The sequence below is a fragment of the Phenylobacterium sp. NIBR 498073 genome, assembly GCF_027286305.1.
GTDB lineage: Bacteria > Pseudomonadota > Alphaproteobacteria > Caulobacterales > Caulobacteraceae > Phenylobacterium.
On the sequence record NZ_CP114599.1, the window covers coordinates 1 to 54597 of the forward strand.

Sequence of the window (54597 nt, forward strand, 5' to 3'; positions counted from 1 at the left end):
ATGACGATGAAAGAGGTTGGAATGATGGCCACTGGGGGCGTTGCGAGTTCTGTTGTCGAGACGCAAGCGGCGGCCGTGTGGTCGACGACCTGCGCCGCGCTGAAGCGAGAACTCGGTGAGGCCACCTTCGGCTCCTGGCTGGGACAGGCCGCCCTGCGCGAGCGCGGGGACGAGCTGTGCCTGGTCGCCGCGACCGGCGTCGCCCGCGACTGGATCCGTCGCCACGCCTGGCGCCGCATCGGCGAGCTCTGGGCTCAGAACGACCCGATGGGCCGCAATCTCGAACTGAAGTCGCGCATGGAGTTCGAGGCCGAGGCCCCGAGCGCCCCGGCCGCGCCGGTGGTGCTCAAGGCCGAGCCGATGAGCGCTCCCCTGGCCGAAGGCAATGTCATCGAGATCGAGGTGCCGCTGCAAGCCGCCGCCCCGGTCGCCGCCCGCGCCGGCCGCCAGCAGGGCCTGCAGGACCGCTTCTCGTTCGAGACCTTCGTCTCGGGCCCCGCCAACGAATTCGCCTTCGCCGTGGCCCGCCGCGTGGCGGCCTGGTCGGACGGCCACTTCAACCCGGTGATCTTCCACGGCCCCTACGGCTTCGGAAAGACCCACCTGCTGAACGCGCTCGCCTGGGAGGCCATGCAATCGGCTCCGGAAAAGCGGGTCGTCTACATCACCGCCGAGCGCTTCACCTCGACCTTCGTCAAGGCCGTGCAGGACCGCTCGACCGCCGCCTTCAAGGACGAACTGCGCAACGCCGACCTGCTGCTGATCGACGACGTGCAGTTCGTCGCCGGCAAGTCCTCCACCCAGGAGGAGCTGTTCCACACCCTGCTGGCCCTGGTCGAGGACGGCCGCCGCGTGGTGATGACCGCCGACCGCTCGCCGGCTGAACTCCAGGAGATGGAGCCGCGCCTGCGCAGCCACCTGCAGGCCGGTCTGGTCTGCGGCATCGAGCCGGCCGACCGCACCCTTCGCCTCGGCATCCTTGAGCGCAAGCTCGCCACCCTGGCGGCGCAAGGGCGGTTCATGCCCTCGGCCCGCGCCGAGGTGCTGCAGTTCCTCGCCGACCGCTTCACCGACAGCGTTCGTGAGCTGGAAGGCGCGCTCAACACCCTGGTCGCCCGCGTCGGCGGCGAGATCTCGCGCATGACCCTCGACGAGGCGCAGGCGATCCTGCGTCCCAACCTGGCCTGCAACGAGCGCCGGGTGACCGTCGACCAGATCCAGAAGACCGTGGCCGAGCACTACCAGCTCAAGCAGGCCGACCTGATCTCCGAGCGCCGCGCCCGCGTGGTCGCCCGCCCGCGCCAGGTCGCCATGTGGCTGGCCAAGCAGATCACCACCCGCTCGCTGCCGGACATCGGCCGCCGTTTCGGGGGCCGCGACCACACCACCGTCCTGCACGCCGTGCGCCGCATCGAGGCCCTGAAGGGCGAAGACCCGATGATCGCCCGCGACCTCGACGTCCTGCTGCGCAAGCTGCGCGGCTAGCGCTCTCCCTCCCCATCGTGGGGAGGGTGGATCGCCGCCCCAAACTCACATGTCATCCCGGAAGCCGCGCAGCGGCTGTCCGGGACCCATTGACGCCGCATCCGTCATCCCGGCGCCCGGGCATCCATGTCCATGAACCATCTGGTGTTCATGGGTCCCGGTCTTGCTGCGCAAACCGGGATCACGCTCAGGTCGCCCCCGCGCTCACCACCACCGCCTGGCCCCAGCCGACGATCTCGCCGCCGCCGAACGCTTCGGTGAGCGCCGCGCTCGCCGCCTCGGTCGCCGCGTCCAGCCCCTCGGGGTCGCGCGCCTCGATCTCGCCGCGCAGCGGCGTGCCGGTGCAGAGCCCGACGGCCGCGTCGGCCGCCGACGGCGAGCGCATCTGCAGCCGCACCACGTCGAACTGCGGCGCGGCGAACCCCGCCGCCGCCAGCGCCGCGGCGATCGTCGCGCGGTCGTGATAGCCGAACGGCGTCCGCTCCAGGAACCGCGGCGGGTCCTTGGGGAACAGTCCGGCCACCGCCTCGCCGACGATCTGCGAGATCTCATTGGCGGCGATGTCGTCCCAGACGTTGAATACGAACCGCCCGCCCGGCCGCAGCACCCGCCGCGCCTGCGAAAACCCGGCCGCCTTGTCCGGAAAGAACATCACCCCGAACTGGCAGACCACCGCATCGAAGCTGGCGCCTTCGAACGGCAGGGCCTGGGCGTCGGCCTGCCGCCATTCGACATTGGCCGCCGCCGTCAGCCCCGCGGCGGTGTCGAGCATCGGCTGGTTGAGGTCGGTGGCCAGGATCCTCGCCCGCGGCGCGGCCTTGGCCAGGGCCCGGGTCACGCGGCCGGTGCCGGCGGCGGTCTCCAGCAGGTCCCCTTCGAACCCTTCGAACCGGCGCGCGAGATCGCGGGCGTAGGGCTCGAACAGCATCGGCCCCAGATAGCGCTCATAGAGGTCGGGGATCGAACCGACGAAGGCGGCGTCCGACATGGCGTCCTCCCAGCAGAACCGCCGGGAAGATAACACGGGTTCGCGAAATGGGCGCGGCCCGCCAGCCGCGGGGCATCGACGCCCCGGTCCTCGCCACGATAGAACGCCCGCCCCATGTCCACACGGAGCCAACCATGACGGACGGATACCAGCTCGTCGTCGCGACGCCTTCGGCCGACGACTATCGCCGGCTGCGGGTGGCGGCGGGCCTCAGCGCGAAAAGCACCGAAGCCGCGGCGGCCGGGCTGCCCAACACCCTGTTCGCCGTGCAGATCCGCAAGGGCGACGAGGTCGTCGGGATGGGTCGCGTGGTCGGCGACGGGGGCCTGTTCTACCAGGTGGTCGACATCGCCGTGGAACCCGGCCACCAGGGCCGGGGCTTGGGCAAGGCGATCGTCGAGCGCATCGTCGACCACCTGCGCCAGACCGCGCCGGTCGGGGCCTATGTCAGCCTGATCGCCGACGGCGAGGCCTGGCGGCTCTACGCCCAGTACGGCTTCAAGCCGACCGCCCCGGCCTCGATCGGCATGGCCTTCTCGATCCGCTAGGGCCGCCGCTACCGCTTCTTCATGCTGCCCAGGATGCCGCGCATCAGTTCGCGGGCGATGGTGCTGCCGGCCTGGCGCAGCAGCGATTTGGTGAAGGCCTCGCCCATCGACTGGCGGTTCGAGGCCCGCGGCCGCGGCGCGGCCGGGGCGCGACCGCGCGGGGCCGGCGCCGGAGCCGGCTCCTGGCCGCCGCCCCAGGGCGAGGCCGGCGCCTGCGCTGCGGCCGCCGCCGAGGCCGCGCGGGCCTTCAGCATCTCGAAGGCGCTCTCGCGGTCCTTGACGGTGTCGTAGAGCCCGCGCACCGGGCTCTGGCCCATGATCGCCGCCCGCTCGGCCGGGGTGATCGGGCCCAGGCGCGAGACCGGCGGCCGGATCAGGGTCTTCTGCACCACGGTCGGGGCGCCCTTCTCGTCGAGCACGCTGACCAGGGCCTCGCCGACCCCCAGCCCCTGGATCGCCTCGGCGGTGTCGAAGGCCGGGTTGGTCCGGAACGAGTTGGACGCCGCCTTCAGCCCCTTCTGCTCGGTCGGGGTGTAGGCGCGCAGCGCGTGCTGGATGCGGTTGCCCAGCTGGCCCAGCACCGTCTCGGGGATGTCGGCCGGGTTCTGGGTGACGAAATAGACCCCGACCCCCTTGGAGCGGATCAGCCGCACCACCTGCTCGACCTTCTCCAGCAGCGGTTTGGGCGCGTCGCGGAACAAGAGGTGCGCCTCGTCGAAGAAGAACGCCAGCCGCGGCTTCTCCGGATCGCCGACCTCGGGCAGCTCCTCGAACAGCTCGCTCATCAGCCACAAGAGGAAGGTCGCATAGAGCCTGGGGCTGGCGATCAGCTTGTCGGCCGCCAGGATGTTGACGTAGCCGCGCCCCGAGCTGTCGGTGCGCATGATGTCGGAAAGCTGCAGCGCCGGCTCGCCGAAGAACCCGGCCCCGCCCTGGTCCTCCAGCACCAGCAGCTTGCGCTGGATGGTCGCCACCGTCGCCGGCGAGACGTTGCCGTACTTGGCGCCCAGCTCCTTGGCGTTCTCCGAGGCGAAGCTCAGCGCCGCCTGCAGGTCCTTCAGGTCCAGCAGCAGCAGCCCCTCGTCGTCGGCGGCGCGGAACACCACCGTCAGCACCCCCTCCTGCACGTCGTTGAGGTCGAGCATGCGCGAGATCAGCAGCGGGCCCATCTCCGACACCGTCGCGCGGATCGGGTGACCCTGCTCGCCGAACAGGTCCCAGAACACCGTCGGGGCGGCCTGCGGATTGAGCGTCAGCCCCATCAGCTTGGCGCGCTCCTCGAACTTGGCGTTCGGCGTTCCCGGCTCAGCCACCCCGCAGAGGTCGCCCTTCACGTCGGCGGCGAACACCGGCACCCCGGCGTCGGACAGTCCCTGGGCCAGCACCTGCAGCGTCACGGTCTTGCCGGTCCCCGTCGCCCCGGCGACCAGGCCGTGACGGTTGGCCCGGTTGAGCAGCAGGTTTTCGAGGTGATCCGAGAAACCGATCAGGACGCCGTCGGACATGGGGAACTCCGCAAAGGTTCGTGTCCGGCGAAGCTAGCGGGCCGCAGCGGCGCACGCGATAGGCTTTCCGCATCACTTAGTGTCAACGCTCAGCCAGATCGCCTCGGTCGGCTCGGCGGAGCCTCATCCACGATCTCGCAGCGCCCCGGACAGCGGGGAGCGCGGGAATTCGCCCCGGCGCGGATGTATCGCGTCGCATTCCTGATCAGTGTTCACGCAAACTCATTGCCGAATTTTCTGCGGAAGCGATGAGGATAAACCGCAGGAGCGCGTCTTATCGGCATAGACCCTCCCCACGTCGGTCGAACCGGGGTAGGGATGGTCCAAATTGACGCGGCAGGCTCCGACACTGACAGTCTCGGAGAACCACCACCGCAAAAAGATCTCATGTCCGTCCGAGCCTCAGAGTCCCATACGGTCCGCGTCTCCCTCGTCATCCTGGCGGTGATCGCGACCGGTCTTGCCCTGTACCTGCTGCGGGGCATCCTGACCCCTCTGGCGCTGGCCGTCTTCCTGGCGGTGATGATCGACGGCTTCGCGCGGGTGATCCGGGCGCGCCTGCCTTGGGTGTCCGAGAAGGCGGCGCTGCCGGCCGCGATCGTGTTCTCGGTGCTGCTGTTCGGCGTCTCCGGGCTGATCGTCGCCGAGAACGCCAGCACCTTCATCGGCCAGTTGGTCACCTACAGCCCGCGGCTCAACAACCTGATCGCCCAGATCGCCGGCCTGTTCGGCATGGACGTGCCGCCGACCCTCAGCGACCTGTTCAGCCAGCTGAATCCCAGCGCCTATCTGGCCGATTTCGCCAAGGGGCTGCAGGGCTTCGCTTCCGACGCCTTCTTCATCCTGATCTATCTGGGCTTCATCATCGCCTCGCGGCGCGGCTTCCAGCGCAAGGTGGTCGGGCTGTTCCCGCACCACGCCGAACGCAACGAGGCGATGAGCGCCTTCCGCCGCATCCGCGACGGGGTCGAGCTATATCTCTGGGTGCAGACCGTCACCGGCCTGATCATCGCCGTCGCGTCGTGGATCGCGATGATGGCGATCGGGCTCGACAACGCGGTGTTCTGGGCCTTCCTGATCTTCATCGCCTCCTACATCCCGGTGATCGGCGGCGCGGTCGGCATCCTGGCCCCGCCGGTGTTCGCCCTGATCCAGTTCGAGAGCTTCTGGCCGGCGATCATCCTGCTGGCGGTGCTGCAGGCCATCCAGTTCGTGGTCGGCAACATCATCCTGCCGCGGATGCAGGGCGACAGCCTCAACATGGACCCGATCGTCGTGCTGCTCAGCCTGGCCTTCTGGGGCCTGATCTGGGGCATGACCGGGATGTTCCTCTCCACCCCGCTCACCGTGATGGTGATGGTGATCCTCGCCCAGTTCGACGGCACCCGCTGGCTGGCGGTGCTGCTGTCGGCCGACGGCCAGCCCGAAAAGCTCCGCGACCGCCATCTCGTCGCTGCGCCGACCGAGCAGCCGGTCGCCAAACGCACCCGCCCCCCCTCACGCAAGCGTGAACCCAAAGACTGAAAACCAAGGCCTTCAACTTGTTCGCTTCCTTCCTATCTAAGGTCCATTCGGGCGCCCCCCGAATTCAAGGCGGTTTCGGCCGCTGCGAGCCCCGAGCGCTCCGCCTTCCCCCCCAGGGCGGGGCCACGCGCCGCCGGACTCTCTCCTCCGGCGGCGCCCTCGCATCGGGGGCCTTCCGATGAGCAAGCGACCCAAGCTGACGAGCGCCCAGCGCGCCCTGGTCACGGCCTTCACCGCCCTGGCCGGCGACGCGCCTGACGCGGCCGCCTTCATCGCCCAGGCCGCCGAAGACGCCGCCCCGGACGAACTGCCCGAACTGCCGGGCAAGGCCCTGGCCGCCCTGCTGGCCGACTTCTGGGCCTTCGCCGCCACCCGCAAGGGCGAGGCCCCGATCATCCGCCTGGCCCCGGTCGAGGGCGCTCCGGCGCTCGAGCGGCTGGAGATCATCCAGGACGACGCCCCGTTCCTGGTCGACAGCGTGATGGGCGAGATCGCCGATCAGGGGCTGTCGGTCCGCGCCATGTTCCACCCGGTGGTCGAGGTCGCCCGCGACAAGAAGGGCGCGCGCCAGGCCGACGGGCCGGGCCGCCGGGAATCCATGATCCAGGTGATCCTCGAACGGGTCGGCGCCGACCGCGAGGCGGCCCTGGTCGAAGGCCTGCGCGCGGCGCTGGCCGATGTCGGCGCGGCGGTCGACGACTTCCCCGCCATGCTCGAGCTGATGGCCCGCACCATCGCCGAGCTGCAGGAGGCCCCCGCCGGCCCGACCCGCGACGAGGACCTCGAATTCCTGCGCTGGCTGCGCGACGAGCACTTCGTCTATCTCGGCGCCCGGGTCTACGAGTACCCGCGCCTCAAGGACGGCGGCTACGCCAAGGAAGAGCCGCTGTTCCAGCCGCAGGACGGCCTGGGCGTGCTGCGCGATCCGGCCCGCACCGTGCTGCGCCGCTCCTCCGAGCCGGCCCTGCTGACCGCCCAGGTCCAGGCCAGCCTCGCCTCCGACCCGGTCATCGTCGCCAAGTCGAACCTGCGCTCGCGGGTCCACCGCCGCGGCTACATGGACTATGTCGGCGTCAAGCGTTACGGCGCCGACGGCAAGCCCTCGGGCGAGATCCGCTTCGTCGGCCTGTTCACCGCCGAGGCCTATGACGAGCCGGCCCACGCCGTGCCGCTGGTCCGCGCCAAGGTCGCCAACGTCCTGGCCCGCGCCGGCAAGGCCCCGGGCAGCCACAACGAAAAGCGCCTGCGCAACATCCTGGAGACCTATCCGCGCGACGAGCTGTTCCAGGCCTCGGAAGACGATCTGCTGGCCGCCGCGCTCGGCATCCTGCACCTCTACGACCGTCCGCGGGTGCGGCTGTTCGAGCGGCGCGACCCGTTCGACCGCTTCGCCTCGGTGCTGCTGTTCGTGCCGCGCGACCGCTACGATTCCGACCTGCGTCAGCGCGCCGGCGAGATCCTCGCCGACGCCTATGGCGGCCGCGTCTCGGCCTATTATCCGGCCTTCTCCGACAGCCCGCTGGCTCGCGTCCACTTCATCATCGGCGTCCAGCCCGGCCACCACGCCGAGCCGAACCTGAAGTCGCTGGAGGCCCAGATCGCCGCGGCCGCCCGGACCTGGGTGGACCGCTTCGCCGCCGCCGTCCGCGCATCGGGCCGGGCCACGGCCCAGGTCGCCGACATGGTCGGCCGCTACGGCGAGGCGTTCACCGCCGGCTACCGCGAGCGCTACGACGCCGAGGAGGCCCTGGCCGACATCGCCGTCATCGAGAGCCTGCAGCCCGGCGAGAGCGTGCGCATCCGCGCCTTCCGCAGGGCCGCCGACTCCAAGACCCAGCTGCGCTTCAAGCTCTACCATCCGGGCGCGCCGGCGCCGCTGGCCGACGTGCTGCCGATCCTTGAGAACATGGGCCTCAAGGCCATGGTCGAGAGCGGCTATCCGGTCATGCCGGCCGGCGGCCGGCGAGTCTACGTCCACGAGTTCGAGCTCGACGACCAGCACGGCGAGCACCTGGTGTTCGAGGAGGTGAAGACCGCCTTCGAGGACGCCTTCACCGCCGTCTGGACCGGGGCCACCGAAAGCGACGGCTTCAACCGCATGGTGCTGGAGCTGTCGATCTCCTGGCGCGAGGCGGCGCTGATCCGCGCCCTGGCCCGCTATCGTCAGCAGTCCGGCCTCGACCCCAGCCAGCGGGTGCAGGAAACCGCGCTGTCCAACCACCCCGGCGTGGCGCGGCTGATCCTCGACCTGTTCCGCACCAAGTTCGATCCGGCCACGGGCGCTGACCTGGCCGCGCGCACGGCCCAGGCCGTCGCGGTGATGGACGAGATCGTCCAGGCCCTGCAGCAGGTCGACAGCCTCGACGACGACCGCGTGCTGCGCCGCCTGGCGCTGCTGGTCGGGGCCATCAAGCGCACCAACTACTACCAGTTGGGCGCGGACGGTCAGCCCAAGCCCTACATCAGCTTCAAGGTCGCCTCGGGCGAGCTTTCCGACCTGCCGCTGCCCAAGCCCTATCGCGAGATCTTCGTCTGGGCGACGCACATCGAGGGCGTCCACCTGCGCTTCGGGCCCGTCGCCCGCGGCGGCCTGCGCTGGTCCGACCGCCGCGACGACTTCCGCACCGAGGTGCTCGGCCTGGTGAAGGCCCAGCAGACCAAGAACGCGGTGATCGTGCCGGTCGGATCCAAGGGCGGCTTCTATCCCAAGCAGCTGCCCAAGGGCGGCGCGCCCGACGTGGTCCGCGCCGAGGCGATCCGCGCCTACACCACCTTCCTGTCGGGCCTGCTCGACATCACCGACAACCTCGATCCCGAGGGCCAGGTGATCCGTCCGGCCGGCGTCATCGCCCATGACGGCGACGACCCCTATCTCGTGGTGGCCGCCGACAAGGGCACGGCGACCTTCTCCGACATCGCCAACGGCATCGCCGAATCCTACGGCTTCTGGCTGGGCGACGCCTTCGCGTCGGGCGGCTCGGCCGGCTACGACCACAAGGAAATGGGCATCACCGCGCGCGGCGCCTGGGAAGCGGTCAAGCGCCACTTCCGCGAGCTGGGCAAGGACATCCAGTCCGAGCCGTTCACCGTCGTGGGCGTCGGCGACATGTCCGGCGACGTGTTCGGCAACGGCATGCTGCTGAGCCAGCAGACCCGCCTGCAGGCCGCCTTCGACCACCGTCACATCTTCCTCGACCCCGATCCCAATCCGGCGACCTCCTATGCCGAGCGCCAGCGGATGTTCGAGCTGCCGCGCTCGTCCTGGGACGACTACGACCGCAAGAAGATCTCCAAGGGCGGCGGCGTCTTCGCCCGCAGCCTGAAGTCGATCCCGCTCAGCAAGGAAGTGAAGGCCATGCTCGGCGTCGAGGCCGACAGCCTCGCCCCCACCGAGCTGATGACCGCGATCCTCAAGGCCCCGGCCGAGCTGCTCTATCTCGGCGGCATCGGCACCTATGTGAAGGGCGGGCGCGAGACCCAGGCCGACGCCGGCGACAAGGCCAACGACGCCATCCGCATCAACGGCGCCGACCTGCGGGTCAAGGTGGTCGGCGAGGGCGCCAACCTCGGCTTGACGCAAGCCGGGCGCATCGAGTTCGCCCTGCGCGGCGGCCGGGTCAACACCGACGCCATCGACAACTCGGCCGGGGTCGACAGCTCCGACCACGAGGTCAACATCAAGATCCTCACCGGCATGCTGGAGCGCACCGGAGTCCTGGCCCGCAAGGCGCGCGACAAGCTGCTGAAGTCGATGACCGACGACGTCGCCGACCACGTGCTCGACCACAATTACGACCAGACCCTGGCGCTCTCGCTGATGGACCTGGACGCGCCCGGCGAGCTCGAACCCCACGCCCGCTACATGGCCCACCTGGAGGCCCGCGGTCAGCTCGACCGCGCGGTCGAGGGCCTGCCCGACGCCGGCGTGATCGCCGAACGCCGCCAGGCCGGAAAGGGCCTGACCCGTCCGGAAGAAGCCGTGCTGCTGGCCTACGGCAAGCTGGAGCTGAAGGGCGACATGGCGCACAGCCCGGTCGCCGACGACCCCTATTTCGAGGACCTGCTGGAAGGCTACTTCCCGAAGGGGGTGCGCAAGTACGACGAGGCCCTGCGCCGTCACCGCCTGCGCCGCGAGATCATCGCCACCGTGGTCGCCAACGACGCCATCAACCGTTGCGGCCCGTCGTTCCCGACCCGGCTGATGGCGGCGGCGTCGTGCGACGTCACCGCCTTCGTCACCGCCTATGAGGCGGCCAAGGCCGTGCTCGGCGTGCCGGCCGCCTGGGACCAGGTGTCGGCGCTCGACGGCAAGATCCCGGCCGCCGGCCAGATGGCCCTCTACCGGCGCCTGGCCTACACCCTGCGCGGCGAGACCTTCTGGCTCGCCCGCCGGGCGGCCCGCGGCGGCCAGGGCGTCGAGGCCCTGGTCAAGCGCTACGGTCCGGGCGCGGCGGCGCTGAAGAAGCTGGTTCCGGCGATCCTGTCTCCGGTCGAGCGCGAACGCCTGGAAGCCCAGGTCACGCGCCTGACCGACGCCGGCGCCCCCGAGGCCCTGGCCCGCCAGGTCGCGGCCCTCCAGCCGCTGACCGTCGCCGTCGACCTCGTCGACCTGGCCGAGGCGTCGAACTGGAAGCTGGAGGCGGCCGCCCGCCTCTATCACCAGGTCGGCGCGGCCTTCGCCTTCGACCGCCTGCGCGCGGCGGCCGGCGGCTTCACGGCCGGCGACGCCTTCGAGCGCACCGCCGTCCGCCGTCTGGTCGAGGACCTGCTGGCCGAGCAGGCGGCCGTCACCCGCGCGGTGATGAGCTATGCCGAGGGCGCCAAGGCCGGTGACAGCGACGAGGCCGCCCAGGCCGCCATCGCCGCCTGGACCGCCCAGCGCGCCGACGTCGCCCTGGCCGCCCGCAAGGCGGTCGAGGAGATCGAAGCCGCCGGCGGCGCCTGGTCCTTCGCCAAACTCACCATCGCCAACGCGGCGCTACGTGAACTGGCGAGCGTCGAAGGCAAGTAGAAACTAGGTCGTCGTGGCCGGGCCTGTCCCGGCCACCCATAAACGCCGCGGATCCAGCCTGATCCGCGGCGTTCTTCGTTTTTGCTGACCCAAAATTCCTCCCCCAGAGGGGGAGCAACACAAGGTGTCATCCCGGTTTGCGCAGCAAGACCGGGATCCATGAACACCAGATCCAAGGGGGCGACGGCTCAGCCCCGCCTCATCCCGCCTGCGAGGCGCAAATGGGTCCCGGACAAGCGCTGCGCGCTTTCCGGGATGACACTCTGGGTGGAGCTCGCCGGCCCGCCCGCGCCTAGTGCCGGAACACCCGCACGCCGGTGAACACCATGGCGATGCCGCGCTCGTCGGCCGCCTCGATCACCTTGTCGTCGCCGATCGAGCCGCCCGGCTGGATCACCGCGGTGCAGCCGGCGTCGGCCGCCTGCAGCAGCCCGTCCGGGAACGGGAAGAAGGCTTCCGAGGCGCAGGCCGACCCCTTCAGGTCCAGGCCGAAGTCGGCGGCCCGCAGCGCCGCGATCCGGGCCGAGTCCTTGCGGTTCATCTGGCCGGCGCCGACGCCCAGGGTCTGGCCGTTCTTCGCATAGACGATGGCGTTCGACTTCACGTGCTTGGCGATGGTGAAGGCGAACAGCATGTCGCGCACTTCCTCGTCGGTGGGGCTGCGCTTGGTCACCACCTTCAGGTCGGCCGCCGTCAGGTTGGCGGTGTCGCGGCTCTGCACCAGGAAGCCGCCGGCCACCGAGCGGAACACCTCGCCGGCCGCGTGCGGGTCGGGCAGGCCGCCGGTGGTCAGCAGGCGGACGTTCTTCTTTTTGCGGAACAGGGCGACGGCGTCCTCGTCGGCGTCGGGGGCGATCACCACCTCGGTGAACACCTCCAGCACCTTGGCCGCGGTGGCCGCGTCGAGCTTGGTGTTCAGCGCCACGATGCCGCCGAACGCGCTGGTCGGGTCGCAGGCCAGGGCCCGCTCATAGGCTTCGGCCAGCGTGCTCCCGGTGGCCACGCCGCACGGGTTGGCGTGCTTGATGATCGCGCAGGCCGGGGCCGCCTTCGGGTCGAACTCGGCGATCAGCTCATAGGCCGCGTCGGTGTCGTTGATGTTGTTGTAGCTGAGTTCCTTGCCCTGCAGCTGCTTGGCCGTCGCCACGCCGGTCCGCGGGTTGGCGAAGCGGTAGAACGCGGCCTTCTGGTGCGGGTTCTCGCCATAGCGCATGGTCTGCACCAGCTCGCCGGCATAGGCCTTGCGGCGCGGGGCGTCCTCGCCCAGCGCCTGGGCGAACCAGGCCGAGATCGCCGCGTCGTACGACGCGGTGCGGGCATAGGCGCGGGCGGCCAGGGTCTTGCGCAGGGCCAGCGAGGTCGCGCCGGCGTCCTTCAGCTCGGCCAGCACCGCTTCCAGGTCGGCGATCTCCGTGCAGATCGCCACATAGCCGTGGTTCTTGGCGGCCGAACGGACCATGGCCGGCCCGCCGATGTCGATGTTCTCGACGCAGTCCTCGAAGCTGCCGCCCTTCGCGACCGTGGCCTCGAACGGGTAGAGGTTCACATAGACGATATCGATCGGGCCGATGCCGTGCTCGGCCATCGCCTTGGCGTGCTCCGCCGCGTCGCGCACGCCCAGCAGCCCGCCGTGCACCACCGGGTGCAGGGTCTTCACCCGCCCGTCCATCATCTCCGGAAAGCCGGTCAGTTCCGAGACGTCCTTCACCGCCAGCCCGGCCGCTTCGATCGCCGCGCGGGTGCCGCCGGTCGAGACCAGCTCCACGCCGGCCGCGGCCAGCGCCTTGGCGGCCTCGATCAGGCCGGTCTTGTCGGAGACCGAGATCAGCGCGCGCTTGGGAACGACGCGGTCGGGAGCGGGCGGGAAATTCGGGGCGGCGGGCACGGCGCAGTCTCCTTCGAAGGGTTCAAAAAGGAAAATGCCCAGGCGAGCGGCGTGATGAGGTCCCGCGCTCCCCGGTGGTCGCCCACCTTAAGATTTCGCCAGTCACACGGAACGCCGCCGACTTAGGCCCCCCGCGCCCCAGGGTCAATGCGGCGCACACGCACCACTCCGTGTCATCCCGGTTTCGGCGCAGCCGAAGACCGGGACCCATGAACACCGGATCAATCAGGAAAGGCGCAGTCATCGCCCAACACGGCCGCGGGGACTCCCTCGCCCCCTTGGGGGAGAGGGTTGGGGTGAGGGGGTCTGCTGACTCCGCAGAGCGCCGCTCCGCGCCGCAAAACCCCTCACCTAACCTCTCCCCTCGAGCGGGGAGAGGAACCGGCCGTGCCGGCGTCACCGGACTTTCCCCAGCGGGGAAGCATCTAGAGAGGAGGCCCCGCCGCCGGCGCGGCGCTCGCCAGTTTCCAGCGCAGCTTGGCGCCGCTGTCGGCCCGGGCCTGGCCGCGCAGCACGATGTGCTGGGTGCGGCGCGGCTTGCCGTCCTGGAAGTAGACGCCGGTCTCGATGTCCGCCGAATGGGCGTCGTTGCGCAACCACCAGCCGTGGTCGTCCTCGCCGCTGCGCAACAGGACGCTTTTCCCGTCCCGCGCCAGGCTGGCGCTGACGTCCGGATGCACGTGGAAGCGGACCTTGAACGGGATGAACCGTCGGCCGGCCTGGCCCATCTCGCCCGGCTTGACCGGCGCCAGCATGTCCTCGCCGCGCAGCTCGTCGGCGACCAGGTCGAGATAGAGCCGCCGCTCGTGGCGCAGGCCGAAGCGCCGCGCCCAGCCGTCGTGGGCCAGCTCCAGCCACAGGGCCTGCTCGGTCTCATAACGGCGGGCCTCGACATGCTCGTAGGCCCCGACCAGCCGCGGCCCCAGGGCGGCGGCGCGGAAGCCGCGCAGCGGCTCGCCGCACGGCTCGTCGGCGATCGACAGGGTCGAGGAGGCGTCGACCAGCCGCAACGCCTGCGGACCGGCGGCTTCCGGCGACCAGGCGCTGGCCGCGATCAGCCGGCGGCCGTCGGCCAGCACCTCCATGGCCAGCGGCTGGGCGCAGGCGGTGACGCTCCACGCGCCCTGGGCCGGGGCGGCGGCGTCGGCCAGGATCTGCAGGCTGCGGCCCTGCAGCCGGTGATAGCCGTTGCGCGCCGCCGGCGGCTTGGCGGCGCCGCCGCCCTCGCCGGCCCGCACCGCGGCCACATAGCTCCGGGTGCCGGCCTCGCCGCCCTGCAGCTCGGGCAGCGCCCCGTCGGCCAGGGTGAAGAACCGCACCGCCCCGGCCAGCCGGTCGATGGCCCGCATCATCTCCTCGGGCGCCGGGCGGCCGCGCTGCTCCAGCGCGTCGTCCAGGATCCGCAGGTCGTAGAGCAGCTCCAGCGCCGCGCGCGGGCAGCGGCTGGCGTGGCCGCCGTCCGGGGCGACGCTGACCGGCAGCGCTTTGACCAGCCGCATCAGGCCGTGCTTCAGCAGCCGCTCGCCGGCCTCGCCGCCCAGCGCCGCCCCGGCCAGGGCCGCGACGCTGGCCCGCTCGGCCGCGCGGGCCGGGCCGTCGGCCAGCGACAAGAGGTGGCGCGCCTGCCGCGCCAGGTCCTGGGCGATCAGCCCGGCCTCCATGTCCGAGGCCCCGTCGCAGATCGCCTTGGCTCCGCAGGCCAGGTGCGACACCCGCCGCTCCAGCACCTCGGGGCTCCAGGAGAACGCGTTCCACTTGCCGAACAGCTTGCGCCAGTCGAGCGTCAGCCGCAGCGCCTCGGTCGCGCCCGCCGGGCCCGCGGCCAGCAGGTCGCGCATCCAGTCGAAGCCGTGCAGGCCGACCGCGAAGCCATGGCTGGGGCTGGGGCGGTCCCAGGGATCGCCGCCGACCCCGACTTCCAGGACCACGCCGGCGAACAGGAAGCGGCCGGCCAGAATCCTGCGCCCGGCCTCGGCGTCGGCCGGACGCCAGTCGCGCGGCGCCAGCACCAGCCCCTCGGGGCGCGGCCGCGCCAGCAGCGCGCGGTGCAGCGGCGAGCCGGCCCAGTCGCGCCGGGCCTGACGCGCCACGCCGGCCGCCATGGCCTGGGCCCAGAGCCCGGCCGGATGTCGGAAGATGCTCGGGGGCGCAGCCGCCACCCGGTCAGCCGCCCTTCAGCGCGCGGATGTTGTCGGCGTACTTGGCCGGGCCGCCCTTGAAGACGGCGGTGCCGGCGACCAGCGCCGTGGCCCCGGCCGCCACGCAGAGCGGCGCGGTCTCCGGGGTCACCCCGCCGTCGACTTCCAGCTCGATGTGCTTGCCGCTGGCGTCGATCATCTTGCGCAGCGCCTCGATCTTGCGCAGCTGCGAGTGCATGAACTTCTGGCCGCCGAAGCCCGGGTTGATCGACATCACCAGGATCAGGTCGATCTCGTCCATCATCCACTGGATGACGCTGGGGTCGGTCGAGGGGTTGAACACCACGCCCGCCTTGGCCCCCAGTTCGCGGATGCGCTTCAGGGTGCGGTTCAGGTGCGGGCCGCTCTCCGGGTGGACGCTGATGTAGTCGGCGCCGGCCTCGCGAAACGCCTCCAGGTACGGGTCGGCCGGCGCGATCATCAGGTGCACGTCGAACGGGATCTTCGCGTGCGGGCGCAGCGCCTTCACGATGTCCGGGCCCAGCGTGATGTTCGGCACGAAGTGGCCGTCCATGACGTCGACATGCACCCAGTCGGCGCCGGCGGCTTCGATCGCGGCGACTTCTTCGCCGAGCTTGGCGAAGTCCGAGGCCAGGATGGACGGGGCGATGATCGGTGCGGTCATGGTGTTCGACTTAGCCAAGGGCGGGGTTGGGGACAAGTTGTCGCGAGATCAAACTTCGCGTCGCAGGCGAGCGGCGTAGAAGCCGTCCTGCCCGCCGGGGCGATGATGCGGCAGCAGGCGCAGGGTTCCGTCGGCCAGCAGGCTGGCCTCCGGCGCCCCGCCCTCGCCCGGCGCGGCCGGGACCAGCTTGAAGTCGCCATGCCGGCTGAGGAAGGCGGCGATCTGCGCCTCGCCCTCCTCCGGCTCCAGCGAGCAGACGCAGTAGACCAGCCGCCCGCCCGGCTTCACCCGCCGCGCGGCGGAGTCCAGCAGCCGGCTCTGCACCCCGGCCAGGGCGGCGACGTCGCTGGGGCGCGCGGCCCACAGCACGTCCGGATGGCGGCGATAGGTGCCGGTGGCGCTGCACGGGGCGTCGAGCAGCACCGCATCGAAGGTCCGCGCATCGTCCCAGTCGCCGGCCTCGGCGGCGACGATCTCGGCGCTCAGCCCCATGCGCTGCATGTTCTCGGCGACCCGGGTCAGCCGCGCGGCCGAACGGTCGACCGCCACGACCTGCGCGCCGGCCGCCGCCAGCTGCAGCGTCTTGCCGCCGGGCGCGGCGCAGAGGTCGAGGACGCTTTCGCCGGCCTGCACGTCCAGCAGCCGGGCCGGGATCGCCGCGCTGGCGTCCTGCACCCACCAGGCGCCTTCGTCATAGGCGGGCCAGGCGGCGACATCGCCCTTGCGCGCGGTGCGCAGGGTCGGGCCGGGCAGGACCTCGGCTTCGAACTCGCCGGCCAGCCGCTCGGCCTGCGCCGCCGATTTCAGCGACAGGTCGGTGGCCGGCTCGTCGGCGATCAGCGCCGCCATGGCCAGCGCCGCCTCAGGCCCGAACGCCGCGCTCCAGCGGGCCAGCAGCCACGGCGGGCACAACGCGTCGGGCGCGTTGAGGTCCGGCGGCTCGCGCAGCAGCGCGCGCAGCACGCCGTTGACCAGGCCCTTGAAGGCGCGGGTCGACGAATGGCTGGCGGCCAGGTCGACGCTGGTGGTCACCGCCGCGAAGGCCGGGGTCTCCAGCACGAAGGCCTGGGCCAGGCCGATCCGCAGGATGTTGACCACCCCGTCCGGCGGCGGCTTGGCCAACCGGCCCTGCAGGGCGCGGTCGATCGGCCCCAGCCGGCGCAGCGTGGCCATGGCCAGCGCCATGGCGAAGCCGCGGTCGCGGGGCTCGAGATTGCGGAAGGCGGGGCGGGTCAGCGCCTCGTCCAGCCCGGCGCGGCGGGCCAGGGCGGAGGCGAGAATGTCGATGGCGGCCCGGCGGGCGGGCAGGCCGATGTCACGGTCTTCGGTCACCGGCGGTCCGTGCCCTCATTGGGGCCGCGATGCAAGACGCAGTATGGCGCAGGCCCGGCGGAGCTCACCGCTCCGCCGGGCCGCCAGTCGGCTTAGAAGCGCTTCGTCACCTGGATCCCGAAGGTCCGGGGCTCGTTGACGAAGGCGGTCAGGTTGTTGAAGTCGATGGCGCCGATGACATTGGCTTCGTCGGTGATGTTGCGGACGTAGAGGGCCGCTTCCAGGCCCAGCTCCGGCGCACGCCAGCCCGCGCGGGCCCCGCCTTCGAAGGCGGTGTCCTGTTGGAACTCGACCGATTCATAGAGGAACAGGTTGAAGTTCTTCTGCAGCACCCAGTCCGTCGAGGCGAACAGCTCGGCGCCGCCCGCCAGGGTGTGGACCCAGTCCAGGGCGATGTTGGCGGTGTATTCCGGCGCCTGCGGGAACGGGTTGCCGTTGATGTTCGCGCGGCGGGTCGTACCGACGTTCACGATCGGGTCGGTGACCGTGCAGCCGGCGCCGCAGAACGCCACCAGCAGGTTGCTGTCCTTGATCTCGGTGTGGTTCCAGGCGAACCCGCCGGTCAGGTTGAAGCCGGCGCCGAGATAGACCTCGCCGTCGATTTCGATGCCGTAGCCCTCGCCCTTGTCGGCGTTGATCAGCTGGTTGAAGTTGCCCTCGCCGCCGATCGCGGTGAACTGCGGGTCGGTGACTTCGTAGTAGTAGGCGGTGGCGTTCAGGCTGGCGCGGCGCTCCCACAGCCGGGCCTTGAAGCCGGCTTCGTAGGACATCACCGTCTCGGAGTCGGCGGTAGTCACGATGTTCGAGGTGGCGATCCGGCCCTGGATCGACGGACCGCGATAGCCCTTGGCCACGCGGGCGAAGAGGTTCAGGTCGTCGTTCAGCTCATAGAGGGCGCTGACGTCCCAGCTGACCTGCTCGTCGCCGACGGCCTTGGTCACGTCCAGCGGCGCGCCCAGGATACGTTGGCCGCGGAAGTCGCGGGCGTCGTCGGTGTAGCGCAGACCGGCCGTCAGCTTCAGGGCGTCGTTGACCTGATAATAGCCCTGGCCGAACACCGACCAGGAGTCCGACTCCTGCACGATGTCGGTGACGATGGTCGGTTGCAGGCCGCCGGTGCCGTTGAAGGTCGCCGAGATCAGGTTGAAGCGTTCTTCCCAGTAGAAGGCGCCGACCTGCCAGCCGAACGCGCCGTCGCCGTTCGAGGCCAAGCGCAGCTCGTAGGTGTCCTGCACCAGGTCGCTGTCCAGGGTGCCGGTCTCGGAGTTGAACGGCGTCTTCCAGGGCGCGCCGGCCGGGGCCGAGGCCACGCCGCCGTCGATGTCGCCGTCGCCGGCCGAGGCGCCCCAGTAGCGGGCGGCCACGCCGGTCAGGGTCGCCGGACCGAAGTCGTAGGCCACCTGCAGCGAGCCCGAGCGGGTCTTCTGCTTCTGGAAGTTGTTGCGGCCGCCGTCATAATAGACGCGCTCGCGGTCGAAGTTGGCGTTCAGCTCGTTGGAGCCCTTGGTCAGCACGTTGGCGCGGTTCATCGTGCCGGTGCCTTCGTAGTCGCGGGCCTGCAGGGTCAGCAGGGTCGACAGCCGCTCGGTCGGGGCCCAGGCGACGTGCACGCGGCCGGCGCGGTCGTCGAAATTGCCCAGGTCCTTGCCGTTCGGATCGGCGAAGGCCGGGCTGTACATGTTGTCGATCCAGTCCTCACGATGGTTCCACAGGCCGGCGACGCGGACCTGCAGGGTGTCGTTGACCGGGATGGTCACGCCGGTCTCGGCGCGCACCGCGCCCAGGTTGCCCATCGCCAGCGAGCCGAAGCCGGTGAACGCGTTGGTCGGCTTGACGGTGTCGATCTTGACCACGCCGGCCGGGGTGTTGCGGCCGAACAGCGTGCCCTGCGGCCCGCGCAGCACTTCCAGTTGCTGGACGTCGAACAGCGGGAAGCCCTTCAGGAAGACGTTTTCCAGCACCACGTCGTCGAGCACGACCGAGACCGGCTGCGAGGCGTTGAAGTCGAAGTCGACGTTGCCGAGACCGCGGATGTAGAAGCGCGGGGCGTAGCGGCCGTTCGAGCTCTCGACCTGCAGGCTGGGCACGCGGGCCGTCATCTGCAGGATGTCGCCGCCGCCCGCCGCCACTTCGGCCAGCTTCTGCTCGGTCACCGCGGTGACCGCGAACGGCACCTCGCGGATGTTCTCGCTGCGGCGCTGGGCGGTGACCACGATGTCTTCGACGGTGTAGGCCGCGTCGGCGGTGTCCGCCGTCTGCGACAGGGCGGGCGTGGAGACGAGAAGAGCCAGGCCGCTGACCGTGCAGGCCAACGCGCCGAGACGACGTGACATGAGTATATCCCCGAGGTTTTGGATTATTGGCGCCGCCCTACGTTGCAGGGCGCCAAAGCGCCAATACAAAACGCCGTTCGGTTCGTGAAAATTTTGAGACGTGACCGCAATCACGCATTGCGACGTCCCGCCGCGCATTGCCTGACCACTGAAATGGTGGAAATCAGGCTCCGTGCCCGACGCCCGTTTCCCTGACCGCCGCCGCCTGCTCGCCGGCCTCGCCGCCGCCCCGCTGCTGAGCGGCCTTTCCCCGCCGGCCCCGATCGTCGGGCGGGTGCTGGCCATGTGCGACCTGCATTCGGCCTATGAGCGCACCGGCCAGCTGCTCGCCGCCCTCGCCGCCGAGGTCGCCGCCCACGCGGTCCCGCACGTGATCGCCATCGACGGCGACATCTTCGAGCACGGCAACGTCGCGGCGGTCCGCTCAGGCGGCGAGATCGACTGGGCGTTCCTCGCCGCCCTGCCGAAGCTCGCCCCGACGGTGGTCAATCTCGGCAATCACGACAACGACATCACCACCGACCTCGCCGAGGTGGTCGCCCGCCTGCGCGGCCTCGGCGTCAGCGTGGTGTCCAACATCGTCGATGCGCGCACCGGCGCGCCCTATGCCCCGGCCCAGGTCGACCTGCCGCTGGGCCGGCGCACCCTGCGCGTGGTCGGCGTCGCCACCAACTCAATCAACACCTATCCGGCCGTCAGCCGGCCGACGCTGCAGATCCCGGTCCCGGGCGACTGGGCCCGCGCCCACCTCGCCGCCGCGCTCGCCGGCGCCGACCTCGCCATGGTGCTCAGCCACGCCGGAGTCGCGGCCGACCGCGAGATCCTGCCCCTGCTGCCGGACGGCGCGCTGATGATCGGCGGCCACAACCACCTGCTGTTCCAGCACCGCCAGGGGCGCAACCTCTACGTGCACACCGGCTCGTGGAGCAACGCCTACACCGCCGTGACCCTGCGCGCCGCCGGCCCGGGCGAGGCCGCCTCCGTTCCCGTCGCCCTCGACGGCCCGGTCGCGCCGCAGCTGGCCCTGCTGATCCCCGCCGTCCTCGCCCGGACGCTGACCGACGAAGAACGCGCGATCCTCGGGACCTCGCCCGCCGCCCTGTCGCTCGGCGACACCGGCCGCGCGACAGCCGCCGCCATCGCCCGCGCCGCCGGCGCCGACGCCGGTTTCATCGGCCACACCACGCTCGGGACCGGCCTGCCCGCCGGCCCGGTCTCGCGCCACGCCTTCGACGCCGTGGTCCGCTTCGAGGGCAAGCTGATGGTCGCCGAGGTCTCGCGTGAGCGGCTCGCCGGCTTCATGGCCCGCGCCAACCAGGACCGGCCGATGCCGCTGGCCGACCGCAACGGCGACTTCCTCTACGCCGCCGTCCTGGGCGAACCGGCCGCCGAGACCGTCCGCATCGCCACCACCGACTGGAACGCCACGAACCAGGCCGAGTACTTCGGGGCCAAGGACCTCGCCTTCCGCGAGATCGAGGGCCTGCGGCTCAAGACCGTGGCGGCGAAGGCGCTGCTGGGCTCGGACTGACGCCGGCGAACTGCGGCAGCCGCCGCCACACCCGGTCGTCATGGGCCGGCACCACGATCAGCCCGGGCACGGCCTGCCGCGCGGCGTGCAGACGCTGCAGCATGGCCCAGGTCGCCGGCCCCTCGTCGTCGACCATCAGTCGGCTCAGCATCGGCTTCTGCGCCGGAAGCTCGACGCCCTCGGCCTGCCAGGCGGTGTCGCCGACCAGCACATAACGCTTGCCGTCCGGGGTGCTGACGAAGGCGGCGATCGAGCCCGGCGTGTGGCCCGGCGCCGGGACCAGCACCACGCTGCCGTCCTCGAACACGTCCCAGCTCCGCGCGAAGCCGAGATAGGGGCCGTCGGGAAAGTCGTAGGTCTTGTAGTCGGCGAGCCCCAGCTTGCGGGCGAGCTTGGCCGCGCCGTCGCCGCTGGTCACGAAGCCAAGCTCGGCCTTGGGAACCCAGACCGGAACGCCGGCCAGATGCTGCAGGCCGCTGACGTGGTCCCAATGGGCGTGGGTCAGCACCACCGCCTTCAGCCGCGAGGGCGGCACGCCGCCGGCCGCCAGCTGCTCGGCCACGGGCGTCGTCAGCTGCGGCTTGATCAGCGCCTGCATGATCGACGGGGCGGTCTTGAAGTGCTCGGCCAGGTCGCGCCCGTACCCGGCGTCGAACAGCAGCGCGCCCTTGGGGTGATCGACCAGGATCGCCCCGGTCACGAAGGTGCGCGCCTCATTGCGCCGGCCGCCCTCGAAGGCCATGCCGGCCGTCGACTGCGTGGAGCCCGAGGGCAGCGCGCTCAGCGTCATGCCGGCCGGCGGATGGGCGGCCGGCGGCGGGCGCGGCGCGGCGGGAGCATTCGGCGCGGGCGCCGCGCAGGCCGCCAGCGAGGCGGCGGCGAGCGCGGTCAGGACAAGGCGGCGGGACAGGGCGTGGGACGGCATCGGGATCTCCTGATCTCCTTTCAGCCTTGCGCGCGCCCATCCATACGTAAAATATAGATATCTGAACTTTGCCATAGGTGATGACTATGGAACTGCGGGAACTGCGCTATTTCCTGGCGGTCTACGAGACCGGCAGCGTCACCGCCGCCGCCCGGCGTTGCTTCATTTCCCAGCCGTCGATCTCGGCCGCCCTGGCGGCGCTGGAGCGCGAGCTGGGCGCCGTCCTCTTCGTCCGCCATCGCAAGGGCGTGGCGGCGACCGCGGCGGCCGACGCCCTCTATCCCCGCGCCCGGCGGGTGGTGGACGACGCCCTGTCGCTCAAGTCGCTGTTCGAGCCGGCCCCGGCCGGCGAGGTGACCCTGGGGCTGATGCGCAGTCTCGACATCCCGCGGGTGCTCGCCCTGCTGCAGCCGCTGACCGCCGCCGCAGACCTGCGGCTGCTGCTGGCCGAGGTCGACGCCCCCTGCGACGCGCGGATCGTCTCGCGGACCATGCTGGGCGAGGACGAGGCGTTCTCGCCCCTGTGGTCCGAGGGCTACGTGCTGGCCCTGCCGCCGCGCCACCCGCTGCGCCTGAAGCCGCAGCTGGCCCTGGCCGATCTCGAGGGCCTGCCGCTGGTCGCCCGCTGCCACTGCGAGAACGCCGACCAGACCGCCGACCTCGGTTTCAAGCCGCAGGTCGTCGCCGTCGCCGCCAGCGAGGAGTGGGCCCTCGCCCTGGTCGAGGCCGGCCTCGGCGTGACGGTGATCCCCGAAGGCGTCGCCCCGGCCGACGGCGCCATCGTCACCCGCCCGCTCGCCGACCTGACGCTGCGCCGCGAGGTGGGCCTGGCCTATCGCCAGGCCGACGCCGGCTCGCCGCGGGTGGCGCGGATCTTAGGCGCCCTGACCCACGGCGCCCCCGCCCGCACCCTGGTCGGGCCGCGCGCGGCCTAGCGTCCCGGCCTCGAAGTCTCTATCTCAGCCCCATGAGCGAACCGCCCAACGCCGCCCCGGGGAAGGTGCTGACCCCCGCCGCCCGCCGCGCCCTGGAAGAGGCCGCCGCCCGCCACGCCGCCGAGCAGGAGCGCCAGGCCCGCGAAGCTGAGCTCGGCGGCCCCGCCGGCCCCGAGCCGACCCGCTTCGGCGACTGGGAACGCAAGGGCATCGCCGTCGACTTCTAAGCGCCGCCGCGAGGCCGCGGCCCGCCGCCCCTAGACGCCCGCCATCTCGCCGGCCACCCGCAGCGCGGCCTCGCGCGGGTCGTTGGCCGCAGTGATCGGGCGGCCGCAGACGATGTGGCTGGCGCCGGCGCGCAGGGCGTCGGCCGGGGTGGCGGCGCGGGCCTGGTCGTTCTTGGCCGACCAGTCGGGCCGCACGCCGGGCGTGACCACCAGAAAGTCCTTGCCGCCCAGCTTGCGGGCGAGCTCGGCCTCATGCGGGCTGGCGATCACCCCGTCGGCCCCGGCGGCGATGGCGTGGTGGATGCGCCGCTCGACCAGTTGCCGGGCGCTCTCCTGGAAGCCCATCTCGACCAGATCAGCGTCGGTCAGGCTGGTCAGCACCGTGACCCCGAGGATCTTCAGGTTCGAGCGGCCGCGGCCCTGGACCGCGGCCTTCAGCACCTGCGGCTCGGCGTGGACGGTCAGGAAGTCGCAGCCGGTGTCGGCCAGCACCGCCGCCGAGCGCTGCACCGTCGTCCCGATGTCGTGCAGCTTCCAATCGAGGAACACCTGCTTGCCCTTCGCCTTCAGCTCCTGGGCCAGCGTCATGCCGCCGCCGGTGGCGAACAGCTCCAACCCGACCTTGTAGAAGCTGACCGTCTCGCCCAGCGCCTCGACCAGAGCGCGGGCCTCGGCCAGCGTCGGCACGTCCAACGGCACGATCAGGCGCGGGTCGGCGCGGACAGGGGCTTCGATGACGGCCATGGCGGCGTCCTTTCAGGCAGGCGCGCGCTTCCGCTGCGGGCGGTCGGCGGGCGTGGCGAATTGGGCTAAGACGTCTGCATGAGCCAGTGGGACTTCGCCGTCAACTTCTTCGTCGCCCTGTTCGCGCTGATCGATCCGATCGGCAACGTCCCGCTGTTCGCGGCGGCGACCAACGGGGTGAAGTCCAAGGATGCGCGGCTGATCTCGGTCTACATCGCTCTGTTCGTGCTCGGCTTCCTGACCTTCTTCTACTTCTCGGGCCTGTCGCTGCTCGAGTTTTTCGGCATCTCGCTCCCGGCCTTCCGCATCGCCGGCGGGGTGATCCTGTTCCTGCTCGGCCTGGAAATGGCGCGCGACGACTTCACCGCCGCCTTCGCCGGCGCCGCCGACGAGGATGCGCCGGTCGGCGAGGGCCGCGCCCACGCCCGCCGCCGCTTCGAGCGGATGATCGTCCCGTTCGCCATGCCGCTGCTGATCGGGCCGGGCGCGATCTCGACCGTGGTCATCTACGCCAGCGAGGCCAAGCAGTTCGGACTGGGCGGCGCGGCGGTCGGGGTGGCGGTGATCGCCGCCCTGTCGCTGGTCACCATGCTGATCTTCTGGGCGACGCCGCTGATCAGCCGGCTGCTCGGGCGGATCGGCCTGACCATCGTCGTGCGGGTGCTGGGCCTGATCCTCTGCGCGCTGGCCGTGCAGTTCATCCTGGCCGGCATCGCCGAGTCCACCGCCGGGGTCATCCTGCGCGAAGCCGCCGCGCCCTACGCGAAGTGATCCAAGGGTGTCATCCCGGTTTGCGAAGCAAGACCGGGACCCATGAACACCTGATCGATCAGGATGGCCCGCAGCCTCGCCTCATTCTGCCTTCACGTCGCGAATGGGTCCCGGTCTTCGGCTGCGCCGAAACCGGGATGACACTTGGCTATCGTCAGCTTCCTGCGGCCTCGCGGCCCCAAACCTGCCGAAAGACCGCCCATCGGCAGGCTTCTGGCGGCTCTATCGTCAGAAACACCCTCAACCGGCAGGTTCGCGCCCTGCCCCTGCCGATAGGCCTCAGAGCTTCCCGCGGAAGCGCGGCCCCTGCGAAGCCATAAGCGCCAGCGCCCACTCGTCGGGCAGCAGCTTCACCCCCGCGGCGATGGCCTTGTTCGGCGCGCCCGGCACGCAGATCGGCCGGTTCGCCTCGGCCGCCTCGTAGCCGGCGGCGGCGACCTCGTCGGCCCCCAGCCACATCCACGGCGGGGCGCTGCGGCTGATCTGCTCGCGGGTGTCGTTGACGTCGTGGAATTCCGAATAGGTGAAGCCCGGGCACAGGGCGGTGACGTGCACGCCCTTGTCCAGGGTCTCCAGGTGCAGGCTCTGCGAGGCCTTGATCAGGTAGCTCTTCACCGCCCCGTAGAGCGTCGCGCCCGGCGAGCCGGGGATCAGCCCGGCCAGCGAGGCGACGTTGACGATCCGCCCGAAGCGGCGCTCGGTCATGCCCGACAGCACGCGATAGGCCAGCTCGGTCGGCGCCGTCAGCATCACCCGCAGGAAGGCGTCATGCGTTTCCCAGGACGACTCGAGGAACGCCCCGGGCACGCCGTAGCCGGCGTTGTTGACCAGCACGTCGACCGACCGGCCGTGGGCGGCCAGGTGCTCGAGGATCATCCGCGGCGCGTCCGGATCGGCCAGGTCGGCGGCGAAGGTCAGGGTCTCGACCCCGTGGCCCAGGCGGATCTCCTCGGACAGCCGCTCCAGGCGGTCGGCGCGGCGGGCGGTCAGGGCCACGTCGTAGCCGTGGCTGGCGTAGATCTTGGCGAACGCCGCCCCGATCCCGGCCGAGCCGCCGGTCACCAACGCCAATCTGCGGTCCATCTGCGCCCCTTGCGTCGCGAACAGCGCCGAAGGTGGCGAAAGCGCGTACAAGGTCAAGCCGCCGCTGGCGGTCACGCCAGCGTGACGCCGGCACGCGGCGATTGTACGCTGGCGAGATTGGGTGTAATCGCGCCCGCCTTTGCGGCATCGGGCCGCGCTTGGGAGCCTCTGTCGTGTTCCCGGAGACCTTGAATGGCTGACTCAGCCGCCGTCGCTCAAGAGGCGACCGAGGAATCTCATTCCCACAAGCGGGACAGCTTCGCCGCCCTGGCGTTGGGTGCGATCGGTGTCGTGTTCGGCGACATCGGCACCAGCCCGCTTTACGCGATGAAGGAAGCCCTGCACCACTCGCGCTCCGGCGGGGCCGCCGAGCTGGCCGTGCTGGGCGTGGTGTCGCTGGTGATCTGGGCGCTCGTGCTCATCGTCACCATCAAGTACGTCGTCTTCCTGATGCGCGCCGACAACAAGGGCGAGGGCGGAACCCTGGCCCTGATGGCGCTGGCCCAGCGCCATCTGCCCAAACGCTCGACCTGGGTGTTCTTCCTGGGGGTGATCGGGGCGGCGCTGTTCTACGGCGACGGCATCATCACGCCGGCGATCTCGGTGCTTTCGGCGGTCGAGGGCCTCAAGGAGGCGCCCGGCGTCGGGGCCGGCATCGAGCCCTATCTGGTGCCGATCGCCGCCGGCGTGCTCGTCGCGCTGTTCATGGTCCAGGCCCGCGGCACCCATCGGGTCGCGGCCTTCTTCGGGCCGATCATGGCCGCCTGGTTCCTGGTGCTCGGCGGGCTCGGCATGTTCCACATCGCCGACGACTGGTCGATCCTGCGCGCCTTCAGCCCGCACTACGGGGTGATGTTCCTGTTCGACAACGGCTGGGTCGGGTTCGTGATCCTCGGCAGCGTCTTCCTGGCGGTGACCGGGGCCGAGGCGCTCTACGCCGACATGGGGCACTTCGGGCTGAAGCCGATCCGCATCTCCTGGCTGTTCTTCGCCCTGCCCTGCCTGGCGCTGAACTATCTCGGGCAGGGCGCCAACGTGCTCGCCCATACCGATGCGCGGTTCAACCCGTTCTGGGAAATGGTCCCCGAGCTGGCCTACTGGCCGGTGCTGGTGCTGGCCACCGCCGCGACCGTCATCGCCAGCCAGGCGGTGATCACCGGCGCGTTCTCGATGACCCAACAGGCGGTGCAGCTCGGCCTGCTGCCGCGCATCGACATCCGCCGCACCTCCGAGACCCAGGCCGGCCAGATCTACGTGCCGCAGGTGAACACCTATCTGATGATCGGCGTGCTGATCCTGCTGTTCACCTTCCAGACGTCGTCGTCGCTGGCCGCCGCCTACGGCATCGCGGTTACCGGGGCGATGTTCGTCGACACCCTTCTGTTCTTCGTGATCATCCGGCACATGTGGAAGCGACCGGTCTGGCAGGCCGCGCTCGGCGCCGGCGCCTTCGGCGCCATCGACCTGGTGTTCATCGGCTCCAACCTGCTGAAGATCCCGGACGGGGCCTGGATGCCGCTGGTGATGGGCGCTTTCCTGGTGCTGATCATGTGGACCTGGACCCGCGGCGCCCAGATCCTCTCGGACAAGACGCGGCGCGATTCCGTGCCGCTGGTCGAGCTGTCCGAGATCCTCAAGGCCCGGGCTCCGCACCGCGCGCCCGGGACAGCGATCTTCCTGACCTCGGACCCCGACATCGCGCCCGTCGCCCTGATGCACAACCTCAAGCACAACAAGGTTCTGCACGAGAAAAACATCATCCTGACCGTGGTCACCACCGAGACCCCGCGGGTGCGCGAGGCCGACCGCATCCGCATCGAGCCGGTCAACGACGACTTCAAGAAGGTCTTCATCTCCTACGGCTTCATGGAAAGCCCCAACCTGCCCAAGGCGCTGGGGCTGTGCCGCAAGCTCGGCCTGAAGTTCGACATCATGGCCACCAGCTTCTTCCTCGGCCGCCGCTCGATCGTGCCCTCAGCTCAATCGGGCATGCCGCTCTGGCAGGACAAGATCTTCATTTTCCTCATGAAGAACGCGGCCAACCCGACCGACTTCTACAAGATTCCGCCCGGCCGCGTGGTCGAGCTCGGGACCCAGGTGAGCGTCTGATGAATGTGCTGAGTATCGCCGCCGACACGCTTTGGATCATCGCCCTGTCGATCATGGCCGGCGCCGCGCGGGTGGCCTGGCGGCGCATGGACGCAAGCGTGATGGTGCCGATGGTCGGGACCTGGCGGCTGCCGCGCAACACGGCGCTGATCGCCCCGGTCGCCCTGGCCTTCGTGGTCGGCGTGGCGCTGCTCTGGGGTCACCGCAACGCGGCCGACCTGTCCGCCAACGTCATCTTTTTCGGCCTGCGCGCCACGCTGGCCGCGATCGTCGCCATGGTGCACCTGCAGTGGCTGAAGGGCGCGCTGTCGACCCTGGACGGCGAAGGCGCGCTGAAGTCTTAAGCCTCAGGTCAGCGGGATCTCGTAGCTGCGCTTGACGGTCTCCATCGGCACGTCGGTCTTCACGCTCTGCACGCTGGGGATCCGCGTCAGGTGGTCGGCCTGGAAGCGCCAGTAGCTGTTCAGGTCGGCGGTGACGATGCGCAGCAGGGCGTCGCACTCGCCGGTCGTCAGGTAGCACTCGACCACCTCGGGGAAGCGCCGCACCGCCTCGGCGAACTGGTGCGTCATCGCCGCGTCCTGGGTCTTGAACCAGACCCGCGCGAACACCGTCAGCCCCACCCCGACCTTGGCTCCGTCGACCACCGCCACATAGCGCTCGATGACGCTGGCCTCCTCCAGCAGCCGAACCCGGCGCAGACAGGGCGACGGAGAGAGTCCCACCTCCTTGGCGAGTTCGATATTCTGCATCCGGCCGTCGCGCTGCAGGGCGCGCAGGATGCGGCGGTCGATGGCGTCGAGTTTCATGGCGCCAGGCGCCCTTCTGAGAGACTGTTGTAAAATCTGGCGCCAATATCGCGACGATTGTTGGCGTATTTGCAATCCAATTGTTTTGATCTTGGCCTAGGGTGCCGTCCATGAGCACGAAGTCCTCCATTAAGAAAGTCGTCCTCGCCTACTCGGGCGGGCTCGACACCTCGATCATCCTGAAGTGGCTGCAGACCGAGTACGGGGCGGAGGTCGTGACCTTCACCGCCGACCTCGGCCAGGGCGAGGAGATCGAACCCGCCCGCGCCAAGGCGATCGCCGCCGGCGTGAAGCCCGAGAACGTCTTCATCGAGGACCTGCGCGAGGAATTCGTGCGCGACTTCGTGTTCCCGATGTTCCGCGCCAACACCGTCTATGAGGGCCAGTACCTGCTCGGCACCTCGATCGCCCGGCCGCTGATCGCCAAGCGCCAGATCGAGATCGCCCGCCAGACCGGCGCCGACGCGGTCAGTCACGGCGCCACCGGCAAGGGCAACGACCAGGTCCGCTTCGAGCTCGGCTACTACGCGCTGGAGCCCGACATCCACGTGATCGCCCCCTGGCGCGAATGGGACTTCAAGTCCCGCGAGGCGCTGCTGGACTTCGCCGAGAAGCACCAGATCCAGATCACCAAGGACAAGCGCGGCGAGGCCCCGTTCAGCGTCGACGCCAACCTGCTGCACTCCTCGTCCGAGGGTAAGGTGCTCGAAGACCCGGCGGTCGAGGCCCCCGAGTTCGTGCACATGCGCACCATCTCGCCTGAGGACGCGCCGAACGAGCCGACCGTCTTCACGATGGACTTCGAGAACGGCGACCCCGTCGCCATCGACGGCGTGAAGATGAGCCCGGCCACCCTGCTGACCAAGCTGAACCAGCTGGGTCACGACAACGGCGTCGGCCGCCTCGACCTGGTCGAAAACCGCTTCGTCGGCATGAAGTCGCGCGGCGTCTACGAGACCCCGGGCGGGACCATCCTGCTGGCCGCCCACCGCGGCATCGAAAGCATCACCCTCGACCGCGGCTCGATGCACCTGAAGGACGAGCTGATGCCGAAGTACGCATCGCTCATCTACAACGGCTTCTGGTTCGCGCCCGAGCGCGAGATGCTGCAGACGGCGATCGACTACAGCCAGAAGAACGTCACCGGCCAGGTCCGCGTGAAGCTCTACAAGGGCAACGTCACGGTCATCGGCCGCACCAGCCCGTACTCGCTGTACGACCAGGACCTGGTCACCTTCGAGGAAGGCAAGGTGGCGTACGACCATCGCGACGCCGCCGGCTTCATCAAGCTCAACGCCCTGCGCCTGCGCGTGGCCGCCAAGCGCGATCGTCGGGGCTAACCCTACTTTCCTCCCCTGCGAAGCCGGGGAGGAACAGCGGCTCAACAGGTAGGGCCCTCAGGCCTCGACCTTGTTGTAGGGGTACTGGTCGCGGATCTCATAGGCGAAGAACCGGCCTTTGGAGTCCGCGTCCAGGAAACTTCGGTGCACCTCTCCGGGGACGCCGACATAGACGTAGCGGTCGCCGTCGTGGAACGTCACGAACAGTTTGGCGCGATGCTCGTCATAGGAAATCTCGCGGATCGCTTCGGAGTCGACCAGCATGGCGGGGCCTCCAATTTTCCGTGGATACCCGTAAACGCGCGGAACGCCTGAAAGTGTTCCCCGCCCAGCTGAGCCGTGCGAAGCTCCGCCCCCTAACGGCCGCATTCACCGGCCGATTCAGGGGGAAACATGCAACCGCACAGCTATGTGGCGCTGGTCACCGTCGCCGCGCTTCTGACCTATTTCTGGATGGGCCTGCGGGTCGGCCAGGCCCGCGCCAAGTGCGGCGTCGCCGCGCCGGCCATGACCGGCGACCCGATCCTCGAGCGGCACATCCGCGTTCACTACAACACCCTGGAGTGGCTGCCGATCTTCCTGGCCGCCATGTGGCTGTTCGCGATCTACTGGAACGACCTGATCGCCGCCGGACTGGGCGTGGTCTGGATCGTCGGGCGGATCCTCTATGCGCTGGGCTATGTCGCCGACCCGAAGAAGCGCGAGGCCGGCTTTCTCATTCAGCTGGCCGCCACCGCCATCCTGCTGTTCGGCGCCGCCGGGCGGATCATCTGGACCCTGGCGACCGTCGGAGCCTAGCCGAACAGCACCACCGCCTGCCAGATCGCCAGGCCGGTGACCACATATCCCACGACCCAGGTCAGCGCCCAGATCGGCATGACCTTGGTCATCCAGCCGGCGATCGGGGCGGCCACGACGCCGCCCCCGATCAGGCCCAGCACCGACCAGAGGTGGTCGCGCAGGCCCTCGGTCTCCCAGTGCCCCGTCACCAGGGCGGCGAGGAACGCAGCCGACACCGCGGCGGCCACGAAGGCCTCTGCGGCGTTGGTGGTGCCGATCGCCTTGCGCGGGTCGGCGCCCGTACCCAGCAGGGTCGAGGTGACCACCGGGCCCCAGCCCCCGCCGCCGACGGCGTCGAAGAATCCGCCCACCAGCCCCAGCGGCGCCGGCGACTTCCAGGAGAACGGCTTGGGCCGCGCGCCCTTCCAGGCGCGGTAGAGGATCACCAGCCCCATCAGGCCGAGCCAGGCGACCACGAACGGCTTGATCTGCTCGCCGTCGACCGAGGTCAGCAGATAGGTGCCGGCCACCCCGCCCACGACCCCGCCCAGCGACAGCAGCGCCAGCAGCCGCCAGTCGACGTTGCGGTGGGCGATGTGCGAGGCGGCCGACGCCGCGCCGGTGAACACCTTGGCCGCGTGGACGCTGGCCGAGGCGCTGGCCGGGGGCACGCCGTTGGCCAGCAGCACGGTCGTCGAGACCACGCCGTAGGCCATGCCCAGCGCGCCGTCGACCAACTGGGCGGCGAAGCCGACCGCGGCGTAAAGCCAGAATTCAGGACCCATCGCCCCTCCGTTTCAGGCGCCGCAACTCGCAGAGCTTTCCGACAGGCGCAATGGGGATTACCTCGGGGCGGACTCAGCATTTCTGCGTTTCACCACGGCCGATAGACCCATGCAGCTGCCCGTCGATCCTGCCCGCTACGGCGCCTTCCTGGGCGTGATGGCCGTCATGGCCGTGACCCCCGGCCCGGCCAACCTGTTCGCCATCGCCACCGGGGCCCAGAAGGGCAAGGCCGCCGCCCTGGTCGGGGTGGCCGGCATGAACACCGCCACCCTGGTCTGGTTCTGCGCCGCGGCCCTCGGGCTCGGCGCGCTGATCCTGGGCTTCCCGCAGGTCTTCCACCTGCTGGCCTTCGCCGGGGCGGCCTATATCGCCTGGCTGGGCGTCAAGTCGCTGCTGGGCGCCCTCCGTCACGACGCCGAACCGGGCCACCAGGCGTTCAGGCAGGGCAAGTCGGCCTATCTCGACGGCTTCACGGTGCAGATCGCCAATCCCAAGGCGGTGCTGTTCTTCACCGCCGTGCTGCCGCCGTTCCTGGACCCTGCGCGGCCGCTGCCGGCCCAGCTGGCGGCGTTCGCCTGCGCGACCCTGACCCTCGATATCCTGGCGATGAGCGCCTACGGCCTCGGCGGCGCGGCCCTGGCCGCCAGGATGACCGAGCCGCGCTTCGCCCGCGGCTTCGCGGTGGTCGTCGGTCTGCTGCTGCTCACCGCGGCGGTATTGATGGCGCGCAAAGCTGGCGGAGCTTAACAAGCGCAACCATAATTAGGCCCAGGTGTTTTTCCCTAGTGCGCCACATTCCGCGAGAGACGTGGAAATTCGGGTCCGAAAGTCATGTCACGTAAATCCGCCGCCATCGTCGCCAGCCTGGCCCTCACGGCCCTACTCGGCGCCTGCACGACCGCCACGCCCTACCAACCGAACGTCACCGGCCAGAAGGTCCAGGGCGGCTATTCAGAGCAGCAGGTCGAGACCGACCGCTTCCGGGTCACGTTCTCCGGCAACAGCCTGACCTCGCGCGAGACGGTCGAGGGCTATCTGCTCTATCGGGCCGCCGAGCTGACCGTGCAGCAGGGCTACGACTGGTTCGAGATCGTCGACCGCAACACCGACGCCGACCGCCGCACCTATATCGACCGCGATCCGTTCTACAGCCCCTGGTACGGGCCGAGCTACGGCTACTGGCGTCCGGCCTGGCGCTACTACGGCGGCCCGTACGGCTGGCGGACCTGGGACCCCTACTGGGGCGACCCCTTCTGGTCGAGCAGCGTCGACGTCCGCACCGTGACCAAGTTCGAGGCCAGCGCCGAGATCGTCATGCGCCGCGGCGCCAAGCCGGCCGACAACCCCGGGGCCTTCGACGCCCGCGCGGTGATGAGCAATCTCGGCCCGCGGGTGCTGCGCCCCGTGCCGTAGGCTTCAGCCGACCTTCTGGGCCGGCGCCTCGGACCAGTCGTCCAGCGCCGTCAGCGGCGCCGGACGACCGATCGCATAGCCCTGGACCTCGGCGCAGGCCTCGCCGCGCAGGAACTCCAGTTGCTCGAGCGTCTCGACGCCCTCGGCGGTGACCGGGATGTCCAGGCTGCGGCCCAGGCCCAGCACCGCCTTGACGATGGCCGTCGCCCGGTCGTGGCGGTGAATGTTCTCGACGAAGCTCTTGTCGATCTTGATCTTGTCGAACGGGAACGACTGCAGGGTCGAGAGCGACGAGAAACCAGTGCCGAAGTCGTCCATGGCGATGCGCACGCCCAGCGCCTTCAGCCGGCGCAGGTTGTCGAGCGCCCGCTGATAGTCCTTGAACAGCGCCGTCTCGGTGATCTCCAGCTCCAGCCGGCGCGGAGCCAGGCCGGTCTCCATCAGCACCTCGTGCACCACCGCCGGCAGGTTCGCCTGGTGCAGCTGCACGGGCGACAGGTTGACAGCGATGCGCAGCGGCTTGTCCCAGGCCGCCGCGTCGGCGCAGGCGCGGCGCAGCACCCATTCGCCGAGCGGCAGGATCAGCCCGCTCTCCTCGGCCACCGGAATGAAGTCGATCGGCGCGATCATGCCGCGCTGCGGGTGACGCCAGCGGACCAGCGCCTCGTAGCCGCAGACCTCGCCGTCCTCGGCGCGGGCCAGCGGCTGGTAGTGCAGCACCAGCTCATCGGCGGTGATCGCCTGGCGCAGCTCGCGCGCCAGCGTCCGGCGCTCGCGGATCGTCTCGTCCATCTCGCGCTTGAAGAACCGATAGCTCCCGCGGCCGTCCTCCTTGGCGCGGTAGAGCGCCATATCGGCGTTGACCAGCAGCGCTTCGCCGCTCTCCCCGTCGTCAGGATAGAGGCTGACGCCGAGGCTGGCCCCGACCTGCAACTGCTGATCGGCATAGGGGACGGACGCGCTCAGCACCTCGAGCAGTTCGGCGCAGAGCTCGGCCGCGGCGGCCGGCTGGTCGTCCGCCCCGATCTGCACCACGACGGTTGGCCAGGCCCGTGAGGCCGTCGTGTTCGGCCAGGTAGCGGATCTTCTCCTCGGCCGAGCGGCGCTCGCGCAGGTCGCGCACCGCCAGCACCATGACGTCGCCCGCCTCGCCGGCTTCGCGGCGCCGTTCGAGCATCCGACCGAAGGTCTCGACGGGAATGTCCTCGCCGCCGCCGTGCGGGCGCAGCACGCCCTCGCAGCGCGCGTTGTGAGCGACGCAGGAGGCGTCGTCGAACATCAGCAGCTCGCCGGTCAGCTGGCGGCCGGCCAGGTCGGCCAGCGGCGCGCCGGCCAGCGCGCAGAACGCGGCGTTGGCGTCCTGGATGCGGTCGCCTTGCACGACGACGATGCCCTCATAGGCGGCGTCGGCCAGGCGGCGGATGCGGGTCAGGGCCTGGGCGTTCGCCCCGCCCTCGATCAGCACGGCGCCCAGCCCGCCCAGGATGATCAGGCCGACGATCAGCGCCACGGCCAGGGTCATCATCACCGACGACAGCATCTGGGCCGGAACATGGATCGACGGATCCGGCGTGACGGTGATCGCGCCCATGCCGGCGAAGTGCAGGCTGCAGATCGCGAGCGTCAGCAGCAGGCCGGCCAGCAGCTGCTGCGACAGCCGCGCGGCGTCACGGGCCGCGAACATCGCCGCCAGCGCCCCGCCGAGCCCGGCCACGACCGACCCGGCCACGATCGCCAGGTCCCAGGCCAGCACGCCCTCGGTCACATAGGCGCCCATGCCGGTGTAGTGCATCGCCCCGACGCCGAGGCCGGCGAGCACGCCGCCGGCGATCTTGCCGGCCCGCCCCGGCGCGAAGGCCGGCGCCGCGAACGCCGCGGCCATGAACACCCCGGCGATCAGCAGCGAGGCCAGCGTGCCCAGCGGCAGGAAGCCCGAGCGCAGCCCGGATTCGTAGGACAGCATGGCGATGAAGTGCGTCGCCCAGACCGAGCAGCCGGCGACCAGGCCGGTCAGCAGCACCCAGGCTGCACGCACACCGTGTTCCGATGCGGTTCGCATCCTTGAGTATAGACGAAAGGCCGTGAAACAACCGCCGAAGCACACGAGTCCAGCGACAACAACCAGGCGCAGATCATGTTCTGTCGCCAGGCAATTTAACACTTTGAACACTAAAAAACGCGCCCCGACGGCTGAACCGAAGGCGGCTTCTAGGCAGGCAGGGTAAATAAACGGCTCATCCAGCCAAATAAAGTCAGACCGCGGCGCGCCAACCCAGCCCGACGGTGGTGACCGCCGGCATGGCCCGCAACCGCTCGACGAGCAACCCGGCGGCCTCGGCGCCGATGCCGCCCGCCTCCAGCCGGATCGAGGTCGCCCCAGCGCCCTGCTCGGCGGCCAGGCTGAGAATCTGCGCGCCCTGGACCGCGAACGGGGCCAGCACCCGCAGGACGATGTCCGCCTCCGGGCGCGCTTCGATCAGAAAGGTCCGCCGCTCAGCCATGTTTGAGCGCCTGGTCGGTGTAGACCTTGGCCAGCAGCAGCCGCCCGTCCCCGTCGAAGGCGCGCAGGCGCAGCGCCTCGGGCGCGGCCTCGGTCGCCCAGATCAGCTCGCAGGCCGGCGCGGCGCTCGGCCAGGCCAGGTCCAGCGCCTGCTCGACGGCGAGCAGCGCTTCGAGGCCGCCGGTCAGCGTCGCCTCCAGGCGGGCGGTCTGCTCCAGCAGGGCTTCGTGGGCCAGCGCAGCGGCGAACCGGCGGGCCGCCAGCCCCGCGCTGGCGGGATCCGCTGAGAGGGGGGAGTGGTCCATTGCAGTCAGTCCTTTCGAGAATGAAGGACCGACGGAGCGCGCAACAAAAAACCCCGCTGCCTGTTCGGGAGCGGGGTTCCTGATCTTGCGATCCGTCGGCTTGTCTAAAGCGCGCGCGTTCGCCCCGTTCCGATGGTGGGGGTAATAATAATCATCATGGTGGTTTTCGACGCGCAGGCGGCCGCGCGCGCAGCGGTGCGCGCGTTCGTCAGGCCGGCAAGGTCGAGAGCCAGGGTCATCGCACGACCTATAGACTAGGGCCCGCCGGCCGCGCAACTCGGGTCGCTGCGGAAGACCCTGCCGAAACGCAAAAGGGCCGCCCGAAGGCGACCCCTGCTTGGTCCGATTTCCGATTGGAGCGGGCGAAGAGATTCGAACTCTCGACCCCAACCTTGGCAAGGTTGTGCTCTACCACTGAGCTACGCCCGCACTCCGAAGCGACTTGGTGTTCCGTGCCGCCCGAAAATCGAGAGCGGGCTTATGGCAGAGCGCCCGCACGTTGGCAACACCATCAGCCGTTTTTTTCTCAACCGAATTTCGGACCCTTCAAACGGCGCTTGTTGACGTGGTCCTTGGGGGCCTCGCCGGTCTCCTCGGGGAACTCGCCGCGGAAGTAGTAGCGCTGCCAGGCTTCCTTGGTCGCGTCGGGGTCGGCGCGGAAAATCCGCTTGTTGAACTCGCTGCGATGCTTCTCCCAGGTGTCGTACTGCTCGCGTAGCTCGGGATTGCGGTCCATGCCCCGGATCACCGGCTGGAACTCGGCGAGTTCGCGGTCCTTGGTCAGGGTGATGAAGCAGAACGGCTCGCCCTTTTCGAACCGCACCTGGCCGGGGCGGGTGAACATCCAGTTCATCGTGAACGGGAACGGCAGCCATTCGGTCTCCACAAGGCCGGCCAGCGGCTGGATCCCGTCCTTGATGTGGTTGGGCGGCCCCTGGGCGATCATCGACCAGCCGGGCGGGGTCTTGAACAGGTAGCCGGGGTGGAAGGTCATCACCCCGTGGCTGAAGTGGCTCTTCACGAAGTTGTGGAAATCCGGGTGCGGCCGGTCCGGGAAGAGCTTGATGTCATGCTGCATCACCCCGCCGTTCCACTCGGCGGTGAACGCCATCGGGCAGAGGATCTCCCAGCCGGTGGTGTTGGCCATGGTCAGCGGCAGGCAGCGATAGGGGTGGCGCTCGGCGAAGCGGTCCATCCAGGCGCGCTGCGGCCGGCCCGGCACGATTTCCGGCGGCCGCTCGGCGGTGGGATAGCACTCGAGCTCCATGGGCTCCTCCAGCTGATGTCCTGGCGACTGCTCTAGACCCGCCGGCGGCGCGCCGCTAGCGGCCAGCATCGGGCTTGCGCTAAGCAGGCGCCATGAAGACCCGGTCTGACCTCATCGCCTTCTTCGACGCCCACGGCGTCGAGCACCACACCACCGACCACGAAGCCGTCTTCCGGGTCGGCGAGGGCGAGGGGATCAAGGACGACATCCCCGGCGCCCACACCAAGAACCTGTTCCTCAAGGACGCCAAGGGCCGCCTGTGGCTGATCTCGGCCCAGGACGACACCCAGATCGACCTCAAGAGGCTGCACACGGTGATCGGCTCGGCGCGGCTGTCGTTCGGCTCGGCCGAGCTGATGGAGGAGGTGCTCGGCGTCACCCCCGGATCGGTCACCGCCTTCGCCCTGATCAACGACGTCGACCATCGGGCGACCTTCGTGCTCGACCATCACCTGGCGCAGGCCGAGCGGGTGAATTTCCACCCGCTGACCAACACCGCCACCACAGGCGTGTCCCAGGCCGGGTTCGCCCGCTTCCTGCAGGCGCTGGGGATCGCGCCCATGGTGGTAGACTTCGCGGCCATGGCCGTGGTCGAGGACGCCTAAAGCCCCGTTGAAGCGAAGGCTCTAAGGGACCATTTTAGCGCCCGGACGCGTTACGTCCCGACAACCCCCGTTTGGAAGACCCCCATGAGCCTGATCGGCGAGACCCAGCCCCAAGCCGCCGCCGGCGACCTGATCAAGGACGGCACCGACGCCAGCTTCGTGGCCGACGTCATCGAGGCGTCGAAGGAGACCCCGGTCATCGTCGACTTCTGGGCGACCTGGTGCGGCCCGTGCCGCCAGCTCGGCCCGTCGATCGAGAAGAACGTCCTGGCCGCCAAGGGCAAGGTCAAGCTGGTCAAGATCGACATCGACGCCAACCCGCAGTTCGCCGGCCAACTGCGCGTACAGTCGATTCCGGCGGTGTTCGCTTTCGTCGGCGGCCGCCCGGTCGACGGCTTCATGGGCGCTCTGCCCGACAGCCAGGTGAAGCAGTTCGTCGACCGCATCGCCGGTCAGGCCCCGGCCAACGCCGTCGACGAGCTGCTGGCCATGGCCAAGGAAAGCCTGGAGGTCGGCGACGTCGGCGGCGCGGCCCAGGCCTACGCCCAGGTGCTGCAGGCCGAGCCCGACAATGTGAAGGCCATCGGCGGCATGGCCCGCTGCTACCTGACCGGCGGCGACGCCGAGCGCGCGGCCGAGATCGCCGCCATGGCCCCGGACGACGCCAAGGACGCCGATCTCGACAGCGTGCGCGCCGCCCTGGCGCTCGCCGAAGAGGGCCCGAGCGAAACCGGCGAGTTCGAACAACGCCTGGCCAAGGACGCCAACGACCACGAGGCCCGCTACGAGATCGCCAAGGCCCTGGCCGCCCGCGGGGCCTGGGCCGAGGCCTCCGACCATCTGCTGACCATCATCGCCGCCGACCGCGCCTGGAACGACGACGCCGCCCGCAAGCAGCTGCTGACCATCTTCGAGGCCGCCGGTTCCGGCTCCGACATCACCCGCGCCGGCCGCCGCCGGCTTTCATCCATCCTGTTCTCATGAGGAAGGGCCGCCTCATGCCGGCCGCCGCATTTCGCAGAGCTTCAGATCTCCCCCAGGTGATCCCGGTGTTCCCGCTGGACGGGGCTCTGCTGCTGCCCGGCGGCGACCTGCCGTTGCAGATCTTCGAGCCGCGCTACCTGAACATGATCGACGACGTCATGGCGGGCGACCGGATGATCGGCATGGTCCAGACCCGCTCAGGCGGCGACCGGACGCGGCCGAACCTGGCCAGCGTCGGCTGCTGCGGACGGATCACGAGCTTTTCGGAGACTTCCGACGGCCGCTACCTGATCACCCTGACCGGCGTCTGCCGCTTCCTGGTGCGCGAGGAGCTGTCGGTGGCCACCCCCTATCGCCAGGTGCGGGCCGAGTTCGAGTCCTACGCTGAGGACCTCAGCGTCGAAGCCGCCGATATTCCTGCCTTCGACCGCCGCCGCTTCGCCGGCGCGCTCAAGCGCTACCTGAACCGCCGCGAACTCGACATCGACTGGGAGACCGCCGAGACCGCGCCGCTGGAAAGCCTGGTGACCTCGCTGGCGATGGGCCTGCCGTTCGAGCCGGCCGAGAAACAGGCGCTGCTCGAAGCCCCGACCGTCGCCGACCGCTGCGAAGCCCTGACCGCCCTGCTCGAGATCGACAGTCTCGAAGCGGACGATGACGGCCCGCAGTCGATCCAGTAGAAGCGCGCCATGTCCGACGCCCTCGCCCCGCTCGCCCTGACCGCCGACGTCGATCCGCGGCTGCTGGAAATCCTTGTCTGCCCGGTCACGCACGGGCCGCTGGTCTATGATCGCGAGGCCGGCGAGCTGATCAGCCAGGGCGCCAAGCTCGCCTATCCGATCCGCGACGGCGTGCCGATCATGCTGCCGGAAGAAGCCCGCACCATCGACTGATCCTTCGATGCTCCCCCTCTGGGGGAGCTGTCAGCGCAGCTGACTGAGGGGGACTTTGAGCCTTCCGCCCGAAGAGCGGTCCCCCTCCGTCGCGCTGCGCGCGCCACCTCCCCCATGAGGGGAGGATCTGATGTCCCGCGGCGGCGATGCCTGTTCCTCTCCCCGCTTGAGGGGAGAGGTTAGGTGAGGGGTCTGGCGACGCGGAGCGACGCTCCGCTGAGTCAGCAGTCCCCCTCACCCCGACCCTCTCCCCCAAGGGGGCGAGGGAGCGGTTCCAAACGCTGCACCTCCAGATGCTCCCGCGCTGGGAGAGCTGCCGGACGTTGAGTCTTAGGTGTCATCCCGGAAAGCGCGCAGCGCTTGTCCGGGACCCATGAACACCGGATCGTTCAAGCTGGTTCTGAGCGTCGCCCCACCCCGCAAGCACGGCGCGAATGGGTCCCGGTCTTGCTGCGCAAACCGGGATGACACCCAAGTGCCTACAGCGCCTCGCCGCGCAGCAGCCGCGGCAGGTCGCCGGTCGCGCCGCCGGCGTCTTCCATGAAGAACCGCCGCGCCGGGCCGATGCGGTTGACCGCCGCCATGCCGACGCCACGGGCCAACCGCAGCACCGGGTTGTCGTTCGAGAACAGCCGCGTGAACACGTCGGTAGCCGCCGCCAGCATCACCGTGTCGAAGCTCCGCCAGCGGGCGTAGCGCTCCAGCACCAGCTCCGAGCCGATGTCCTCGCCCAGCCGCGCGGCCTCGACCAGCACCTGGGCCAGCGCCGCCGCGCCCTTCAGGCCGAGATTCAGCCCCTGGCCGGCGATCGGGTGGACGCCGTGGGCGGCGTCGCCCAGCAGCACCGCCCGCGGCGCGGTCATCCGCTCGGCCAGCTGCAGCGACAGCGGATAGGTGAAGACGGGCCCATCGAGGGTCGCCGCGCCGAGGAACTCGCCGAACCGGCGCTGCAGATGGGCGTGGAAGGCCTGCGGCGAGGCCGCCTTCAGCGCCGCGGCCTTCGCCCGGCTTTCGGTCCAGACCAGGCTGGCGCGGTCCTCGGTCAGCGGCAGGATCGCGAACGGTCCGCCCGGCAGGAAGTACTCGTGGGCCACGCCTTCGTGGCCTCGGGCCAGCCGCACCGTGGCGACGACGCCGGTCTGCGGATAGTCCCAGCCGGTGACGCCGACGCCCGCCGCCTTGCGCACCACCGAGCCGCGGCCCTCGGCCCCGACCACCAGCGGCGCGCGCAGGGTCCGGCCGTCCTCCAGGGTGACGCTGGCCCCGCCGGCGCCGAGCTCGACGCCCGCGACCCTGGCCGGCGCCTCGACCCGGATCGCGGCCCGGCCGACCCCGACCGCCAGCGCCGCGCGGGTGCGCCGGTTCTCCAGCATGTAGCCGAGCGGCTCGCCGTCCGAGCGGTCGGCGATCTCGGCGGAATCGAAGCGCAGATAGAACGGCGTCGGCGCCCGCGCCGCCGCCCCCGGCGAGAAGCCGTCGGTGACCAGGATCTGTTCGATGCGCTGGGCGTAGGGCTCGATCTCGGCGGCCAGGCCCAGGGTGCGCCACTGGCGGAACGAGGCGAAGGCGATGGCCGAGGCGCGACCGTCGAAGGTCGGCGCCACCTGATCGTCGAACACCACCGGATCGATCAGCAGCGGCTCCAGTCCCGCGCTCTTCAGCGCCAGCGCCAAGGTCGCCCCCGCCATTCCGGCGCCGGCGATGATCACGTCCGCATCGAAGGTCTCAGCCATGGGCGGATATGCCGACGAACGGCGGCAAAGGTCCAGTTAGAACCGCGCCCCGGCGCGCCCGAGGACGTCCAAGAGGCCGTGATCGGAGCGGCCGACTATCCCCTCCCGCCGATAGCCCCTATCTCTGGGATTGGCGACGCTGACTGAGGGTATGCGATGGCTTTCTCCGCCGACGAACGCGCGATCCTGCTGGCCGTGAAGGGCGTCGGCCCGACCGTGGTGCAGCGGCTGGAGCAGGTCGGGATCGAGGATCTCGCCGGCCTCGCGCGCCAGGACGCTGGCGCGGTCTGTGCGGCCGCTTCGGCCCTGGTCGGCTCGACCTGCTGGCGCAACAGTCCGCAGGCGCGCGGGGCCATCGCCGCCGCCATCTCCGCGGCCCGCGCGCACGTCGCGGACGCCTGACGCCGTGGCCAAGGACCAGCCGCCGTTCGGCGCGTCGGAAGCCGAGTACGAGGCCTGGGCCCGACAGGAGGTCGCCCGCTGGCGCGGCCAGATGCTCAAGGCCCCGAACCTGCTCGACAAGACCACCCGCGGCGTCCAGCAGAAGATCAACCAGGTCATCCCCGAGCAGGTGCACAAGACCGCCACCGCGGTCATTGAGCAGATGACCCGCGCGATCCTGACCGGCTCCAACGTGGTCGCCGCAGCGCCCCTGCTCGACGCCCCGTTGGCGGTGCGCGACGCCCGCGCCATCGCGACCATCGGCGGCTACCGCACCACCGCGGCGGTCGAGGGCGGCGTCGCCGGGGCCGGCGGCTTCTGGCTGGCGGTCGCCGACTTCCCGGCGCTCATCGCCATCAAACTCAAGCTCTTGTTCGACTTGATGGCGATCTACGGCAAGTCGGGGAAGGACTTCTCCGAGCGGCTCTACCTGCTGCACATCTTCCAGCTGGCCTTTTCCTCGGCCGCGCACCGCGCCGATGTATTCCGGGCCATGGAGGCCTGGGACGCCCGCGCCCATCCCCAGCACCTGGACGACTTCGACTGGCGCCGCTTCCAGCAGGAGTACCGGGACTATATCGACCTGGCGAAGATGGCGCAGCTGATCCCGATCATCGGCGCCCCGGTCGGCGCGGTGGTGAACTGGCGGCTGACCCAGCGGGTCGGCGACATGGCGATCAACGCCTACCGGATGCGGCGGCTGGGCTGAGGGCTACCAGCACCCCTCTTCGCCTACCCGGCTGGTCATCGAGGTCACCCGGCCGGACGCATCGACTCGCCAGGCGACATTTGCGCGGACGGCGCACACGATGTTCGACATGTCGTGCACCGCATGCTGCTCCTGCGTCGTCAGCGGACGACGCCGGTACAGTTTAAAACCTTGCGCGCTCAGAAACTCGATCATCTCGTCGTCGGAAGAGCCGATCGGCACGGCCCGCGCCAGGCGCTCAGCGAACTGACGGTTCGCCGCGACGGGTTCGGCGCTCAAGTCCCGCACCAGCCCCGGTGTCGAGCGTCGCTCGGCCAGATTCCATGCGACCAGCATCCCAAGCAGAAAGGTCACGCCGAACAGACCGAAGGCTTCTAGCCAGCCCAATCGTATCTTGCCGTTGATCATCGTCGCGCCCCGTTCACGCCGATTGCTGCCGCCTGCGGCTTTCCGCCTCGTTAAGGTTTCTTGGACGCATTCGTCCATTTTACCCATTGCTGGCCGTCCGAACTCGCCCTACTTCAGTCTTGATTGGACTATTGCGTCCATTTTTCGGATTTTCAGGCGCTCCACATGGCGGTTTTGCCCAAGAAGTTCGTTCCCCTCGCCGTCGGCGGGGTCGTCGCGCTTGGCCTGGTGGTCGGCGGCGGCGTCTGGTGGATGAACAAGCAGAAGTTCGAAACCACCGACAACGCCTTCATTCAGGCCGACAAGGTCAGCGTCGCGCCGCAGGTCGACGGCTATGTCGCCGAGGTTCTGGTCGCCGACAACCAACACGTCCAGGCCGGCCAGGTGCTGGTGCGGCTCGACACCGCGCCGCTGAAGGCGGCGCTCGCCCAGGCCGAGGCCAACGCCGCGGCGCTGGACGCCGCCGTCCGCGCGGTCGACGACAAGGCCCGGCTCGAACAGGCGATGATCGCCCAGAAGGCGGCCGGGGTCGCCGCCGCCCACGCCGAGTCCCAGCTGGCCCAGGCCGAACTCGCCCGCTACGGGACGCTCGCCGGCCAGGGCTGGGTGGCGCCCCAGCGTGAACAGTCGGCGCGCGCCGCCGCCGGCCAGGCCAGCGCCAGCGTCGCCCAGGCCAAGGCCGCGCTGGAGGCCGAACGCCGCAGCGCCGAAAGCCTCGGCTCGGCCCGGGACCAGACCATCGCCCAGGCCCAGGCCGCCCGCGCCGTGGTCGAGCAGGCCCGCATCAACCTGGAACGCGCCGAGATCAAGGCGCCGGCCTCGGGCGTGGTCGGCGCGCGCGCCGTGCGCACCGGCCAGTACGTCCGCCCCGGCTCCTCGCTGATGACCGTCGTGCCGCTGGGCCAGGCCTATGTGGTCGCCAACTTCAAGGAGACCCAGGTCGCCCGCCTGAAGATCGGCCAGCCGGTCACCATCCATGCCGACGCCTTCGGCAAGCAGGCGATCCCCGGCCGCATCGACAGCTTCGCTCCGGCCACCGGCTCGGAGTTCGCCCTGATCCCGGTCGAGAACGCGGTCGGCAACTTCACCAAGATCGCCCAGCGCTTGCCGGTGAAGATCGTCGTCGATCCGAAGTCGCCGTTGGCCGGCGCCCTGCGGCCGGGCCTGTCGGTCGACGTCAAGGTCGACGTCACCGCCGACACCGGCCCGAGCTTCGCCGAAGCCACGCCCTCGGCCGAGTACGCCCGGCGCGGGGAAGCCCGCTAGGGACCTGCGGCCGTGACCGACGCCGCCCTCGACGATCCGCAGAAATCCCCGGCGCCGGCCCCGCCCGCGCCGGCCGGCGCGCACGTCACCGCCTCGGGCGAGGTCGACTGGGTCAAGATCTTCCTCGGCTTCGGCGGGATGGTGGTCGGCCAGTTCATGGCCACGCTCGACATCCAGATCGTCGCCTCCTCGCTCAGCCAGATCCAGGCCGGCATCGGCGCCAGCGCCGACGAGATCAGCTGGGTGCAGACCATCTACCTGCTGGCCGAGGTGGTGATCATTCCGCTCACCGCGTACCTGACCAAGATGTGGGGCACGCGGCCGGTCTACGTGTTCGCTGCCGCCGGCTTCATCGTCACCTCGATCCTCACCGGCCTGTCGACCAGCATCGAGATGATGATCGTCACCCGGGCGCTGCAGGGCCTGACCGCCGGCGCGATGATCCCGGCCGTGTTCGCCACCGCCATGACCGTGTTCCCGCCCGAAAAGCGGGTGATGGCCAACGTCACGGTCGGCCTGATCGTCACCCTGGCGCCGACCATCGGCCCGACCCTGGGCGGTCACCTGACCGAGGCGCTCAACTGGCGCTGGCTGTTCTTCATCAACGTCCCGCCCGGCCTGCTGGTGATGTTCCTGGTCGGCCGCTACGGCGACTTCGACAAGGGCGACCCGAGCCTGGCCAAGGGCATCGACTGGTTCGGCCTGTTCACCATGACCGTCTTCCTGCTGTCGATGCAGTACGTCATCGAAGAGGGCTCGGGCGAGGGCTGGTTCGACGACGACCTGATCCTGTGGCTGACCGTCACCGCGGTGATCACCGGGGTGGTGTTCATCTGGCGGCAGCTGACCTATCGACAGCCCATCGTCTCGCTCAAACCGTTCCAGGACCGCAACTTCACGCTCGGCTTCCTGATGAACGCGGTGTCGGGCATGAGCCTGTTCGGCGGCACCTTCATCCTGCCGCTGTTCCTCGGCCAGATCCGCCAGTACTCGGCGGCCGAGGTCGGCACCACCATGCTGGTCTCGGGCCTGGCCATGTTCCTCAGCGCCCCGGTCGTCGGCCGCGTCGTGCGGCTGATGGACCCGCGCATCTCGCTGGTCGCCGGCTTCGCGCTCGCCGCCTACGGCGTGGGGCTGGGGGTGCGGGTCACCGCCGAATGGGGCTTCTGGGAGTTCGCGGCCCTGCAGGCGATCCGCGGCTTCGGGGTGATGGTGGCGATGATCGCGGCCCAGGCGCTGTCGGTCTCCACCCTGCCGGTCTCGCTGATGAAGGACGCCTCGGGGCTGGTGAACCTGGTCCGCAACGTCGGCGGCGCCATCGGCCTGGCGATCCTGACCACCATTCTCACCGACCAGACCGCCGTGCATCTGTCGGAGCTGTCAGCGGGCATGAGCATCGCCAGCCTGCAGGGCCAGGAAATGCTGGCCGGCATGACCTCGATGATGGAGGCCCAGGGCCTGGCCAATCCGGAAGGCGCGGCCCGCAAGTTTCTCGGCATGGCCCTCTACCGCGACGCCGCCGTCCTCGGCTTCGGCGACGGGTTCTACTTCCTGGCGCTCGGCTGCGCCGTCGCCGCCCTGCTCGGCTTCCTGGCCTCGCCGGGCAAGAGCGATCCGCCCAGCGGCGGCGGCGGAGGCCACTGATGCCGCGCGCGCCCGGCCAGATCGACCTCGCCAAGACCGAGGCCATCCTCGACGCCGCCGCCCAGGTGTTCGGCGAGCGCGGCCTGGCGGCCTCCATGGAGGAGATCGCCCGCCGCGCGCGCGTGTCGAAACAGACGATCTACAACCACTATGGCTCCAAGCCGGAACTGATCCGCGCCATCGTCGACCGGCGGGTGTCGGAGATCACCGCGCCGCTGCTGCTGCCCGAAGCCCTGGAGCATCCGGAGGACGCGCTGGTCGCCTTCGGGCGATCGATGCTCTCGACGGTGATGCTCTCGCGCGGGGTCTCCATGCTGCGCATGACCGTCGAGGCGGCGGCCGAGCATCCTGACCTCGCCCGCGCCTTCTTCGAGGCCGGCCCCGCCACCTCCCGTCACCGGCTGGCCGAATTTCTGCAGATCGAAACCGACAACGGCCGCCTGGCCGTGGACGATCCGGCCCTGGCCGCCGAATTCTTCGCGGGCATGGTTATCGGCGCGCACCAGATCTCCCAGCTGCTCGGCGTCTTCCGCCAGCTCGACGAGGCCCAGATCGACCGGGTCGCGCGCGAGGCCGCTCAGCGCTTCATGAGGGCCTACTCGGCGTAGAGCCCGCGTCAGCCGCACAACCTTCATCGAACCGAGATACGGGCGCCATGCGCCTGGGCCATCAGCCCTCAAGTCTTAACTGGAGGGTAACCATGTTCGCCAAGTCCCTGGGCCTCGCCGCCCTCGTCGCCGCCGGCTCGCTCGCGCTGCCCGCGGCCGCCGCGACCACCATCACCCCGGTCGGCGTCACCGCCACCAACACCTTCCCGTTCTGGGGGATCTATAATCCCGAGAACCTGATCGACGGCAGCGGCCTGTCGGGCGACCTGCACGACGCCGATTTCGCCAACATGTGGATGACCGACCTCGGGATCTCGGCCGCCACCCTGACCTTCGACCTCGGCCAGACCTTCAAGCTCTCGGGCGCCGACATCTGGAACTACAACTTCGGCGTCGAGGAATTCGCCTCGACCCTCGACCGCGCCTCCAAGGCCTTCAGGATCTCGATCTCCACCGACGGCGTCAGCTACACCCAGGTGCTGGCGGGCGAGCTGTCGCGCGGCACGGGCCAGGCCCTGGCGGCCGAGAGCTTCGGGTTCGGCGGCCAGGCCCGCTACGTCCAGATCGCCCTGGACGGCAATCACCAGAAGTATCCGGAGACCTACGGCTACGCCCCGATCGGGCTGTCGGAAGTCCGCTTCACCGGCTCGGCGGTTCCGGAACCGGCGACCTGGGCGATGATGATCGCCGGCTTCGGCCTGGCCGGCGCGGCCTTGCGCTCGGCCCGCCGCCGCGACCGGCAGTTCGCCTGACCGTCAGGGCGCGGTGAGCGGCCCCCAGGCCGCCATCGCGCCCTTGGCCACCGCCAGCAGCCTGTCCTCCGAAGCCCCGTCGCGGGCCTGGATCGACATGCCCTGCTGGACGGTCAGATAGAACGCCGCCAGGGCGGCGAAATCGACGCTCGGCGGCAGGTCGCCGTCACCGACCGCCCGGCGCAGGCGCGCCTCCAGCCCCGACTGGCCCTGGGCCCGGTTCTCGCGCAGGGCGGCGCAGACGCTGGCGCTGGCCTCCGTCGTATTGAGCTGCGAGAGCACGACCATGCAGCCGCGCGGCTTGCCGGGCCTTGAGAAGGAATGTGCAGTGGCGGTCAGGAAACCTTCCACGGCCGCGCGTGCGTCGGGCGCATTCTCGACCACGTCCCAGATTTCCGGGCCCTCGATGCGGCCGTAGAGCTCGATCGCCTCGCGGAACAGCGCCTCCTTCGAGCCGAACGCCGCGTAGAGGCTGGGCGAGCCGATGCCCATGGCCTCGGTCAGGTCGCTGATCGAGGCGCCCTCGTAACCCTTGGTCCAGAAGACCTCCATCGCCCGGCGAAGCGCCGCGTCCCGGTCGAAGCTGCGAGGTCGGCCGCGTTCGGCCATGAGGACACCTTTCTGTAGCGACCGATATATAAAAGCCTTGACGGGTCCCGGCAAGCCGACCATCTGCGTTCTGTATCGAACGACACAGAAATGGAGCAACCCCGTGTCGAACCTCTCCGGAAAGCGCGCCCTGGTCACCGGCGCCAGCCGCGGCATCGGCGCCGCCATCGCCCTGCGCCTGGCCCGCGACGGCGCCGACGTCGCCATCACCTATGAGCGCTCGGCCGACAGGGCCCAGGCGCTCGTGGCGCAGGTCGAGGCCCTGGGCCGCAAGGGTCTGGCGATCCAGGCCGACAGCGCCGATCCGGCCGCGGTCAAGGCCGCCGTCGACCGCGCCGCCGCCGAGCTGGGCGGGCTGGACATCCTGGTGAACAACGCCGGCATCGCCCGCGGCGTCGGGCCGGTCGAGGGTTGGACGCTCGAGGACATCGACCAGCTGCTGGCGGTGAACGTGCGCGGGGTGATCGTCGCGGCCCAGGCCGCCGCCGCGCACCTGCCGGCGGGCGGGCGGATCATCAATATCGGCTCGAACCTGGCCGAACGGGTCCCGATGGCCGGCATCACCCTCTATGCGATGACCAAGTCGGCCCTACTGAGCTTCACCAAGGGCTTAGCCCACGACCTGGGCCCCCGCGGGATCACGGTCAACCTGGTGCACCCTGGCTCGACCGACACCGACATGAACCCGGCCGCAGGTCCGGGCGCCGACCCGCAGCGGGCGCGGATGCCCATTCCAGAGTATGGCAAGCCGGAAGACATCGCCGGCGCGGTCGCCTGGCTGGCCGGGCCCGAAGGCCGCTTCGCCAACGGGGCCGGCTTCGTCGTCGACGGCGGCGCGAACGCTTAGTAGCGGCGACTCGAGCAAGATCCTCCCCTCTTGGGGGAGGTGGATCGATGCGAAGCATCGAGACGGAGGGGGACTGCTCCTGCAATCACAGGAGTCGAGGTCCCCCTCGATCAGCCACGCGGCTGACAGCTCCCCCAGAGGGGGAGCATCTCTCAGCGGCGCCTACTCGCTGTCCGAGCCCAGGCCCATCATGTGGAAGCCGGCGTCGACGTGGACGATTTCGCCCGTGGTCGAGAAGCCGAGGTCCGACAGCAGCCACAGCGCGCAGCCGGCGACGCCCTCCATCGAGGTGTCCTCGCCGAGCGCCGACATCGACCGGCCTTGGGCCAGCATGCCGCGGCCGCCGCTGATCCCCGCCAGCGACAGGGTCTTCATCGCCCCGGCCGAAATGGCGTTGACGCGGATGCGCGCCGGACCCAGGTCGCGGGCGACATAGCGGGTCGCCGCTTCCAGCCCGGCCTTGGCCACGCCCATGGTGTTGTAGTTCGGGATGGCGCGCTCGGACCCCAGATAGGTCATGGTCACGATCGAGCCGCCGTTCGGCATCAGCTTCGCCGCGCGCTTGGCGCAATCGACGAACGAGAACACCGAGATGTCCATGGCGCGCAGGAAGCTCTCGCGCGAGGTGTTCTCGACGAACGAGCCCTTCAGCTCGTCCTTGTTGGCGAAGGCGATCGAATGCAGGAAGAAGTCGATCGTGCCGTGGGCCTTCTCGATGGCGTCGAAGGCCGCGTCCATCGAGGCGTCGTCCTGCACGTCGGCCGGCACGATGGCCTTGGCGCCGACGCTTTCGGCCAGCGGGGTCACCCGGCGCTCCATGCCCGGCAGGTGCAGGAAGGAGAGCTCCGCGCCCTGGGCCGCCAGCTGCGAGGCGATCCCCCAGGCGATCGACTGGTGGTTGGCGACGCCGGTGATGACGCCCTTCTTGCCCTTCATCAGGTCGCCCTTGGGCATCTGATAGTCTTCGGCCACGCGTGGTCTCCTTGGCGTTTCCAAAAGTTCGCCGGTTTGTGGACGGGCCCGAAGTCGCGCGCAAGCGCCATCCTGCTGGCGGCGATCACGAGACCGCGGCTATGAGACGACCCGGGAGGCGATCATGACCGAGCTTTTGCCCGTCATCGACACCGAGCGTCTGCGGTTGCGGGCGCTCGAAACGACTGACGCCGACGACATGGCCGCCAACATGACGCCCGCGGTCACGCGCTGGCTGTCCTCCTGGCCAAGCCCGCTGAGCCGGGACGCGGCGCTGGCGCGGATCGAACGCTCGCGGGCGGCGATCCGGACCGGGGGATATGCCTTCTACGCGCTGACGCGACGGTCGGACGGGCGGATGATCGGCGGTTTCGGCGGCGGCCTGCGGCCCGACGACCGGCGGCGGATGGAGATCAGCTACCACCTGGCCGAGGATTGCCACGGACAGGGCTTTATGCGCGAGGCGGCCGCCGCGGCCATGCCGATGCTGTGGCGGCTGATCCCGGCCGAGGTGATGGAAGCCGGCGCCCAGGTGGAGAACCAGGCGTCCTTCGCCGTAATGGCCGCGCTGGGCATGACGCCCGCCGACGAGCGGATGGTCTATTCGTCAGTGCGCGAACGGCAGGAGCCGACGCAGTTTTTCGAACTGCGTCGGCCTGTTTCCTAGACCCGCGCCATCACCAGGCAGCCGTTGGTGCCGCCGAAGCCGAACGAGTTCGACATCACGGTCTCCAACTGCACGTCCTTGCGCTGCAGCAGGATCGGCAGGTCGGCGAACTCGGGATCGAGGGTCTCGATATGGGCGCTCTGCGCGGCGAAGCCGTTGTTGAGCATCAGCAGGCTGTAGATCGCCTCCTGCGCCCCCGCGGCGCCCAGGCTGTGGCCGGTCAGCGACTTGGTCGACGAGATCAGCGGCACGTTCGAGCCGAACACCTCGCGCACCGCGCCCATTTCCTTGGAGTCGCCGACCGGGGTCGAGGTGCCGTGCGGGTTCAGGTAGTCGATCTTGCGGCCGCCCAAGCCTTCCATGGCCATGCGCATGCAGCGCACCGCGCCCTCGCCCGACGGGGCGACCATGTCGAAGCCGTCCGAGTTGGCCGCATAGCCGACGATCTCGCCATAGATCTTGGCCCCGCGGGCCTTGGCGCGCTCGTATTCCTCCAGCACCACGATGCCGGCCCCGCCGGCGATCACGAAGCCGTCGCGGTCCTTGTCGTAGGCGCGGCTGGCGGTGGAGGGCCGGTCGTTGAAGTTCGAGCTCATCGCGCCCATGGCGTCGAACAGCACGCTCAGCGACCAGTCGAGCTCCTCCGTGCCGCCGGCGAACACCACGTCCTGCTTGCCCATCAGGATCTGCTCGTAGCCCGAGCCGATGCAGTGGGTGGAGGTGGCGCAGGCCGACGAGATCGAGAAGTTCAGGCCCTTGATCTTGAACCAGGTGGCCAGGGTCGCCGAGGCGCCCGAGCTCATCGCCTTGGGCACCGCGAACGGGCCGACCCGCTTGGGGCCGCGCTCCTTGGCGGTGTGCGCCGCCTCGATGATCGCCTTGGTCGACGGCCCGCCGGAGCCGACGATCAGGCCGGTCCGCTCGTGGGAGACCTCGGCCTCCTCCAGCCCGGCGTCGGCGATCGCCTGTTCCATGGCGATGTGGCCATAGGCCGTGCCCTGGGCCAGGAACCGCGCCGCGCGCCGATCCACCAGCTTTTCCCAATCGAGACCGGGATCGGCGTGGACCTGTGAGCGGAAGCCCAGCTCGGCGTATTCGGGCGAAAAGCTGATCCCGGACTTGGCCTCGCGCAGCGAAGCCAGGACTGCATTGGCGTCAGCGCCAATGGACGAGACGATACCGATGCCGGTGATGACGACGCGACGCATGTGCCTGCCCGTGCTCTCAGACCAGGTCCTTGGCGTCGAACAGGCCGACGCGCAGATCCTTGGCCTCGTAGATCACCTTGCCGTCGGCCTCGAGCACGCCGTCGCCGATGCCCATGACCAGCTTGCGGATGATCACGCGCTTGAGGTCGATCTTGTAGACCAGCTTCTTGACCTTCGGGGTCACCTGGCCGGTGAACTTCACCTCGCCGACGCCCAGGGCGCGGCCCTTGCCGGGCGCGCCCGACCAGCCGAGGAAGAAGCCGACCAGCTGCCACATGGCGTCCAGGCCCAGGCAGCCCGGCATCACCGGGTCGTTGATGAAGTGGCACTGGAAGAACCAGAGGTCCGGATTGATATCCAGCTCGGCTTCCAGATAGCCCTTGCCGTGCGCGCCGCCGTCTTCGGTGATCTTCACGATGCGATCGAACATCAGCATCGGAGGCACCGGCAGCTGGGCGTTGCCCGGGCCGAACATCTCGCCTCGGCCGCAGGCCAGCAGCTCTTCGAGATTGTAGTGGTCCTTGGCCTTGGCGCCCTGGATCATGCTTGGCTTTCTTGGCGGCGGCCCGTTTTTCCGAGCCTCGGGAATCGTGAATTTCAGGCCCTAGCAGAGCCGCGCGGCAGGCTCAACGGCTGCGCGCGACGCCGGGACGGCCCACTTTACACTGGATCGCGTCGGAAGTTCCCCAGAGTTCGCTCGCCGGGGCCCAGCCCGAGACCCCCTCGCTGCGCACCCGGCACCAGCCGTCCTCGCAGGTCTTGGGCAGTTCGGCGATCGAGCGCGGGTTCATATAGGCGGTGATCTCGGCCTCGGCCCGCGGCTTCTTGTGCAGGGCCAGACGCGTCGGTTTGACCCGCATGACGGTGGACTCGCCGCTGGTCAGCCGCCGGTGCACCCAGGCCATCCCGCCGTCCGGGTCGCAGATCCGCCGCCACTCGGAGTTCTCGGCGATCACCTGCACCGGCAGCCCCTTGGCCTGGTAGACCCACAAAAGCTTGTGATCTTCCCCCGGCCCGGCCCGCGCATAGACCTTGTCGAACTTCAGCGAGACATAGCGCGGCACCGGCTGGCCGGACGGCGTCTGGCGCGGCGCCGCCTGGACGGCGGGCGTCAGGGCGGCCAGAATCAACGCGGCCGTCAAAAAAACGGGCGTTAAGCGCTTCCGCGGTTCAATCGTTCGAGGCTCGCCTTGGCCGTCCATGGGCGCTTTGCTAGAGGTTCTTCGTCACAACGCAAGGCGCGCCGCGCGCAGTTAAAGATTCCTTTCAGACGCTCATGGCCGCTCGAAAACCCAAAGTCATCGTCACCCGCCGCCTCCCGGACCCGGTAGAGACCCGGATGCGCGAGCTGTTCGACACCGAGCTGAACCTCGACGACGTACCGCTCGACCGCGAGGCGCTGATCAGGGCGGTGCAGCGGGCCGACGCCATCGTCCCGACGATCACCGACCACATCGACGCCGACCTGATCGCGGCGGCCGGCGACAAGCTGAAGCTGATCGCCAATTTCGGGGCCGGGGTCGACCACATCGACGTGGCCGCCGCCAACGAGCGCGGCATCGCCGTGACCAACACCCCCGGCGTGCTGACCGAAGACACCGCCGACCTGACCATGGCGCTGATCATGGCCGTCTCGCGCCGGATCGTCGAAGGCGCCAACGTCGTGCAGGCCGGCGAGTTCACCGGCTGGACCCCGACCTGGATGATGGGCCGGCGGGTCAACGGCAAGCGGCTGGGGATCATCGGCATGGGCCGGATCGGCCAGGCGGTGGCGCGCCGCGCCAAGGCCTTCGGCATGCAGATTCACTATCACAACCGCAAGCCGGTCAGCCACGTGATCGCCGAGGAGCTGGAGGCCACCTACTGGGAGAGCCTCGACCAGATGCTGGCCCGCATGGACATCATCTCGGTCAACTGCCCGCACACCCCGGCCACCTACCACCTGCTGTCGGCGCGGCGGCTGAAGCTGCTGCAGCCGCACGCCGTGGTGGTCAACACCGCCCGCGGCGGCATCATCGACGAGGGCGCGCTGGCCGACCTGCTGGCCGCCGGCGCCATCGCCGGAGCGGGCCTCGACGTCTTCGAGTTCGAACCGGCGATCAATCCCAAGCTGCTGACCCAGCCGAACGCCGTGCTGCTGCCGCACCTGGGCTCGGCCACGGTCGAGGCGCGCATCGACATGGGCGAAAAGGTGATCATCAACCTCAAGACCTGGATGGACGGCCACCGCCCGCCCGACCGGGTCATCCCGTCGATGCTCTGACCAACCAAAAGCTGTCATCCCGGTTTCGGCGCAGCCGAAGACCGGGACCCATGAACACCCGATCTCGAAGGCCTCGCGCAATCCTCGCCGCGAGGCGCGAATGGATCCCGGTCTTGCTGCGCAAACCGGGATGACAACGGGGCTAACGCCCGCCGCACACCTCGCACTCCGGATCGGCCCCGATCCGCACGGTCCGGCTCTCGCCCGACAGCCCGTCATAGATCAGCAGCCGCCCGGCCAGCGGCTCGCCGGCGCCGGCGACCAGCTTGATGGTCTCCAGCGCCATCATCGAGCCGATCACCCCGGCCAGCGCCCCGACCACCCCGACCGCCGAGCAGGTCTCGGCTTCGGGCGGAACCTCGGGCACCAGGCAGCGATAACAGGGCTTGCCGCGGAACACCCCGACCTGGCCGGTCCAGCGGCCGATCGCGCCGGAGACCAGCGTCCGTTCGTGCTGCACGCAGGCGGCGTTGACCGCGAAACGGGTGGCGAAGTCGTCGGTGCCGTCCAGCACCAGGTCGACCCCCGTCACCAGCGGCCCGAGGTTGCACGGCTCCACATGCACCGGGGCGCAGTCGACATGCACGTGCGGGTTCAGAGCCCGCAGCTGGTCGGCGGCCGCCTCGACCTTGCGGCGGCCGACGTCGGCGTCGCGGAAGATCACCTGGCGCTGCAGGTTCGAAGTGTCGACCACGTCGGCGTCGGCCAGCACGATGCGTCCGATCCCAGCCGCGGCCAGGTAGAGCGCCGCCGGCGCACCCAGGCCCCCGGCCCCGACGATCAGCACGCTGGCGGCCTTCAGGCGCTGCTGACCCTGGCCGCCGACCTCGCGCAGCACCAGGTGGCGGGCGTACCGCTCGACTTCGTCGTCCGTGAAGCTCATCGTCGCCTCGTTACGTTTCAGCGCGCGGCGGTCCGGCCTGATCGCGCCGCGCTTGACCTCGCCCGTCCCCCTGGCCACATCGAGAGCCATGACGACAAGCTCGAACTTTCCCGATTGGCACGGCACCACCATCCTCGCGGTGCGCA

The 54597-nt window shown here is 69.9% G+C and carries 53 protein-coding genes, 1 tRNA gene, 1 pseudogene and 1 riboswitch (1 of these 56 only partly in view); of the genes and pseudogenes, 28 read left to right on the top strand and 27 right to left on the bottom strand.

The window, feature by feature from the left end; translation table 11 throughout:
- The first annotated feature begins 21 nt into the window (after window positions 1-21).
- Complete coding sequence (gene dnaA, locus O4N75_RS00005; protein ID WP_269627379.1) at window positions 22-1485, top strand: chromosomal replication initiator protein DnaA; 1464 nt, start codon at window positions 22-24, stop codon at window positions 1483-1485.
- Between the two features lie 187 nt (window positions 1486-1672).
- Here the strand turns inward: dnaA and O4N75_RS00010 are convergent, their stop codons facing one another.
- A complete protein-coding gene (locus tag O4N75_RS00010) occupies window positions 1673-2473 on the bottom strand; it encodes a class I SAM-dependent methyltransferase (protein WP_269627380.1) in 801 nt (266 codons plus the stop codon).
- Between the two features lie 134 nt (window positions 2474-2607).
- Here O4N75_RS00010 and O4N75_RS00015 point away from each other — a divergent pair, with 134 nt between their 5' ends.
- Window positions 2608-3021, top strand: coding sequence for a GNAT family N-acetyltransferase (locus tag O4N75_RS00015; RefSeq protein ID WP_269627381.1), 414 nt, complete (start codon window positions 2608-2610; stop codon window positions 3019-3021).
- A gap of 8 nt (window positions 3022-3029) precedes the next feature.
- Here O4N75_RS00015 and O4N75_RS00020 read toward each other — a convergent pair whose 3' ends face one another.
- Window positions 3030-4526, bottom strand: a complete 1497-nt coding sequence (locus O4N75_RS00020; RefSeq protein ID WP_269627382.1) for a helicase HerA-like domain-containing protein — start codon at window positions 4524-4526, stop codon at window positions 3030-3032.
- Between the two features lie 387 nt (window positions 4527-4913).
- On the opposite strand from O4N75_RS00020, the gene O4N75_RS00025 reads away from it, so the two are divergent.
- Both O4N75_RS00025 and O4N75_RS00030 read left to right on the top strand, forming a co-directional pair.
- Entirely contained in the window at window positions 4914-6050 is a 1137-nt protein-coding gene (locus O4N75_RS00025) for an AI-2E family transporter (protein WP_269627383.1), read from the top strand.
- 178 nt (window positions 6051-6228) lie between these two features.
- On the top strand, window positions 6229-11061 hold the full coding sequence (locus O4N75_RS00030) for an NAD-glutamate dehydrogenase (protein ID WP_269627384.1): 4833 nt from the start codon (window positions 6229-6231) through the stop codon (window positions 11059-11061).
- Window positions 11062-11353: 292 nt separating this feature from the next.
- Here the strand turns inward: O4N75_RS00030 and purH are convergent, their stop codons facing one another.
- The 5 genes from purH to O4N75_RS00055 form a co-directional block, all read right to left on the bottom strand.
- A complete protein-coding gene (purH, locus tag O4N75_RS00035) occupies window positions 11354-12946 on the bottom strand; it encodes a bifunctional phosphoribosylaminoimidazolecarboxamide formyltransferase/IMP cyclohydrolase (RefSeq protein WP_269627385.1) in 1593 nt (530 codons plus the stop codon).
- A gap of 29 nt (window positions 12947-12975) precedes the next feature.
- Window positions 12976-13062, bottom strand: a riboswitch (ZMP/ZTP riboswitch).
- 309 nt (window positions 13063-13371) lie between these two features.
- Entirely contained in the window at window positions 13372-15105 is a 1734-nt protein-coding gene (locus O4N75_RS00040; protein WP_269627386.1) for a heparinase II/III family protein, read from the bottom strand.
- A gap of 4 nt (window positions 15106-15109) precedes the next feature.
- Window positions 15110-15769 (bottom strand): ribulose-phosphate 3-epimerase, encoded by a 660-nt coding sequence (gene rpe / locus O4N75_RS00045; protein ID WP_269627387.1) that lies wholly within the window; start codon window positions 15767-15769, stop codon window positions 15110-15112.
- A 48-nt stretch (window positions 15770-15817) separates the two neighbouring features.
- Window positions 15818-17101 (bottom strand): RsmB/NOP family class I SAM-dependent RNA methyltransferase, encoded by a 1284-nt coding sequence (locus O4N75_RS00050; protein ID WP_269627388.1) that lies wholly within the window; start codon window positions 17099-17101, stop codon window positions 15818-15820.
- 92 nt (window positions 17102-17193) lie between these two features.
- On the bottom strand, window positions 17194-19434 hold the full coding sequence (locus O4N75_RS00055) for a TonB-dependent receptor (protein WP_269627389.1): 2241 nt from the start codon (window positions 19432-19434) through the stop codon (window positions 17194-17196).
- A gap of 172 nt (window positions 19435-19606) precedes the next feature.
- Between O4N75_RS00055 and O4N75_RS00060 the strand changes: the two genes are divergently transcribed.
- A complete protein-coding gene (locus tag O4N75_RS00060; protein WP_269627390.1) occupies window positions 19607-20965 on the top strand; it encodes a metallophosphoesterase in 1359 nt (452 codons plus the stop codon).
- Here the strand turns inward: O4N75_RS00060 and O4N75_RS00065 are convergent.
- Window positions 20925-21890 carry an MBL fold metallo-hydrolase gene (locus O4N75_RS00065; RefSeq protein WP_269627391.1) on the bottom strand — a complete coding sequence of 322 codons (966 nt, stop codon included), beginning with the start codon at window positions 21888-21890 and terminating at the stop codon, window positions 20925-20927. The genes O4N75_RS00060 and O4N75_RS00065 overlap by 41 nt on opposite strands.
- An 86-nt stretch (window positions 21891-21976) precedes the next feature.
- On the opposite strand from O4N75_RS00065, the gene O4N75_RS00070 reads away from it, so the two are divergent.
- Both O4N75_RS00070 and O4N75_RS00075 read left to right on the top strand, forming a co-directional pair.
- Entirely contained in the window at window positions 21977-22825 is an 849-nt protein-coding gene (locus tag O4N75_RS00070) for a LysR family transcriptional regulator (RefSeq protein ID WP_269627392.1), read from the top strand.
- 32 nt (window positions 22826-22857) lie between these two features.
- Window positions 22858-23052, top strand: a complete 195-nt coding sequence (locus O4N75_RS00075; protein ID WP_267230909.1) for a DUF1674 domain-containing protein — start codon at window positions 22858-22860, stop codon at window positions 23050-23052.
- Window positions 23053-23082: 30 nt separating this feature from the next.
- On the opposite strand, the gene pyrF is transcribed toward O4N75_RS00075, so the two are convergent.
- Window positions 23083-23796, bottom strand: a complete 714-nt coding sequence (pyrF, locus tag O4N75_RS00080) for an orotidine-5'-phosphate decarboxylase (RefSeq protein WP_269627393.1) — start codon at window positions 23794-23796, stop codon at window positions 23083-23085.
- A 78-nt stretch (window positions 23797-23874) separates the two neighbouring features.
- Here pyrF and O4N75_RS00085 point away from each other — a divergent pair, with 78 nt between their 5' ends.
- Window positions 23875-24567: a MarC family protein gene (locus O4N75_RS00085; RefSeq protein ID WP_267230911.1), complete on the top strand. Its 693-nt coding sequence runs from the start codon at window positions 23875-23877 to the stop codon at window positions 24565-24567.
- 279 nt (window positions 24568-24846) lie between these two features.
- Here the strand turns inward: O4N75_RS00085 and O4N75_RS00090 are convergent, their stop codons facing one another.
- Window positions 24847-25650, bottom strand: a complete 804-nt coding sequence (locus O4N75_RS00090) for an SDR family oxidoreductase (protein WP_269627394.1) — start codon at window positions 25648-25650, stop codon at window positions 24847-24849.
- Window positions 25651-25842: 192 nt separating this feature from the next.
- Here O4N75_RS00090 and O4N75_RS00095 point away from each other — a divergent pair, with 192 nt between their 5' ends.
- Complete coding sequence (locus tag O4N75_RS00095) at window positions 25843-27759, top strand: potassium transporter Kup (protein WP_269627395.1); 1917 nt, start codon at window positions 25843-25845, stop codon at window positions 27757-27759.
- Window positions 27759-28103 (top strand): hypothetical protein, encoded by a 345-nt coding sequence (locus O4N75_RS00100; RefSeq protein ID WP_269627396.1) that lies wholly within the window; start codon window positions 27759-27761, stop codon window positions 28101-28103. The genes O4N75_RS00095 and O4N75_RS00100 overlap by 1 nt, the downstream gene beginning before the upstream one ends.
- Window positions 28104-28106: 3 nt before the next feature.
- Here O4N75_RS00100 and O4N75_RS00105 read toward each other — a convergent pair whose 3' ends face one another.
- A complete protein-coding gene (locus O4N75_RS00105) occupies window positions 28107-28568 on the bottom strand; it encodes an Lrp/AsnC family transcriptional regulator (protein ID WP_269627397.1) in 462 nt (153 codons plus the stop codon).
- 110 nt (window positions 28569-28678) lie between these two features.
- Between O4N75_RS00105 and O4N75_RS00110 the strand changes: the two genes are divergently transcribed.
- Window positions 28679-29908, top strand: coding sequence for an argininosuccinate synthase (locus O4N75_RS00110; RefSeq protein ID WP_269627398.1), 1230 nt, complete (start codon window positions 28679-28681; stop codon window positions 29906-29908).
- Window positions 29909-29965: 57 nt separating this feature from the next.
- Here O4N75_RS00110 and O4N75_RS00115 read toward each other — a convergent pair whose 3' ends face one another.
- Window positions 29966-30172 carry a KTSC domain-containing protein gene (locus O4N75_RS00115; protein ID WP_267230916.1) on the bottom strand — a complete coding sequence of 69 codons (207 nt, stop codon included), beginning with the start codon at window positions 30170-30172 and terminating at the stop codon, window positions 29966-29968.
- 129 nt (window positions 30173-30301) lie between these two features.
- Between O4N75_RS00115 and O4N75_RS00120 the strand changes: the two genes are divergently transcribed.
- A complete protein-coding gene (locus O4N75_RS00120; RefSeq protein ID WP_269627399.1) occupies window positions 30302-30706 on the top strand; it encodes an MAPEG family protein in 405 nt (134 codons plus the stop codon).
- Here the strand turns inward: O4N75_RS00120 and O4N75_RS00125 are convergent.
- Window positions 30703-31473 (bottom strand): sulfite exporter TauE/SafE family protein, encoded by a 771-nt coding sequence (locus tag O4N75_RS00125; RefSeq protein ID WP_269627400.1) that lies wholly within the window; start codon window positions 31471-31473, stop codon window positions 30703-30705. The two genes, O4N75_RS00120 and O4N75_RS00125, sit on opposite strands and share 4 nt — an antisense overlap.
- 109 nt (window positions 31474-31582) lie before the next feature.
- Between O4N75_RS00125 and O4N75_RS00130 the strand changes: the two genes are divergently transcribed.
- Together O4N75_RS00130 and O4N75_RS00135 are read left to right on the top strand one after the other, a co-directional pair.
- Window positions 31583-32221 (top strand): LysE family translocator, encoded by a 639-nt coding sequence (locus tag O4N75_RS00130; RefSeq protein WP_269627401.1) that lies wholly within the window; start codon window positions 31583-31585, stop codon window positions 32219-32221.
- Window positions 32222-32305: 84 nt separating this feature from the next.
- Window positions 32306-32887, top strand: a complete 582-nt coding sequence (locus O4N75_RS00135; protein WP_269627402.1) for a hypothetical protein — start codon at window positions 32306-32308, stop codon at window positions 32885-32887.
- Between the two features lie 42 nt (window positions 32888-32929).
- Here the strand turns inward: O4N75_RS00135 and O4N75_RS00140 are convergent.
- From O4N75_RS00140 to O4N75_RS00165, 6 genes and pseudogenes are all read right to left on the bottom strand, one after another.
- Window positions 32930-35057: pseudogene (locus O4N75_RS00140) on the bottom strand (EAL domain-containing protein); the annotation flags it as partial.
- 82 nt (window positions 35058-35139) lie between these two features.
- On the bottom strand, window positions 35140-35388 hold the full coding sequence (locus tag O4N75_RS00145) for a hypothetical protein (protein ID WP_269627403.1): 249 nt from the start codon (window positions 35386-35388) through the stop codon (window positions 35140-35142).
- A complete protein-coding gene (locus tag O4N75_RS00150) occupies window positions 35381-35692 on the bottom strand; it encodes a hypothetical protein (RefSeq protein ID WP_269627404.1) in 312 nt (103 codons plus the stop codon). The genes O4N75_RS00145 and O4N75_RS00150 overlap by 8 nt, the downstream gene beginning before the upstream one ends.
- A 104-nt stretch (window positions 35693-35796) precedes the next feature.
- Entirely contained in the window at window positions 35797-35931 is a 135-nt protein-coding gene (locus O4N75_RS00155; protein ID WP_267230923.1) for a hypothetical protein, read from the bottom strand.
- A gap of 115 nt (window positions 35932-36046) precedes the next feature.
- Window positions 36047-36121 (bottom strand) — tRNA-Gly (locus tag O4N75_RS00160).
- 97 nt (window positions 36122-36218) lie between these two features.
- Complete coding sequence (locus O4N75_RS00165) at window positions 36219-36959, bottom strand: DUF6065 family protein (RefSeq protein ID WP_269627405.1); 741 nt, start codon at window positions 36957-36959, stop codon at window positions 36219-36221.
- Between the two features lie 92 nt (window positions 36960-37051).
- Between O4N75_RS00165 and O4N75_RS00170 the strand changes: the two genes are divergently transcribed.
- From O4N75_RS00170 to O4N75_RS00185, 4 genes are all read left to right on the top strand, one after another.
- Window positions 37052-37564 (top strand): YbaK/EbsC family protein, encoded by a 513-nt coding sequence (locus O4N75_RS00170; RefSeq protein ID WP_269627406.1) that lies wholly within the window; start codon window positions 37052-37054, stop codon window positions 37562-37564.
- 84 nt (window positions 37565-37648) lie between these two features.
- Window positions 37649-38548, top strand: a complete 900-nt coding sequence (locus O4N75_RS00175; protein WP_269627407.1) for a co-chaperone YbbN — start codon at window positions 37649-37651, stop codon at window positions 38546-38548.
- 14 nt (window positions 38549-38562) lie between these two features.
- Complete coding sequence (locus tag O4N75_RS00180; protein WP_267230927.1) at window positions 38563-39228, top strand: LON peptidase substrate-binding domain-containing protein; 666 nt, start codon at window positions 38563-38565, stop codon at window positions 39226-39228.
- Window positions 39229-39237: 9 nt separating this feature from the next.
- Window positions 39238-39441 carry a Trm112 family protein gene (locus O4N75_RS00185; RefSeq protein WP_269627408.1) on the top strand — a complete coding sequence of 68 codons (204 nt, stop codon included), beginning with the start codon at window positions 39238-39240 and terminating at the stop codon, window positions 39439-39441.
- Between the two features lie 479 nt (window positions 39442-39920).
- On the opposite strand, the gene O4N75_RS00190 is transcribed toward O4N75_RS00185, so the two are convergent.
- Window positions 39921-41174, bottom strand: coding sequence for a UbiH/UbiF/VisC/COQ6 family ubiquinone biosynthesis hydroxylase (locus tag O4N75_RS00190; protein ID WP_269627409.1), 1254 nt, complete (start codon window positions 41172-41174; stop codon window positions 39921-39923).
- 156 nt (window positions 41175-41330) lie between these two features.
- Between O4N75_RS00190 and O4N75_RS00195 the strand changes: the two genes are divergently transcribed.
- Window positions 41331-41576, top strand: coding sequence for a helix-hairpin-helix domain-containing protein (locus O4N75_RS00195; protein ID WP_269627410.1), 246 nt, complete (start codon window positions 41331-41333; stop codon window positions 41574-41576).
- Window positions 41577-41580: 4 nt separating this feature from the next.
- Complete coding sequence (locus O4N75_RS00200; protein ID WP_269627411.1) at window positions 41581-42324, top strand: EcsC family protein; 744 nt, start codon at window positions 41581-41583, stop codon at window positions 42322-42324.
- A 3-nt stretch (window positions 42325-42327) separates the two neighbouring features.
- Here the strand turns inward: O4N75_RS00200 and O4N75_RS00205 are convergent, their stop codons facing one another.
- The gene (locus tag O4N75_RS00205) at window positions 42328-42732 is read right to left on the bottom strand and encodes a hypothetical protein (RefSeq protein WP_269627412.1); all 405 of its coding nucleotides are present in this window, start codon (window positions 42730-42732) and stop codon (window positions 42328-42330) included.
- Between the two features lie 165 nt (window positions 42733-42897).
- On the opposite strand from O4N75_RS00205, the gene O4N75_RS00210 reads away from it, so the two are divergent.
- The 4 genes from O4N75_RS00210 (at window position 42898) to O4N75_RS00225 (ending at window position 47002) form a co-directional block, all read left to right on the top strand.
- A complete protein-coding gene (locus tag O4N75_RS00210) occupies window positions 42898-43998 on the top strand; it encodes an HlyD family secretion protein (protein WP_269627413.1) in 1101 nt (366 codons plus the stop codon).
- 12 nt (window positions 43999-44010) lie between these two features.
- Window positions 44011-45642 (top strand): DHA2 family efflux MFS transporter permease subunit, encoded by a 1632-nt coding sequence (locus tag O4N75_RS00215; RefSeq protein WP_269627414.1) that lies wholly within the window; start codon window positions 44011-44013, stop codon window positions 45640-45642.
- Complete coding sequence (locus O4N75_RS00220; protein ID WP_269627415.1) at window positions 45642-46250, top strand: TetR/AcrR family transcriptional regulator; 609 nt, start codon at window positions 45642-45644, stop codon at window positions 46248-46250. The genes O4N75_RS00215 and O4N75_RS00220 overlap by 1 nt, the downstream gene beginning before the upstream one ends.
- Window positions 46251-46342: 92 nt before the next feature.
- Complete coding sequence (locus O4N75_RS00225; RefSeq protein WP_269627416.1) at window positions 46343-47002, top strand: PEPxxWA-CTERM sorting domain-containing protein; 660 nt, start codon at window positions 46343-46345, stop codon at window positions 47000-47002.
- A gap of 3 nt (window positions 47003-47005) precedes the next feature.
- On the opposite strand, the gene O4N75_RS00230 is transcribed toward O4N75_RS00225, so the two are convergent.
- Entirely contained in the window at window positions 47006-47611 is a 606-nt protein-coding gene (locus O4N75_RS00230; protein ID WP_269627417.1) for a TetR/AcrR family transcriptional regulator, read from the bottom strand.
- Between the two features lie 103 nt (window positions 47612-47714).
- Here O4N75_RS00230 and O4N75_RS00235 point away from each other — a divergent pair, with 103 nt between their 5' ends.
- Complete coding sequence (locus O4N75_RS00235; RefSeq protein WP_269627418.1) at window positions 47715-48458, top strand: 3-oxoacyl-ACP reductase family protein; 744 nt, start codon at window positions 47715-47717, stop codon at window positions 48456-48458.
- A gap of 162 nt (window positions 48459-48620) precedes the next feature.
- Here the strand turns inward: O4N75_RS00235 and O4N75_RS00240 are convergent, their stop codons facing one another.
- The gene (locus O4N75_RS00240; RefSeq protein WP_267230940.1) at window positions 48621-49430 is read right to left on the bottom strand and encodes an enoyl-ACP reductase; all 810 of its coding nucleotides are present in this window, start codon (window positions 49428-49430) and stop codon (window positions 48621-48623) included.
- Between the two features lie 124 nt (window positions 49431-49554).
- Here O4N75_RS00240 and O4N75_RS00245 point away from each other — a divergent pair, with 124 nt between their 5' ends.
- Window positions 49555-50097, top strand: coding sequence for a GNAT family N-acetyltransferase (locus O4N75_RS00245; RefSeq protein WP_269627419.1), 543 nt, complete (start codon window positions 49555-49557; stop codon window positions 50095-50097).
- On the opposite strand, the gene fabB is transcribed toward O4N75_RS00245, so the two are convergent.
- From fabB to O4N75_RS00260, 3 genes are all read right to left on the bottom strand, one after another.
- Window positions 50094-51305, bottom strand: a complete 1212-nt coding sequence (fabB, locus tag O4N75_RS00250) for a beta-ketoacyl-ACP synthase I (RefSeq protein WP_269627420.1) — start codon at window positions 51303-51305, stop codon at window positions 50094-50096. The genes O4N75_RS00245 and fabB overlap by 4 nt on opposite strands.
- A gap of 16 nt (window positions 51306-51321) precedes the next feature.
- The gene (gene fabA, locus O4N75_RS00255) at window positions 51322-51849 is read right to left on the bottom strand and encodes a 3-hydroxyacyl-[acyl-carrier-protein] dehydratase FabA (RefSeq protein ID WP_183775527.1); all 528 of its coding nucleotides are present in this window, start codon (window positions 51847-51849) and stop codon (window positions 51322-51324) included.
- A gap of 82 nt (window positions 51850-51931) precedes the next feature.
- The gene (locus tag O4N75_RS00260; RefSeq protein ID WP_269627421.1) at window positions 51932-52435 is read right to left on the bottom strand and encodes an SH3 domain-containing protein; all 504 of its coding nucleotides are present in this window, start codon (window positions 52433-52435) and stop codon (window positions 51932-51934) included.
- A 146-nt stretch (window positions 52436-52581) separates the two neighbouring features.
- Here O4N75_RS00260 and O4N75_RS00265 point away from each other — a divergent pair, with 146 nt between their 5' ends.
- Window positions 52582-53568, top strand: a complete 987-nt coding sequence (locus tag O4N75_RS00265) for a D-glycerate dehydrogenase (RefSeq protein ID WP_269627422.1) — start codon at window positions 52582-52584, stop codon at window positions 53566-53568.
- 142 nt (window positions 53569-53710) lie between these two features.
- Here the strand turns inward: O4N75_RS00265 and moeB are convergent, their stop codons facing one another.
- Window positions 53711-54451 (bottom strand): molybdopterin-synthase adenylyltransferase MoeB, encoded by a 741-nt coding sequence (moeB, locus tag O4N75_RS00270; protein WP_269629408.1) that lies wholly within the window; start codon window positions 54449-54451, stop codon window positions 53711-53713.
- An 88-nt stretch (window positions 54452-54539) separates the two neighbouring features.
- On the opposite strand from moeB, the gene hslV reads away from it, so the two are divergent.
- Window positions 54540-54597, top strand: partial view of an ATP-dependent protease subunit HslV gene (gene hslV / locus O4N75_RS00275; RefSeq protein WP_267230944.1) — the beginning only. It continues 491 nt past the right edge of the window; only the first 58 of its 549 coding nucleotides appear in the window; it begins with the start codon at window positions 54540-54542; its stop codon lies off the right edge, out of view.

Bases quoted from the DNA above. Each gene is read 5' to 3' on its own strand.
- O4N75_RS00015 (WP_269627381.1), top strand. From the start codon at position 2,608: ATGACGGACGGATACCAGCTCGTCGTCGCGACGCCTTCGGCCGACGAC.
- O4N75_RS00105 (WP_269627397.1), bottom strand. From the start codon at position 28,568: ATGAAACTCGACGCCATCGACCGCCGCATCCTGCGCGCCCTGCAGCGC.
- O4N75_RS00090 (WP_269627394.1), bottom strand. From the start codon at position 25,650: ATGGACCGCAGATTGGCGTTGGTGACCGGCGGCTCGGCCGGGATCGGG.
- O4N75_RS00115 (WP_267230916.1), bottom strand. From the start codon at position 30,172: ATGCTGGTCGACTCCGAAGCGATCCGCGAGATTTCCTATGACGAGCAT.
- O4N75_RS00185 (WP_269627408.1), top strand. From the start codon at position 39,238: ATGTCCGACGCCCTCGCCCCGCTCGCCCTGACCGCCGACGTCGATCCG.
- O4N75_RS00210 (WP_269627413.1), top strand. From the start codon at position 42,898: ATGGCGGTTTTGCCCAAGAAGTTCGTTCCCCTCGCCGTCGGCGGGGTC.
- O4N75_RS00175 (WP_269627407.1), top strand. From the start codon at position 37,649: ATGAGCCTGATCGGCGAGACCCAGCCCCAAGCCGCCGCCGGCGACCTG.
- O4N75_RS00125 (WP_269627400.1), bottom strand. From the start codon at position 31,473: ATGGGTCCTGAATTCTGGCTTTACGCCGCGGTCGGCTTCGCCGCCCAG.
- O4N75_RS00065 (WP_269627391.1), bottom strand. From the start codon at position 21,890: ATGCCGTCCCACGCCCTGTCCCGCCGCCTTGTCCTGACCGCGCTCGCC.
- O4N75_RS00230 (WP_269627417.1), bottom strand. From the start codon at position 47,611: ATGGCCGAACGCGGCCGACCTCGCAGCTTCGACCGGGACGCGGCGCTT.
- fabA (WP_183775527.1), bottom strand. From the start codon at position 51,849: ATGATCCAGGGCGCCAAGGCCAAGGACCACTACAATCTCGAAGAGCTG.
- O4N75_RS00055 (WP_269627389.1), bottom strand. From the start codon at position 19,434: ATGTCACGTCGTCTCGGCGCGTTGGCCTGCACGGTCAGCGGCCTGGCT.
- O4N75_RS00170 (WP_269627406.1), top strand. From the start codon at position 37,052: ATGAAGACCCGGTCTGACCTCATCGCCTTCTTCGACGCCCACGGCGTC.
- O4N75_RS00110 (WP_269627398.1), top strand. From the start codon at position 28,679: ATGAGCACGAAGTCCTCCATTAAGAAAGTCGTCCTCGCCTACTCGGGC.
- moeB (WP_269629408.1), bottom strand. From the start codon at position 54,451: ATGAGCTTCACGGACGACGAAGTCGAGCGGTACGCCCGCCACCTGGTG.
- O4N75_RS00030 (WP_269627384.1), top strand. From the start codon at position 6,229: ATGAGCAAGCGACCCAAGCTGACGAGCGCCCAGCGCGCCCTGGTCACG.
- O4N75_RS00245 (WP_269627419.1), top strand. From the start codon at position 49,555: ATGACCGAGCTTTTGCCCGTCATCGACACCGAGCGTCTGCGGTTGCGG.
- O4N75_RS00220 (WP_269627415.1), top strand. From the start codon at position 45,642: ATGCCGCGCGCGCCCGGCCAGATCGACCTCGCCAAGACCGAGGCCATC.
- O4N75_RS00225 (WP_269627416.1), top strand. From the start codon at position 46,343: ATGTTCGCCAAGTCCCTGGGCCTCGCCGCCCTCGTCGCCGCCGGCTCG.
- O4N75_RS00155 (WP_267230923.1), bottom strand. From the start codon at position 35,931: ATGACCCTGGCTCTCGACCTTGCCGGCCTGACGAACGCGCGCACCGCT.
- O4N75_RS00130 (WP_269627401.1), top strand. From the start codon at position 31,583: ATGCAGCTGCCCGTCGATCCTGCCCGCTACGGCGCCTTCCTGGGCGTG.
- O4N75_RS00095 (WP_269627395.1), top strand. From the start codon at position 25,843: ATGGCTGACTCAGCCGCCGTCGCTCAAGAGGCGACCGAGGAATCTCAT.
- dnaA (WP_269627379.1), top strand. From the start codon at position 22: ATGATGGCCACTGGGGGCGTTGCGAGTTCTGTTGTCGAGACGCAAGCG.
- O4N75_RS00025 (WP_269627383.1), top strand. From the start codon at position 4,914: ATGTCCGTCCGAGCCTCAGAGTCCCATACGGTCCGCGTCTCCCTCGTC.
- O4N75_RS00205 (WP_269627412.1), bottom strand. From the start codon at position 42,732: ATGATCAACGGCAAGATACGATTGGGCTGGCTAGAAGCCTTCGGTCTG.
- O4N75_RS00165 (WP_269627405.1), bottom strand. From the start codon at position 36,959: ATGGAGCTCGAGTGCTATCCCACCGCCGAGCGGCCGCCGGAAATCGTG.
- O4N75_RS00135 (WP_269627402.1), top strand. From the start codon at position 32,306: ATGTCACGTAAATCCGCCGCCATCGTCGCCAGCCTGGCCCTCACGGCC.
- O4N75_RS00145 (WP_269627403.1), bottom strand. From the start codon at position 35,388: ATGGCTGAGCGGCGGACCTTTCTGATCGAAGCGCGCCCGGAGGCGGAC.
- O4N75_RS00070 (WP_269627392.1), top strand. From the start codon at position 21,977: ATGGAACTGCGGGAACTGCGCTATTTCCTGGCGGTCTACGAGACCGGC.
- O4N75_RS00010 (WP_269627380.1), bottom strand. From the start codon at position 2,473: ATGTCGGACGCCGCCTTCGTCGGTTCGATCCCCGACCTCTATGAGCGC.
- O4N75_RS00100 (WP_269627396.1), top strand. From the start codon at position 27,759: ATGAATGTGCTGAGTATCGCCGCCGACACGCTTTGGATCATCGCCCTG.
- O4N75_RS00265 (WP_269627422.1), top strand. From the start codon at position 52,582: ATGGCCGCTCGAAAACCCAAAGTCATCGTCACCCGCCGCCTCCCGGAC.
- O4N75_RS00195 (WP_269627410.1), top strand. From the start codon at position 41,331: ATGGCTTTCTCCGCCGACGAACGCGCGATCCTGCTGGCCGTGAAGGGC.
- fabB (WP_269627420.1), bottom strand. From the start codon at position 51,305: ATGCGTCGCGTCGTCATCACCGGCATCGGTATCGTCTCGTCCATTGGC.
- O4N75_RS00075 (WP_267230909.1), top strand. From the start codon at position 22,858: ATGAGCGAACCGCCCAACGCCGCCCCGGGGAAGGTGCTGACCCCCGCC.
- pyrF (WP_269627393.1), bottom strand. From the start codon at position 23,796: ATGGCCGTCATCGAAGCCCCTGTCCGCGCCGACCCGCGCCTGATCGTG.
- O4N75_RS00190 (WP_269627409.1), bottom strand. From the start codon at position 41,174: ATGGCTGAGACCTTCGATGCGGACGTGATCATCGCCGGCGCCGGAATG.
- O4N75_RS00085 (WP_267230911.1), top strand. From the start codon at position 23,875: ATGAGCCAGTGGGACTTCGCCGTCAACTTCTTCGTCGCCCTGTTCGCG.
- O4N75_RS00120 (WP_269627399.1), top strand. From the start codon at position 30,302: ATGCAACCGCACAGCTATGTGGCGCTGGTCACCGTCGCCGCGCTTCTG.
- O4N75_RS00150 (WP_269627404.1), bottom strand. From the start codon at position 35,692: ATGGACCACTCCCCCCTCTCAGCGGATCCCGCCAGCGCGGGGCTGGCG.
- O4N75_RS00020 (WP_269627382.1), bottom strand. From the start codon at position 4,526: ATGTCCGACGGCGTCCTGATCGGTTTCTCGGATCACCTCGAAAACCTG.
- rpe (WP_269627387.1), bottom strand. From the start codon at position 15,769: ATGACCGCACCGATCATCGCCCCGTCCATCCTGGCCTCGGACTTCGCC.
- O4N75_RS00180 (WP_267230927.1), top strand. From the start codon at position 38,563: ATGCCGGCCGCCGCATTTCGCAGAGCTTCAGATCTCCCCCAGGTGATC.